Annotated in this window: 56 protein-coding genes and 1 tRNA gene (2 of these 57 running past the window's edge); 27 read left to right on the forward strand and 30 right to left on the reverse strand. The window is 71.8% G+C overall.

Annotated features, from left to right (window positions below):
* Nucleotides 1-967, forward strand: partial view of an acyl-CoA dehydrogenase family protein gene (locus CVS47_RS10165; RefSeq protein ID WP_127095969.1) — the 3' portion only. 221 nt of this gene lie to the left of the window's left edge; 967 of the gene's 1188 nt are visible here — the last part of the coding sequence; its start codon lies beyond the left edge, outside the window; the stop codon is at nt 965-967.
* Between the two features lie 24 nt (nt 968-991).
* Here the strand turns inward: CVS47_RS10165 and CVS47_RS10170 are convergent, their stop codons facing one another.
* On the reverse strand, nt 992-1264 hold the full coding sequence (locus tag CVS47_RS10170; RefSeq protein WP_127095970.1) for a metal-sensitive transcriptional regulator: 273 nt from the start codon (nt 1262-1264) through the stop codon (nt 992-994).
* Nucleotides 1265-1316: 52 nt separating this feature from the next.
* Here CVS47_RS10170 and CVS47_RS10175 point away from each other — a divergent pair, with 52 nt between their 5' ends.
* The 4 genes from CVS47_RS10175 (at nt 1317) to CVS47_RS10190 (ending at nt 4291) form a co-directional block, all read left to right on the forward strand.
* Nucleotides 1317-2609, forward strand: a complete 1293-nt coding sequence (locus CVS47_RS10175; RefSeq protein ID WP_127095971.1) for a DUF445 domain-containing protein — start codon at nt 1317-1319, stop codon at nt 2607-2609.
* Nucleotides 2610-2679: 70 nt separating this feature from the next.
* Nucleotides 2680-2928 (forward strand): ABC transporter permease, encoded by a 249-nt coding sequence (locus CVS47_RS10180; protein ID WP_127095972.1) that lies wholly within the window; start codon nt 2680-2682, stop codon nt 2926-2928.
* The gene (locus CVS47_RS10185) at nt 2925-3824 is read left to right on the forward strand and encodes an arginase family protein (RefSeq protein WP_127095973.1); all 900 of its coding nucleotides are present in this window, start codon (nt 2925-2927) and stop codon (nt 3822-3824) included. The genes CVS47_RS10180 and CVS47_RS10185 overlap by 4 nt, the downstream gene beginning before the upstream one ends.
* Complete coding sequence (locus CVS47_RS10190) at nt 3821-4291, forward strand: SixA phosphatase family protein (RefSeq protein WP_127095974.1); 471 nt, start codon at nt 3821-3823, stop codon at nt 4289-4291. Before CVS47_RS10185 ends, CVS47_RS10190 begins: the two co-directional genes overlap by 4 nt.
* Nucleotides 4292-4306: 15 nt before the next feature.
* On the opposite strand, the gene hutI is transcribed toward CVS47_RS10190, so the two are convergent.
* The 3 genes from hutI to hutH are packed head-to-tail and all read right to left on the reverse strand — an operon-like array spanning nt 4307 to nt 8978.
* A complete protein-coding gene (gene hutI / locus CVS47_RS10195) occupies nt 4307-5548 on the reverse strand; it encodes an imidazolonepropionase (RefSeq protein WP_127095975.1) in 1242 nt (413 codons plus the stop codon).
* On the reverse strand, nt 5545-7236 hold the full coding sequence (gene hutU, locus CVS47_RS10200) for a urocanate hydratase (RefSeq protein WP_127095976.1): 1692 nt from the start codon (nt 7234-7236) through the stop codon (nt 5545-5547). Before hutU ends, hutI begins: the two co-directional genes overlap by 4 nt.
* Nucleotides 7233-8978, reverse strand: coding sequence for a histidine ammonia-lyase (hutH, locus tag CVS47_RS10205; RefSeq protein WP_127095977.1), 1746 nt, complete (start codon nt 8976-8978; stop codon nt 7233-7235). Before hutH ends, hutU begins: the two co-directional genes overlap by 4 nt.
* 61 nt (nt 8979-9039) lie before the next feature.
* Between hutH and CVS47_RS10210 the strand changes: the two genes are divergently transcribed.
* Nucleotides 9040-9834 carry an IclR family transcriptional regulator gene (locus tag CVS47_RS10210; RefSeq protein WP_127095978.1) on the forward strand — a complete coding sequence of 265 codons (795 nt, stop codon included), beginning with the start codon at nt 9040-9042 and terminating at the stop codon, nt 9832-9834.
* Between the two features lie 108 nt (nt 9835-9942).
* On the opposite strand, the gene CVS47_RS10215 is transcribed toward CVS47_RS10210, so the two are convergent.
* Nucleotides 9943-10935, reverse strand: a complete 993-nt coding sequence (locus tag CVS47_RS10215; protein ID WP_127095979.1) for a LacI family DNA-binding transcriptional regulator — start codon at nt 10933-10935, stop codon at nt 9943-9945.
* Between the two features lie 172 nt (nt 10936-11107).
* On the opposite strand from CVS47_RS10215, the gene CVS47_RS10220 reads away from it, so the two are divergent.
* The 4 genes from CVS47_RS10220 to CVS47_RS10235 are packed head-to-tail and all read left to right on the forward strand — an operon-like array spanning nt 11108 to nt 16305.
* Nucleotides 11108-12370 (forward strand): sugar ABC transporter substrate-binding protein, encoded by a 1263-nt coding sequence (locus tag CVS47_RS10220; RefSeq protein ID WP_127095980.1) that lies wholly within the window; start codon nt 11108-11110, stop codon nt 12368-12370.
* A 10-nt stretch (nt 12371-12380) separates the two neighbouring features.
* Nucleotides 12381-13493: a carbohydrate ABC transporter permease gene (locus CVS47_RS10225; protein WP_127095981.1), complete on the forward strand. Its 1113-nt coding sequence runs from the start codon at nt 12381-12383 to the stop codon at nt 13491-13493.
* Nucleotides 13490-14401 (forward strand): carbohydrate ABC transporter permease, encoded by a 912-nt coding sequence (locus tag CVS47_RS10230; protein WP_127095982.1) that lies wholly within the window; start codon nt 13490-13492, stop codon nt 14399-14401. Before CVS47_RS10225 ends, CVS47_RS10230 begins: the two co-directional genes overlap by 4 nt.
* Complete coding sequence (locus tag CVS47_RS10235) at nt 14398-16305, forward strand: glycogen debranching N-terminal domain-containing protein (RefSeq protein WP_127095983.1); 1908 nt, start codon at nt 14398-14400, stop codon at nt 16303-16305. The genes CVS47_RS10230 and CVS47_RS10235 overlap by 4 nt, the downstream gene beginning before the upstream one ends.
* Before the next feature lie 40 nt (nt 16306-16345).
* On the opposite strand, the gene CVS47_RS10240 is transcribed toward CVS47_RS10235, so the two are convergent.
* Nucleotides 16346-16822, reverse strand: a complete 477-nt coding sequence (locus CVS47_RS10240) for a YbaK/EbsC family protein (RefSeq protein WP_127095984.1) — start codon at nt 16820-16822, stop codon at nt 16346-16348.
* 207 nt (nt 16823-17029) lie between these two features.
* Between CVS47_RS10240 and CVS47_RS10245 the strand changes: the two genes are divergently transcribed.
* The 3 genes from CVS47_RS10245 to CVS47_RS10255 all read left to right on the forward strand — a co-directional run bounded on the left by CVS47_RS10245 (nt 17030) and on the right by CVS47_RS10255 (nt 20575).
* On the forward strand, nt 17030-17527 hold the full coding sequence (locus CVS47_RS10245) for a hypothetical protein (protein WP_164734630.1): 498 nt from the start codon (nt 17030-17032) through the stop codon (nt 17525-17527).
* A gap of 215 nt (nt 17528-17742) precedes the next feature.
* Nucleotides 17743-18813 (forward strand): Glu/Leu/Phe/Val dehydrogenase family protein, encoded by a 1071-nt coding sequence (locus tag CVS47_RS10250; RefSeq protein WP_127095985.1) that lies wholly within the window; start codon nt 17743-17745, stop codon nt 18811-18813.
* Nucleotides 18814-18967: 154 nt separating this feature from the next.
* Nucleotides 18968-20575, forward strand: coding sequence for an AMP-binding protein (locus tag CVS47_RS10255; RefSeq protein ID WP_127095986.1), 1608 nt, complete (start codon nt 18968-18970; stop codon nt 20573-20575).
* A 78-nt stretch (nt 20576-20653) separates the two neighbouring features.
* On the opposite strand, the gene CVS47_RS10260 is transcribed toward CVS47_RS10255, so the two are convergent.
* The 6 genes from CVS47_RS10260 to galU form a co-directional block, all read right to left on the reverse strand.
* Nucleotides 20654-21091: a DUF2809 domain-containing protein gene (locus CVS47_RS10260; RefSeq protein ID WP_127095987.1), complete on the reverse strand. Its 438-nt coding sequence runs from the start codon at nt 21089-21091 to the stop codon at nt 20654-20656.
* 55 nt (nt 21092-21146) lie between these two features.
* Nucleotides 21147-21219, reverse strand: a tRNA-Ala gene (locus CVS47_RS10265).
* Between the two features lie 55 nt (nt 21220-21274).
* Entirely contained in the window at nt 21275-22264 is a 990-nt protein-coding gene (locus tag CVS47_RS10270) for a large exoprotein (RefSeq protein ID WP_127095988.1), read from the reverse strand.
* A gap of 83 nt (nt 22265-22347) precedes the next feature.
* Nucleotides 22348-23214, reverse strand: a complete 867-nt coding sequence (locus CVS47_RS10275) for an LLM class F420-dependent oxidoreductase (RefSeq protein ID WP_127095989.1) — start codon at nt 23212-23214, stop codon at nt 22348-22350.
* Between the two features lie 56 nt (nt 23215-23270).
* Nucleotides 23271-23900, reverse strand: a complete 630-nt coding sequence (locus tag CVS47_RS10280) for a GNAT family N-acetyltransferase (protein ID WP_127095990.1) — start codon at nt 23898-23900, stop codon at nt 23271-23273.
* A 36-nt stretch (nt 23901-23936) separates the two neighbouring features.
* Complete coding sequence (galU, locus tag CVS47_RS10285; RefSeq protein WP_127095991.1) at nt 23937-24824, reverse strand: UTP--glucose-1-phosphate uridylyltransferase GalU; 888 nt, start codon at nt 24822-24824, stop codon at nt 23937-23939.
* Between the two features lie 105 nt (nt 24825-24929).
* On the opposite strand from galU, the gene CVS47_RS10290 reads away from it, so the two are divergent.
* The 3 genes from CVS47_RS10290 to mscL are packed head-to-tail and all read left to right on the forward strand — an operon-like array spanning nt 24930 to nt 26328.
* Nucleotides 24930-25526 (forward strand): 5-formyltetrahydrofolate cyclo-ligase, encoded by a 597-nt coding sequence (locus tag CVS47_RS10290; RefSeq protein ID WP_127095992.1) that lies wholly within the window; start codon nt 24930-24932, stop codon nt 25524-25526.
* 16 nt (nt 25527-25542) lie between these two features.
* Complete coding sequence (locus tag CVS47_RS10295) at nt 25543-25857, forward strand: FmdB family zinc ribbon protein (RefSeq protein ID WP_127095993.1); 315 nt, start codon at nt 25543-25545, stop codon at nt 25855-25857.
* Between the two features lie 33 nt (nt 25858-25890).
* Nucleotides 25891-26328 carry a large conductance mechanosensitive channel protein MscL gene (gene mscL / locus CVS47_RS10300; RefSeq protein WP_127095994.1) on the forward strand — a complete coding sequence of 146 codons (438 nt, stop codon included), beginning with the start codon at nt 25891-25893 and terminating at the stop codon, nt 26326-26328.
* Between the two features lie 12 nt (nt 26329-26340).
* On the opposite strand, the gene CVS47_RS10305 is transcribed toward mscL, so the two are convergent.
* Together CVS47_RS10305 and CVS47_RS10310 are read right to left on the reverse strand one after the other, a co-directional pair.
* Nucleotides 26341-26559, reverse strand: a complete 219-nt coding sequence (locus CVS47_RS10305; protein ID WP_127095995.1) for a hypothetical protein — start codon at nt 26557-26559, stop codon at nt 26341-26343.
* Nucleotides 26546-30280: an AAA family ATPase gene (locus CVS47_RS10310; RefSeq protein WP_241240111.1), complete on the reverse strand. Its 3735-nt coding sequence runs from the start codon at nt 30278-30280 to the stop codon at nt 26546-26548. The genes CVS47_RS10305 and CVS47_RS10310 overlap by 14 nt, the downstream gene beginning before the upstream one ends.
* A 268-nt stretch (nt 30281-30548) precedes the next feature.
* Between CVS47_RS10310 and CVS47_RS10315 the strand changes: the two genes are divergently transcribed.
* Nucleotides 30549-31058 (forward strand): methylated-DNA--[protein]-cysteine S-methyltransferase, encoded by a 510-nt coding sequence (locus CVS47_RS10315; RefSeq protein ID WP_127095996.1) that lies wholly within the window; start codon nt 30549-30551, stop codon nt 31056-31058.
* Between the two features lie 70 nt (nt 31059-31128).
* Here the strand turns inward: CVS47_RS10315 and CVS47_RS10320 are convergent, their stop codons facing one another.
* Together CVS47_RS10320 and CVS47_RS10325 are read right to left on the reverse strand one after the other, a co-directional pair.
* Complete coding sequence (locus tag CVS47_RS10320) at nt 31129-32751, reverse strand: solute symporter family protein (protein ID WP_127095997.1); 1623 nt, start codon at nt 32749-32751, stop codon at nt 31129-31131.
* Entirely contained in the window at nt 32748-33101 is a 354-nt protein-coding gene (locus tag CVS47_RS10325) for a DUF485 domain-containing protein (protein WP_127095998.1), read from the reverse strand. The genes CVS47_RS10320 and CVS47_RS10325 overlap by 4 nt, the downstream gene beginning before the upstream one ends.
* Nucleotides 33102-33236: 135 nt before the next feature.
* Here CVS47_RS10325 and CVS47_RS10330 point away from each other — a divergent pair, with 135 nt between their 5' ends.
* The gene (locus CVS47_RS10330; protein ID WP_127095999.1) at nt 33237-34091 is read left to right on the forward strand and encodes a helix-turn-helix transcriptional regulator; all 855 of its coding nucleotides are present in this window, start codon (nt 33237-33239) and stop codon (nt 34089-34091) included.
* A gap of 82 nt (nt 34092-34173) precedes the next feature.
* The gene (locus CVS47_RS10335; RefSeq protein WP_127096000.1) at nt 34174-34521 is read left to right on the forward strand and encodes a histone-like nucleoid-structuring protein Lsr2; all 348 of its coding nucleotides are present in this window, start codon (nt 34174-34176) and stop codon (nt 34519-34521) included.
* Nucleotides 34522-34580: 59 nt separating this feature from the next.
* Here the strand turns inward: CVS47_RS10335 and CVS47_RS16795 are convergent, their stop codons facing one another.
* The 4 genes from CVS47_RS16795 to CVS47_RS10350 form a co-directional block, all read right to left on the reverse strand.
* Complete coding sequence (locus tag CVS47_RS16795) at nt 34581-34745, reverse strand: DUF4175 domain-containing protein (RefSeq protein ID WP_164734631.1); 165 nt, start codon at nt 34743-34745, stop codon at nt 34581-34583.
* Nucleotides 34746-34815: 70 nt separating this feature from the next.
* Nucleotides 34816-35481, reverse strand: a complete 666-nt coding sequence (locus tag CVS47_RS10340) for a response regulator transcription factor (protein WP_127096001.1) — start codon at nt 35479-35481, stop codon at nt 34816-34818.
* Nucleotides 35469-37223: a sensor histidine kinase gene (locus CVS47_RS10345; protein WP_127096002.1), complete on the reverse strand. Its 1755-nt coding sequence runs from the start codon at nt 37221-37223 to the stop codon at nt 35469-35471. The genes CVS47_RS10340 and CVS47_RS10345 overlap by 13 nt, the downstream gene beginning before the upstream one ends.
* Nucleotides 37224-37433: 210 nt before the next feature.
* On the reverse strand, nt 37434-37763 hold the full coding sequence (locus CVS47_RS10350; protein ID WP_127096003.1) for a hypothetical protein: 330 nt from the start codon (nt 37761-37763) through the stop codon (nt 37434-37436).
* Between the two features lie 102 nt (nt 37764-37865).
* Between CVS47_RS10350 and CVS47_RS10355 the strand changes: the two genes are divergently transcribed.
* The 7 genes from CVS47_RS10355 to CVS47_RS10385 all read left to right on the forward strand — a co-directional run bounded on the left by CVS47_RS10355 (nt 37866) and on the right by CVS47_RS10385 (nt 43348).
* On the forward strand, nt 37866-38201 hold the full coding sequence (locus CVS47_RS10355; protein ID WP_127096004.1) for a DUF7882 family protein: 336 nt from the start codon (nt 37866-37868) through the stop codon (nt 38199-38201).
* Nucleotides 38188-38406 (forward strand): hypothetical protein, encoded by a 219-nt coding sequence (locus tag CVS47_RS10360; RefSeq protein ID WP_127096005.1) that lies wholly within the window; start codon nt 38188-38190, stop codon nt 38404-38406. The genes CVS47_RS10355 and CVS47_RS10360 overlap by 14 nt, the downstream gene beginning before the upstream one ends.
* A gap of 6 nt (nt 38407-38412) precedes the next feature.
* Nucleotides 38413-39384 carry an acetylxylan esterase gene (locus CVS47_RS10365; protein WP_127096006.1) on the forward strand — a complete coding sequence of 324 codons (972 nt, stop codon included), beginning with the start codon at nt 38413-38415 and terminating at the stop codon, nt 39382-39384.
* 145 nt (nt 39385-39529) lie between these two features.
* A complete protein-coding gene (locus CVS47_RS10370) occupies nt 39530-40546 on the forward strand; it encodes an SDR family oxidoreductase (protein ID WP_127096007.1) in 1017 nt (338 codons plus the stop codon).
* On the forward strand, nt 40546-41040 hold the full coding sequence (locus CVS47_RS10375; protein WP_127096008.1) for an SRPBCC family protein: 495 nt from the start codon (nt 40546-40548) through the stop codon (nt 41038-41040). The genes CVS47_RS10370 and CVS47_RS10375 overlap by 1 nt, the downstream gene beginning before the upstream one ends.
* The gene (locus tag CVS47_RS10380; protein WP_241240112.1) at nt 41037-42506 is read left to right on the forward strand and encodes a phytoene desaturase family protein; all 1470 of its coding nucleotides are present in this window, start codon (nt 41037-41039) and stop codon (nt 42504-42506) included. The genes CVS47_RS10375 and CVS47_RS10380 overlap by 4 nt, the downstream gene beginning before the upstream one ends.
* A gap of 50 nt (nt 42507-42556) precedes the next feature.
* A complete protein-coding gene (locus CVS47_RS10385) occupies nt 42557-43348 on the forward strand; it encodes an SDR family NAD(P)-dependent oxidoreductase (protein WP_127096009.1) in 792 nt (263 codons plus the stop codon).
* Between the two features lie 66 nt (nt 43349-43414).
* On the opposite strand, the gene CVS47_RS10390 is transcribed toward CVS47_RS10385, so the two are convergent.
* From CVS47_RS10390 to CVS47_RS10435, 10 genes are all read right to left on the reverse strand, one after another.
* Nucleotides 43415-44983: a GMC oxidoreductase gene (locus CVS47_RS10390; protein ID WP_127096010.1), complete on the reverse strand. Its 1569-nt coding sequence runs from the start codon at nt 44981-44983 to the stop codon at nt 43415-43417.
* A gap of 59 nt (nt 44984-45042) precedes the next feature.
* The gene (locus CVS47_RS10395; RefSeq protein ID WP_241240113.1) at nt 45043-46533 is read right to left on the reverse strand and encodes an MDR family MFS transporter; all 1491 of its coding nucleotides are present in this window, start codon (nt 46531-46533) and stop codon (nt 45043-45045) included.
* Nucleotides 46534-46678: 145 nt separating this feature from the next.
* Entirely contained in the window at nt 46679-47644 is a 966-nt protein-coding gene (locus tag CVS47_RS10400; RefSeq protein ID WP_127096012.1) for a fumarylacetoacetate hydrolase family protein, read from the reverse strand.
* A complete protein-coding gene (locus CVS47_RS10405; protein WP_127096013.1) occupies nt 47641-48660 on the reverse strand; it encodes an amidohydrolase family protein in 1020 nt (339 codons plus the stop codon). The genes CVS47_RS10400 and CVS47_RS10405 overlap by 4 nt, the downstream gene beginning before the upstream one ends.
* Nucleotides 48657-49790, reverse strand: a complete 1134-nt coding sequence (locus CVS47_RS10410) for an FAD-dependent monooxygenase (protein WP_127096014.1) — start codon at nt 49788-49790, stop codon at nt 48657-48659. Before CVS47_RS10410 ends, CVS47_RS10405 begins: the two co-directional genes overlap by 4 nt.
* 43 nt (nt 49791-49833) lie before the next feature.
* Nucleotides 49834-50826, reverse strand: coding sequence for a cyclase family protein (locus tag CVS47_RS10415; protein ID WP_127096015.1), 993 nt, complete (start codon nt 50824-50826; stop codon nt 49834-49836).
* Complete coding sequence (locus CVS47_RS10420; protein WP_127096016.1) at nt 50823-51791, reverse strand: fumarylacetoacetate hydrolase family protein; 969 nt, start codon at nt 51789-51791, stop codon at nt 50823-50825. The genes CVS47_RS10415 and CVS47_RS10420 overlap by 4 nt, the downstream gene beginning before the upstream one ends.
* A 111-nt stretch (nt 51792-51902) precedes the next feature.
* On the reverse strand, nt 51903-52919 hold the full coding sequence (locus CVS47_RS10425) for a VOC family protein (protein ID WP_127096017.1): 1017 nt from the start codon (nt 52917-52919) through the stop codon (nt 51903-51905).
* Nucleotides 52920-53048: 129 nt separating this feature from the next.
* A complete protein-coding gene (locus CVS47_RS10430) occupies nt 53049-53807 on the reverse strand; it encodes a hypothetical protein (RefSeq protein ID WP_127096018.1) in 759 nt (252 codons plus the stop codon).
* A complete protein-coding gene (locus CVS47_RS10435; RefSeq protein ID WP_127096019.1) occupies nt 53804-54847 on the reverse strand; it encodes a Gfo/Idh/MocA family protein in 1044 nt (347 codons plus the stop codon). Before CVS47_RS10435 ends, CVS47_RS10430 begins: the two co-directional genes overlap by 4 nt.
* Nucleotides 54848-54956: 109 nt before the next feature.
* On the opposite strand from CVS47_RS10435, the gene CVS47_RS10440 reads away from it, so the two are divergent.
* Nucleotides 54957-55713 carry the 5' portion of an ROK family protein gene (locus tag CVS47_RS10440; RefSeq protein WP_127096020.1) on the forward strand. The gene runs 512 nt beyond the window's last position, so only the first 757 of its 1269 coding nucleotides appear in the window; its start codon is at nt 54957-54959; its stop codon lies beyond the right edge, outside the window.

Genomic DNA, 55713 nt, shown 5'->3' on the forward strand with positions numbered 1-55713 from the left:
CCTCCAGCAGCGCCTCGCCGGCGCGGCGCCCGCGACCGCCCTCGCGATCAACATGCACCTGGTGTGGACCGGCGTCGCCGCGGTGCTGGCCGACCGGGGCATCGACGACCTCGCGTTCGTGCAGCGCGGCGCCGCCGCGGGCGAGGTCTTCGCGTTCGGCATCAGCGAAGCCGGCAACGACCTCGTGCTCTTCGGAAGCGACACGGATGCCACGCCCACCGGCGACGGGGGCTACGCGTTCACCGGCACGAAGATCTTCACCTCGCTCGCGCCGGTCTGGGCGCACCTGGGCGTGCACGGCCTCGACACGACGTCGCCCGACGCTCCGATGATGGTCTTCGCGCTGCTGCCGCGGAGCGACGCGATCGTCACCCGCGACGACTGGGACACCGTCGGCATGCGCGGCACGCAGAGCCGCACGACCGAGCTCCACGGCGCCGTCGCCTCCGCCGAGCGCGTCGTGCGCCGCATCCCGCCCGGGCCGAGTCCCGACCCGCTCATCTTCGGCATCTTCAGCGTGTTCGAGATCCTGATCGCGTCGGTCTACACCGGGATCGCGCGGCGGGCGCTGGACGTGGCGGTGGAGACGGCGCACCGCAAGCGCTCGAAGAAGTCCGGCGCCGCGTACAGCCAGGACCCGGACATCCGCCGGCGTGTGGCCGGGATGGCGATGGCGTACGACGCGCTGCCGCCGCAGCTGCAGTCGCTGGCGCGCGACGTCGACGAGCAGGTGGACCACGGCGCACGCTGGTTCTCGCTCCTCGCGGGGCTGAAGCACCGCGCGGTCGTGATGGCCAAGGGCGTCGTCGACGATGCCCTCCTCGTGGCGGGCGGCTCGTCGTACACGTCGGGCTCCGAGCTCGGACGCCTCTACCGCGACGTCATGGCCGGGATGTTCCACCCCTCCGACCCGGAGTCGGCGCACTCGGCGCTTGCGACCGCATGGCTGGGGCCGGTCCACTCCTGACCCCGGTCGCGCGCTGAACCCGCGTCAGCGGCGGTCGAAGTCGAAGGCCTTCAGCAGCTCGCCGACAGCCTGCTCGCGTGCGTCGCCGCCGTCCTCGAACATCTCGCTGACGTGCGTGCGCAGGTGGTTCTCCAGCAGCAGCCGGTTGAGCGACTCCAGCGCCTTCTCGATCGCCCGCGACTGGGCGATGATGTCCATGCAGTAGTCCTCGTTCTCGATCATCTTCGCGAGGCCCCGCAGCTGCCCCTCGAGGATGCTCGTGCGGTGCAGCGCGCGCTTCTTGATGTCGTCGATCACGCCGCAAGGCTACCCCGGCCGCACCGCAGACCAGGCGTGCGAGGATGGCCCGATGGCGCGCACCCCCACGGCCCTGCTGAGCCCCGCAGATCAGGAGCGCCGTCGCGGTCTGCGCGTGATGAAGGGCGTCGCGCTCGGCGCCCTCCTCTTCATGGCGGTGCTGTTCGTGATCGCCTTCGTCTTCCAGGAGCGCGTCGAGTGGCTCGCCTACGTGCGCGCCGCCGCGGAGGGCGGCATGGTCGGTGCGCTGGCCGACTGGTTCGCCGTCACGGCGCTGTTCCGGCATCCGCTCGGGATCCCCATCCCCCACACGGCGATCATCCCTCACCGCAAGGACGAGATCGGCCAGAACCTCGGGGAGTTCGTGGAGACGGAGTTCCTCCGCGCCGATGTCGTGCGCACCAAGCTTGAGACGACCGCCGTGGCCGCGCGTCTCGGCGAGTGGCTGAGCGATCCGACGCCGACCCCCGGCAAGGGGACGCACGCCGAGCGCGTCTCGGCGGAGGCGGCCGACATGGCGCAGGGCATCCTGCGCGCCCTGAGCGACGACGACGTTCAGAGCATCATCGAGGACCTGGCGCGCGAGCACCTCATCGTCCCCGAGTGGGGCCCGCCGCTGGGCGTCTGGCTCGAGCGGATCGTCGCGTCGGGGGCGCACCACCAGGCTGTCGACCTCGCCGCCGAGAACATCGGCAGCTGGCTGGCGGCCAACCGCGACGCGTTCGGCGGGCTCGTGTCGCGTCGCCTGCCCGGCTGGGTGCCGAAGCTCGCCCATCGGCTGGTCGACGACACGGTCTACAACGAGGCGATCAAGTTCGTCGCCGCCGTGCAGGCCGACCCGGAGCATCCGGCGCGCAAGGCCGTCGACGGCTACCTCGAGCGTCTCGCCGACGGCCTCCAGCACGACCCGACCACCATCGGACGCCTCGAGGACGCGAAGTCCTCGGTGTTCGACAGCCCGCGGGTGCGCGAGCTCGCCGCGCAGGCGTGGGAGACCGCGAAGACGGGGCTGCTGTCGTCCCTCGCCGATCCCGCCAGCGGCCTGCGCGTGCGGGCGGCGGCCGCGCTCACGGAGATCGGCGTGAGACTGACGACGGATGCCGCGCTGCAGCGCCGCGTGGACGGATGGGTGACCGACGCCGCCGTCTTCCTCGTGGAGCGGTACCGCCACGACATCGCTTCGATCATCACCGACACCGTCGAGCGCTGGGACGCCGCCGAGACGACGGAGAAGATCGAGCTCATGGTGGGCCGCGACCTGCAGTACATCCGCCTCAACGGTACGATCGTGGGCGCCCTCGCGGGACTCGCGATCTTCACGATCGCCCATCTTCTGCTGACCTGACCGGTCATCGGCCGCGGCGGGCGCGGCGGCCGACGCGCGGGTGCGACGGCGCATCCGACGGAGGAGAGAAATGACGCGCGACCGATCCCTGACCATCCGCATCATCGTGCAGTTCGCCCTGGCGGCTCTGTTCCTCGCCGTGGCGGTGGTCACCGTGATCGAGCCCGAGTGGATCGAGGTCGTCTTCGGCATCGATCCCGATCGCGGCAGCGGCGCGCTGGAGTGGGTCATCGTCCTCGCCCTCGGCGTGCTCGCCGTCGTCGCGGCCGGATTCGGCGCCCGCACCGTGATCCGGCGGCGCCGGATCGGGCACGCGTGAGCGGCGCCGCCCTGTCCGTCGACCCGCTCTGGCCGCGCGCCGGCGACTGGCCGGCGGCGGAGGGCGACGGTCTCGACGCCGTCCTGCTCGGCGTGCCGGCGTTCCGCACCTCGCTGTCGCCGACCGGGGCGCACGCGACACCCTCGGCGGTGCGGGCGGCGCTGCGGCGGTTCAGCCCGACGCTGGCGGGTCCGCCTCCGCTCGACCTCGGCGCGGCGCTGCGCATCGCCGACGCCGGCGACATCGACGAGCCCGACGGTCCCGCCGGCGAAGCGCTCGTGCGCGGCCGCGTCGCCGCGCTGCGCACCGCCGCGCGGCTGGTCGTCGCGCTCGGCGGCGACAACTCCGCGACGGTCGCCTTCGCACAGGGAGCCGGGGCCACGGGGCTCATCACGCTCGACGCGCACCTCGACCTGCGGGACGGCACCTCGAACGGGTCTCCCGTGCGCCGGCTGGTGGAGGGCGGCCTCGACCCGCACCGCATCGTGCAGATCGGCATCGCGGACTTCGCGAACTCGGCGGCCTATCTGCAGCGCGCGCTCGACCTCGGCATCACCGTCATCACTCTGGACGAGGTGCGCCGACGCGGTGTCGAGGACGTCATGGCGCAGGCGCGGGAGGTGGCCGGGGCCGGTGCCGACGCCGCGATCCACCTGGACGTCGACGTCGACGTCTGCGACCGCTCCGTCGCCCCCGCCTGCCCCGCGAGCGTCCCGGGCGGGCTGAGCGCCGACGCGTTGCGCGCGCTCGCGCGCGCCGCGGCATCCGATCCCCGGCTCGTCAGCGCCGACATCGTCGAGGTCGACGCCACCGCCGACACCCCCGACGGGCGCACGGTGCGCCTGGCCGCGCTGTGCGTGCTCGAGCTGCTGGCCGGATTGGCGGTGCGCGCGTGATCCGGCTGGTGCTGGTGCGGCACGCGAAGTCCGACTGGGGCGACGCGTCGCTCGATGACCATGACCGGCCGCTCAACGAGCGCGGGCTCCGCGACGCCTCCGAGATGGCCGCGCGGCTGGCCGCGACCGGGTTCCGGCCCGACGTGATCCGCTCGAGCACGGCGCTGCGCGCACGCACGACCGCCGCGATCTTCGGCGAGGCGCTCGGGGTCGAGCCGCAGCTCGTGGAGCGCCTCTATGGAGCGCCGGCGGCCACGCTGCTGTCCGAGGCCGTCGCCGCGGGCGGGCGCGCGGTCATGATCGTCGCGCACGACCCCGGCATGACGGTGCTGGCCGAGCGCCTGTCCGACGGCGGCATCGGCCACATGCCCACCTGCGCGGTCGCGACCTTCACATGGGATGAGGACGACGCAGCTCTCGCGACCGCCGTGCCGCCGGCATCCTGGACCTTCGACTCGCCGCGCTGAGCGTCGCCCGCGCGGTCAGAGCCAGGCGCCGTCCTTCATGACGCGCGAGACGAGCGGCACGCCGGGCCGATAAGCGAGGTGGGTGCGGCTGGGAGCGTCGAGAACGAGGAGGTCGGCGCGCATGCCGGGCGCGATGGCACCGACGTCCGTGCGGCGCAGAGCGGTCGCTCCCCCGGCGGTGGCCGCCCACACGGCCTCATCGACGGTCATCCCCATCTCGCGGACGGCGAGCGCGATCATCAGCGGCATCGAGCTCGTGAAGCTCGACCCCGGGTTGCAGTCGCTCGCCAGTGCCACCGTCGCTCCGGCGTCGAGCAGCAGGCGGGCGTCGGGGTACGGCTGCCGCGTCGAGAACTCCACCCCGGGCAGCAGCGTCGCGACGGTGCCCGAGGCCGCCAGTGCCGCGACGTCCTCGTCGGACAGGTGCGTGCAGTGATCGACGGATGCTGCGCCCACCGCCACTGCGAGGCGCACCCCCTCGCCCGGGCCGAGCTGATTGCCGTGCACCCGGGGCAGGAGTCCGCGGGCGATGCCCGCCTCGAGCACGCGGCGGCTCTCGTCGGGGGTGAACGCGCCCCGTTCGCAGAACACGTCGATCCAGCGGGCGTGCGGCGAACACGCGTCGAGCATCGCGCCGCAGACGAGCTCGACGTAGTCGTCGCGGCGGTCCTCGAACTCGGCGGGCACGACGTGGGCACCGAGGAAGGTCACCTCGTCGGTCACCTCGGCCGCGAGCCGCGCGGAGCGCTCTTCGTCGGCGACGGTGAGGCCGTAGCCGGTCTTGACCTCGAAGGTCGTCGTGCCCTGACCGTTCAGCTCGACGACGAAGCCGGCGAGGCGGGCACGCAGCTCGTCGTCGCTCGCGGCGCGGGTGGCGGCGACGGTCCGCCGTATGCCGCCGGCGGCATACGGCGTGCCCGTCATCCGGGCGGCGAACTCGTCCGCGCGGTCTCCGCCGAAGACGAGGTGGGTGTGGCTGTCGACGAATCCGGGCAGCACGGCCCGGCCCGCGACATCCACGACCTCGACCCCCCGCGAAACAGCATGCGCGCGGCCAGGCCTAGGGGAATCGCCTACGTCTCGCCGCGCCGCTGCAGTCTCGCGGTCGATGGGGGCGTCGGCGGCGGCTCCGACCCACGCCACGTGTCCGTCCTCGACGAGCACCGCCGCATCGCGGATCGTCCCGCACGCGTCGCCGTCGTGCGCGACGTTCGTCGTCAGCTCGCCGATCCCCGTCAGCAGCACCCGGGCGCTCACAGCATCGGCACGTTCAGGCCGCGCTCGCGGGCGACCTCCCTGGCCCGCTCGTAGCCGGCGTCGACGTGGCGCATCACGCCCGTGCCCGGATCGTTCACGAGCACGCGTGCGAGCTTCTCGGCGGCGAGGTCGGAGCCGTCGGCGACGGTCACCTGGCCGGCGTGGATGCTGCGGCCGATCCCGACGCCGCCGCCATGGTGGATCGACACCCACGACGCGCCGCTGGACGTGTTGAGCAGCGCGTTGAGCAGCGGCCAGTCCGCGATCGCATCGGACCCGTCGGCCATGGCCTCCGTCTCCCGGTAGGGCGAGGCGACCGAGCCGGCGTCGAGGTGGTCGCGCCCGATGACGATCGGCGCAGACAGCTCGCCCGAGGCCACCATCTCGTTGAATTTCAGGCCCGCGAGGTGGCGCTCCTTGTAGCCGAGCCAGCAAATGCGGGCCGGCAGGCCCTCGAACGAGACCTTCTCCCCCGCCTGCTCGATCCAGCGGCGGAGTCCGGCGTCCTCGGGAAAGAGCTCCATCACGGCGCGGTCGGTGCGGCGGATGTCCTCCGGATCGCCCGACAGCGCCACCCAGCGGAAGGGGCCACGGCCTTCGGCGAACTGCGGACGAATATAGGCCGGCACGAAGCCGGGGAACGAGAACGCCCGGTCGTACCCGCCCAGCTGCGCCTCGGCGCGTATCGAGTTGCCGTAGTCGAAGACCTCGGCCCCGGCATCCTGGAATCCGACCATCGCCGCGACGTGCGCGGCCATGCTCGCGCGCGAGCGCCGTGTGAAGTCCTGCGGATCGCGGTCCGCTTCGGCGCGCCACTCGTCCAGGGCCGCACCGACGGGCAGATAGGCGAGCGGATCGTGCGCGCTCGTCTGGTCGGTGACGATGTCGATCGGGATGCCGCGGGCCAGGAGCTCCGGGAAGACCTCGGCCGCGTTGCCGACGAGGCCGACGGAGAGCGGGGAGCCCGATTCCCTCGCCGCGAGCACGCGTCGCACGGCCTCGTCGAGGTCGGTCGTGTACTCATCGAGGTAGCGGCGCTCGACGCGGCGGGCGAGCCGGGTCTGGTCCACGTCGACTATGAGCACCGCTCCGCCGTTCATCGTGACGGCCAGCGGCTGCGCGCCGCCCATGCCGCCGCATCCCGCGGTGAGCGTCAGGGTGCCGGCGAGGCTCGCGGTCGCAGCATCCCGCCCCGCCTTCTGCGCGAGCGACCGTGCCACCGCGGCGAACGTCTCGTACGTGCCCTGCAGGATGCCCTGCGTGCCGATGTAGATCCAGGAGCCCGCGGTCATCTGCCCGTACATGGTGAGACCGAGGTGCTCGAGGCGGCGGAACTCGGGCCAGGTCGCCCAGTCGCCCACGAGGTTCGAGTTCGCGATGAGCACGCGGGGCGCCCACTCGTGCGTGCGGAACACGCCGACGGGCTTGCCGGACTGCACGAGCAGCGTCTCGTCGGGCTCGAGCTCGTCGAGGGTGCGCACGATCGCGTCGTAGGCCGCCCACGTGCGCGCCGCCTTGCCCGTGCCGCCGTAGACGACGAGGTCTTCGGGATGCTCCGCCACCTCCGGATCGAGGTTGTTCATCAGCATCCGCTTGGCCGCCTCCGCGCCCCAGCTCTTCGCCGTGCGCTTCGCCCCGCGCGCCGCGCGCACCGTGCGCGGTCCTGCCTCCGTCGCCGTTCCGCTCATCGTTCCGCTCCTTCGCTCGTCTCGTCCGTGCCCGTGCCGTCTCTGCTCCCGCCGGTGTCGGCCGGCTGCTGTGCCGATCCGGAGGAGATGTGCAGATCCGGAGGACGGATGCCGCGCCGCGAACCTCCTGTTCCGTCTTTCTCCTCCCGATCTGCGCGCCCCGCACCGGCCGGGCGCGCCCGAGCGCCGAGCACCGCTGCGACCGCGCCCGCGGCGACCAGCTCGACCACGCTCTCGATCTCGGGCGACAGGAAGCGATCGGGACCGGGCCCACCCGCGGCCGTGCGCACGACGGCGCGAGCGTCCGCGGTGCGTGCGGCGGGAGCCAGCGGCGCGCGCAGGTCCAGCGCCCGCGCGGCCGTGATCAGCTCGATCGCCAGCACCCGGGTGAGCCCGTCGACGGCGCGGCGGAGCTTGCGTGCGGCCGCCCAGCCCATCGAGACGTGGTCCTCCTGCATGGCCGAGGAGGGGATGGAGTCGACCGACGCGGGCACGGCGAGGCGCTTGAGCTCCGAGACGATGCCCGCCGCGGAGTACTGGGCGATCATGAGGCCCGAATCGACGCCGACCTCGTCGGCGAGGAACGGCGGCAGCCCGTTGCTGCGGGCGGCATCGAGCGCGCGATCGGTGCGGCGCTCCGAGATCGAGGCGACGTCGGCGACGGAGATGGCGAGGAAGTCGAGCACGGCGGCGATCGGCGCGCCGTGGAAGTTGCCGTTGGACTCGACGCGCCCGTCGAGGGTGATGACGGGGTTGTCGACGGTGGCGGCGAGCTCGCGCGTCGCGATGAGGCGGGCGTGCTCGAGCGTGTCGCGCGCGGCGCCGTGCACCTGCGGCGAGCATCGCAGCGAGTACGCGTCCTGCACCCGCGTGCACACCGACGGGTCGCGGTGGCTCGCCATCAGCGGCGATCCGGCGAGCATGCGGCGCAGGTTCTCCGCCGACGCCGTCTGTCCGAGCTGCGGGCGCAGCGCCATCAGGTCGGCCGCGAAGACGGCGTCGGTGCCGAGCTGGCTCTCCACCGACATGGCGGCGGCGACGTCGGCCGTGTCGAGCAGCATCGACAGGTCGTCGATGGCGAGGAGCAGCATCCCGAGCATGCCGTCGGTGCCGTTGATGAGGGCGAGGCCCTCCTTCTCGCGGAGCACGAGACGCGTGAGGGATGCTGCGGCCAGCGCCTCCGCGGCCGGCATGGGGTCGCCGCCGCCCACGCGGACGTCGCCCTCGCCCATCGCGGCGAGTGCGACGTGGGACAGCGGCGCCAGGTCGCCGGAGCATCCGAGCGAGCCGTACTCGCGGACGATCGGGGTGATGCCGGCGTCGAGCATTCCGGCGTAGGTCTCCACGACCTCGCGGCGCACGCCGGTGCGACCGGAGGCGAGCGTCTGCAGGCGCAGCAGCATCAGCGCCCGGACGACCTCGCCTTCCACCTCGGGCCCGGTGCCGGCGGCGTGCGAGCGGATGAGGCTCGCCTGCAGCTGCCGGCGGCGCTCGGGGACGATGAAGGTGGTGGCGAGCGCGCCGAAGCCGGTGGAGATGCCGTAGTGCGGCTGCGGGTCGTCGGCGAGCAGCTCGACGAGCGTCCGCGTCTGCTCGACGCGCTCGAGGGCCTCGGCGGCGAGCGACACCCGCGCACCGTGGCGGGCGACGGACACGACCTCGTCGGGTGTGAGGGGAACCGACCCGACCGTGACGGTGCGGGGGTCGGATGCCGCGATCTCGGCCACGCTCGCTGTGCTCATGTCCTGATTCCACACGCTGCGCCTCGCTCGCGACACCGGCCCGTGGCATCCTGTGTCTGAGATGACAGACAGTTCGGCGGAGTCAGACGGCCGGTCTCCGACGCGCCCGCAGGTGCCGGCGGCGGAGCAGACGCTCCGCGTGCTGTCGTTCCTGGCGCGTCAGCGCGGCCCGGTGCCCGCGCGGGCGGTCGCAGTCGCCCTCGGCATCCCGCGCTCGAGCGTCTACCACCTGCTCGCCACGATGCAGGAGCAGCAGTTCGTGGTGCATGTGCCCGAGGAGCGGCGGTGGGGGCTCGGCATCGCCGCGTTCGAGCTCGCCGGCGGCTATTCGCGGCAGGAGCCGCTCGCGCGACTCGGTCGCCCGGTCGTCGCCGAGCTCGTCGACCGTACCGGCGAGAGCGCCCACCTCGCCGTCATGCACGGCCGCGACGTGCTCTACATCGTCGAGGAGCGCGCGCCGCACCGACCGACGCTCGTCACGGACGTCGGCGTGCGCCTCCCCGCCCACCTGACCGCGTCGGGCCGGGCCATGCTCGCCGCCCTTCCCCGCGAGCAGGTGCGGGCGCTGTACCCGGATGCCGCGGCCTTCGCCGAGCGCACCGGCCGGGGTCCGCGGCGGCCGGGCGAGCTGCGCGAGGTGCTGCGGTCCGTCCGAGCCGCCGGCTTCGCGAGCGAGGACGGCGAGGTCACGCTCGGTCTGCGCTCGGTCGGCGTCGCCGTGCGCGACCACGTCGGCTGGCCCGTGGCCGCGATCGCCGTCACCTACGCCGACGACCGCCCCGTCGACCCGGCCGCCCTCGCCGCACGCGTGGAGCCCGTCGCGCGCGAGCTCGCCCGGCGCCTCGGCGGGCGCTGACCTCCCCTCTCCCGCGAGACAGCACCCGCGCGGCGAGACGTAGGGGAATCCCCCGCGTCTCGCCGTTGCGGTGCGGTCTCGCCGAGAGAGGAGCGTGGGAACCCGGGTTCAGCGCAGCACGAGCCGCGGTTCGACCAGCACGTGCGCGCCACCCGGCACCGCGGGGCGGGGGCTGATCGACGTGCCCGACGGCCCCATCAGCAGCTCGAGCGCGCCGATCGCCACCTGCTCCGGCAGCTGCTCGACGCTGGACAGCCCGAGCGCCTCCGCCGCCGGGGTGTTGTCGAACCCGAAGATCGGAAGCTCCGGGCGGCCGGCGGCGACGGCGGCCATGTGCGCGCCGATCGCGAGCGAGTCGCTCGCGCACACCACCGCGTCGAGGTGCTCCGTCAGCGCCTGCTCCACGACGGCCCGGGCGCCGGGCACGCTCTCCTCCGTCACCAGCCGCGGACCGCCGCCGCCGGCCTCCCGCCAGCCGCGCTCGCGGTCGTCGCCCGTGCCGGATCCCTGCGGCCAGCCGAGGAACGCCACCCGCGGCCCCGCCGTCTGCAGGGCACGCTCGGTCGCGGCGCGTGTGCCCGCCGCCCCGTCGACGTCGACCCACAGGTGCGCGGGGGCCGACACATCGTCCGCGCCCCACGGCCGCCCGAACGACACGAACGGGATCCCCCGCTCCACGAGCCAGCCGGTCCGAGGATCGCCGTGGAACGTGCCCGTCACCACCACGGCGTCGACCTCGCCCGCCTCGGTGAGGTCGGCCAGCCGCGCGAGCTCCTCCTCGGGCGTGCGGGCGGCGTAGACCAGCATCCGCATGCCGCGCTCGCTGCTGCGCTCCGTGAGCGCGTGCACGAACCGGTCGAGCACGACGCCCGAGACGCCGCCTGCGTAGGGATCCAGATGGATGCCGATGGTCGAGCTGCGTCGCGTGCGCAGCCGGCGCGCGGCGGCGTTCTGGCGGTAGCCCAGCTGCGCGATGGCCTGGGTCACGCGCTCCCGGGTGGCCGGTCGCACGACGTCCGGTGCGTTCAGGACGTTCGAGACCGTCTGCCGGGACACGCCGGCCACGAGGGCCACGTCTTCCACGGTCGGGGTGCGGTCCACGGCTCCCCCTTCGTCGCGGTCGATGTGCTCAGCATCCTATCCAGCCACCGGCAACGGGTTGACAACCTGAGAATCCTCGATCTACCGTCTATCCACGCGCCGAGTTTGAACGATCAAATATTCGGCGTGGTCCACCCTGCACCACCCTCACGGCTACTCGAAGGAGAGAGACATGACACGCAGCGGAATCCGGCGGCTCATCGCCGTCGGCGCCCTCACCGCCACCGGCGCGCTGATTCTGGCGGGATGCGGCTCGGGATCGGGCTTCAGCGACCCCGGGGCCTCCGAAGGCTCGGGCGACCTCACGTCGTCCGATGACGGGCTGAAGATCCTGATCGGCTCCTCCGGCGACGCCGAGACCGATGCCGTCAACGCCGCCGTCGCCGCCTGGTCGGAGGAGTCCGGCGTGGAGGCGACGGTGTCCACCGCCAGCGACCTGCCGCAGGAGCTCTCGCAGGGCTTCGCCGCCGGCTCCCCGCCGGACCTGTTCTACCTCGCGCCCGAGGCGCTGGCCGGCTACGCCGAGAACGGCTCGGTCAAGGCCTACGGCGATCTCCTGGGCAACAAGGACGACTTCTACCCGTCGCTGGTGAAGAACTTCACCTACGACGACCAGTTCTACTGCGCGCCCAAGGACTTCTCGACCCTCCAGCTCGTCATCAACAAGGGGATCTGGGATGCCGCGGGTCTGACCGACGCCGACATCCCCACGACGTGGGACGACCTCGCCTCCGTGGCCCAGACACTGACCGCCGACGGGCGCGTCGGCCTCGCCTTCGGCGCCGAGTACCAGCGCGTCGGCGCGTTCATGGCCCAGGCGGGCGGCGGCCTCGTGAGCGACGACGGCACGGAGGCCGTCGCCAACAGCTCCGAGAACGTCGAGGCGCTCGATTACGTGAAGACCAACCTGGCGCAGGGCGACTTCGCCTTCGCATCCGACGTGGGCGCCGGCTGGGGCGGTGAAGCCTTCGGCAAGGGCCTCGCGGCCATGACGATCGAGGGCAACTGGATCACCGGCGCGATGTCGTCGGACTACCCCGACGTCGACTACGTCGTCGCCGAGCTCCCCGCCGGCCCGAGCGGCCAGGGCACACTCCAGTTCACCAACTGCTGGGGAATGGCCGCCGACAGCCCCAACCAGAAGGCCGCCCTCGACCTCGTGGAGTACCTGACGAGCTCCGAGCAGGTGCTGTCGTTCTCCCAGGCGTTCGGCCCGATGCCTCCCGTCCAGTCGGCCGCCGAGGAGTGGAAGAGCGAGAACCCGACCCTCGCCGCGTTCCTCACCGCCGCCGACTACGCCAAGAGCGTGCCGACGAACGACGGCATCGCGTCGGTCATCACCGACTTCAACTCGCAGCTGGAGTCGCTGAAGACCGGAGACCCGCAGAAGCTCCTCGACACCGCGCAGTCCAACGTCGAAGCCGTCGTCGGCTGAGGCTGACGCGATGACTGCGACCGTGTCCGCGCCGCGTCGCGCCGGGCGCCCCTCCGGGGGCGTCCGGCGCGGCGAGGCCGTCGCCGGCTGGGCGTTCACCGCGCCCGTGCTCGTGATCCTCGGGATCTTCCTGCTCGTGCCGGTGCTCATGGCGCTCTGGGTGAGCTTCTCCGACTGGTCGGGCCGTGGGAGCCCCTTCTCCGGCAACGTGAACTTCGTCGGCCTCGACAACTACGCCGCGATCACCGCCGAGGGCGGCCTGCCCACCCGTGACTTCGGCACCGCGCTGCGCAACAACGCGTGGTACGTGCTGCTCGTGGTGCCCTTGCAGACCGCGCTGTCGCTGTTCCTCGCCGTCCTCGTCAACCGCGCGGTGCTGCGCGGCCGCGGGCTGTTCCGCACCGCCTTCTACTTCCCCTCCGTGACCAGCAGCGTGGCCATCACGGTGCTGTGGCTGTTCCTCTTCTCCGCCTCCGGTGCGGTGAACCAGATCCTCGGAGCCGTCGGCATCGCCGGGCCGAATTGGTTCAACGACCCCAGCGGCGTCGTCCACAACGCCCTCGGCGCGGTCGGCGTCACCGACGGGCCTGCCGCCCTCACCGGGAGCGGCTTCCTCGGCCTCACCTGGTGGGACTGGCTGTCCGGCCCCTCGGTCGCCATGTCGGCCTTCATCCTCATGGCCGTCTTCACCACCAGCGGCACGTTCATGCTGCTCTTCATCGCCGCGCTGCAGAATCTCGGCGGCGACGTCGACGAGGCGGCCATGATGGACGGGGCCAACGCCTGGCAGCGCTTCTGGCGGGTCACCCTGCCCCAGCTGCGTCCGACGCTGTTCACCGTGCTCACGCTCGGCCTGATCGGCTGCTGGCAGGTGTTCGACCAGATCTACACCGGCACCCAGGGCGGGCCCGGCAAGACCACGCTCACGCCCGCGTACCTGTCCTACTCGGCGGCCTTCCTCGACCAGGACTGGGGCCAGGGCGCGGCCATCGCGTTCATCCTGTTCGCGATCATCGTGATCCTCACGATCTTCCAGCGGTGGGTGCTGCGCGACCGCCCGGTCTCGAAGCGCCGGGCGCGCCAGTACGAGCTCCCGCAGAAGAAGAAGGAGGTGGCACGATGACCGGCACCTCGTTCGCCAAGGCCGAGATCGCCGCGGCGGTGTCGCGGAAGTGGGAGAAGCCGACCCGCCAGCGCTGGCACACCCGCACGCTGACCTGGCAGATCCTGCTGTACGCGCTGCTGGTCGTGCTCGCGCTCATCTACATCTCCCCCTTCCTGGTGCAGATCTCGACGTCGCTCAAGCCCGACGCCGAGGCCGCGACCGACGCGATCTCGCTGATCCCGCAGACCTGGACGGTGGCGGCCTACGAGCGCCTCTTCCTGCGGAGCGACTTCCCGATCTGGTTCGCCAACTCCGCGATCGTGACGCTGTTCGTCACGCTCGGGCGGGTGTTCTTCGCGTCCCTCGCCGGCTACGCGCTCGCGCGGCTGCACTTCCGTGGGCGCGGCGTCGTCTTCGCCGCCGTCGTGGCGGTCATGGCCGTCCCCACCGTGGTCCTGCTCATCCCGAAGTTCCTCGTGATCAACCAGCTCGGCATGTACGACTCGTACGCGGGCATGATCCTGCCGCTGCTGGTGGACGCCGCCGGCGTGTTCATCATGAAGAACTTCTTCGAGTCGGTTCCCGTGTCGGTCGAGGAGCAGGCCCGCATCGACGGGGCGGGCACCTTCCGCCTGTTCTGGTCGGTCGTGCTGCCGATGGCGCGGCCGGCGCTCATCACGATCGTGATCCTGTCGTTCCAGGGATCGTGGAACGAGCTGTCGCACTTCATCATCTCGACCCAGTCCCCCGAGCTGACGACGCTGACCAAGGGCGTCGCACGACTCGCCTCGGGTCAGCTCAGCCAGGGCACGCAGTATCCGCTGAAGCTCGCCGCCGCACTCATCATGACCATCCCGGTGGCGGTGCTGTTCTTCATCTTCCAGCGGCGCATCATGAACGCCAGCGAAGGAGCCGTCAAGGAATGACCGTCCCCCTGCAGCCCCTGCTGAACGCGGCGGTCGTCGCGCTCCGCGCCCCCACCCAGGTGTGGTCGGGCGCGGAGGGCGACCTCGGCGCGGGCGGCATCCACGGGGTCTACCACGGCGACGTCCGCCACGTGCAGGCGCTCACGCTCACCTGCGCCGACTCCGCGGTGGAATGGATCTCCCACGCCGTCGACGGCCCCTCCCGCGTGCTGTTCGGCGGGCTCCTGCGCGGGCTGGACGACCGCTGGCCCGACCCCAAGGTGCGTCTGCGCCGCGAACGGCTCGTCGCGGCGGGGCGCGTCGAGGAGAGCTGGACCATCTCCTCGCATCTCCCCGAGCCCGTGAGCACGTCGCTCGCACTGCGCATCCGGCCCGACTTCGCGTCGCTGCACGAGGTGAAGGCCGGCCTGCCGGTGGCGCGTCCGCTGCACATCGAGACGACGGATGCTGCGGCATCCGCCGTCTCCGACGTCCAGCGCCTGACGCTGCACGCACCGGGGGCCGAGGTGACGAGGGACGGCGACGAGCTCGTCGCGACCTGGGCGGTCCGCGTCGAGCCCCGGTCGGAGACCACGGTGCGGTTCAGCCTCTCGATGGACGACGACGCACTGGTGGTTCGTGCCCCGGCCCGCGCGGCGCCGTGGGATGCCGCGGACGTCGCGGGCACGGCATCCGATCCTCGTCTCTCCCGCTGGCTGGAGGCGGCGCTCGGCGACCTGGACGCCCTGCGCCTCGTGCTGCCCGACCACCCGGACGACGACTTCTTCGCCGCGGGCGCACCGTGGTTCCTCACCCTGTTCGGCCGCGACTCGCTGTGGGCGGCGCGGCTCATGATCCCCGTCGACGCGGGGATCGCGGCATCCACTCTGCGGGTGCTCGCCCGGCTGCAGGGTGCGGTGGACGATCCGGCGACGGCCCAGGAGCCGGGGAAGATCCTCCACGAGCTCCGCGCGACGAGCCTCGAGATCCCGGGCGAGGGCGTGGTGCTGCCGCCGCAGTACTACGGGAGCGTCGACTCCACCCCGCTGTGGGTCTGCCTGCTGGCCGACGCCTGGCGTGCGGGCATGCCCGAGGTCGAGGTGCGCGCGCTGCTGCCCGCTCTCGTCGGTGCGCTGCGGTGGATCCTCGAGGAGGGCGACACCGATGGCGACGGCTTCCTGGACTACATCGACCGCACCGGGCGCGGGCTCGCCAATCAGGGGTGGAAGGACTCGGGCGACTCGATCCAGTGGCGTGACGGCGCGCTGGCGGAGGGTCCGATCGCACTGTGCGAGGTGCAGGCCTACGCGTACGAGGCCGTGCTCGCCGGAGCCGACCTGCTCGAGGCGCTGGCACCGGACGCGGAGCTCGACCCGACGCATCTGAGGGCGTGGGCTGCGACGCTGCGCGCGCGCTTCGCCGAGGCGTTCTGGGTGGAGACGCCCGAGGGTCGCTACCCCGCCATCGCGCTGGACCGGCACAAGCGGCCCGTCGACAGCCTCACGAGCAACATCGGGCACCTGCTCGGGACGGGGATCCTCGACCCGGCGGACCAGTCGCACATCGCGACGCTGCTGCGGGGACCGTCGATGGCGAGCGGCTACGGCATCCGCACGATGTCCACGGGCGCGGCGGGCTACTGGCCGCTGTCGTACCACGGGGGCAGCGTCTGGATGCACGACACCGCCATCGCGGTGCACGGCATGCTGCGCGCCGGATTGACGGATGCTGCGGCCTCGGTCGTCGGCGGGATGCTCGACGCGGCCGAGGGGTTCGGCTTCCGCGTGCCGGAGCTGCACTCCGGCGATCCCGCGACCGGGACCCCCGCGCCGACGCCGTATCCGGCGGCGTGTCGTCCGCAGGCCTGGTCGGCGGCGGCCGCGGTCACCGCCCTGCAGGCGCTCCGGGCGGATCCCGCGTCCTGACCTCCTGCGCGCGCACCCCTCCGGCCCCGGAGGCGCGGGCTCAGTCGACCGGCAGGACGGCGCCGCCGGTGAGACGCACCAGCTCGTCGAACGTCAGCGGGAACACCGTGTGCGGCGTGCCGCCCGCCGCCCAGATCTCAGGGTGGGCGGCGAGCGTCTCGTCGACCACGGTGGTGAGCGGCGCGGGGTGACCGGTCGGCGCGACGCCGCCGATGGCCTGGCCGGTCGCCGCGCGCACCTGATCGACGGTCGCGCGGGCGATCCGGCTCCGTCCGAGCCGGGTGGCCAGAGCGGCCGCGTCGACCCGGTGCGCGCCGCTGGTCATGACGAGCAGCGGCTCGCCGTCGCTCCAGAAGACGAGGCTGTTCGCGATCGCCCCGACCTCGACGCCGAGCGCGGCGGCGGCGAGTGCGGCGGTCGACGCGGCGTCGGGCAGCACGACGATCTCGCCGGGGATGCCGGCGGAGCGCAGGGCATCGTGCACCAGGCGGCTGCGGGACGGAAGATGTGCGGTCACCGCTCCACCCTACGAGCGACGACCGGCGCCCCGCTGTCGCGTGCCGGGGCGCGCCCGTCGCGTGCGGTGTGCGCCCCCGGCGGGGGCGTCCGATCCCCGCCACGACCGCGGTACCGCGCGACACGGGCACGACCTCGAGAACGAGGGTCCCGCGAGGATGACCTCAGCGGAACACTCGCCGCACCCGCGCCAGCCATGGAGGAACACATGACCGAGCCCACCGCTGAGAAGACCCTCAGTCGTCGCACCCTGGTGAAGGGCGCCGCCTGGGCGGCCCCCGCCATCGCCCTGGCCGTCGCAGCTCCCGCCGCCAGCGCGTCGACCGTCGACGTCGGTCCCTTCACCCTGCGCGGCAATTGCGGCACTCTCGGGCTCATCGGCCCCGGCTTCCTGCTCCAGGCCGGCACCGCGCCGCTGCCGGTCGGCACCACGGTCCTCATCAGCGGCAGCGGAGTCGCGAACATCGGCGTGTTCTCGGTGAGCGGCGGCACCGCGACCGTCAGCGTCCTCAGCGGCACGTCGCGGCAGATCACGCTGACCTCGGAAGTGCCGGCCGGAGCGACGATCGCCTTCCGCACGACGCTCTCGATCAGCGTCGCATTCCAGCTGAACGGCGTCGCCACCCTGCCGAGCGGCTATGTGGGCACGGGCGCGAAGACCGCCGCCAACGTCAGCTCGACGCTGATCCTCTGCAGCGCGAACTGATCGCACCGGTCGGACGCTTCGGACGCTTCGGCCGCCTGGACGCTGCACAGCCTGCCACCCGCGACGACGCATCGCGGGCGGCAGGCTGAGCACAATGCACCCCCGCCGCACGGGCGGTTGATCGCACCCTGCGCCGGTGGTCTCATGGAGTCGGACGCCGCACATCCGCGGCGTCGCCCCCGCAGCGCCCACAAGGCCGGCCGAAGGAACACGCGATGACGCACACCCTGCCCCTGCCCGATCTCACCCACGAGCGCGTGGAGGTGGTGACCGGGCGCAGGAGCGGCCTCGTCGTCACCGTCGCGCTCCACTCCTCCGTGCTCGGCTCCGCCCTCGGCGGAGCGCGTCTGTGGACCTACCCGCACTGGAGCGATGCGCTCGGCGACGCGCTCCGGCTGTCGGCGGCGATGACCCTCAAGAACGCCGCCGCCGGGCTCGACGCCGGCGGTGGGAAGTCGGTCATCGGCCTGCCTGAGGGCACGGTCCTCGACGCGGAGCGCCGCCGCGCGGCCTTCCTCGACCTCGGCGACGTCGTGGAGTCCCTCGGCGGGCTCTACCGCACCGCGGAGGACGTCGGCTCGACGACCGAGGACATGCTCGTCGTCAGCGAGCGCACCGACCACGTCGTCGGACTCCCCGAGGCCGGCGGCGGCTCCGGGGAGCCGGCAGGACCCACCAGCCTCGGCGTCCACGCCTCGCTGCGGGCCACCCTCGAGCGCATCACCGGCACCGCGTCGGTGGAGGGGCGCCGCATCACCGTGTCAGGGCTCGGGCAGGTCGGCAGCCGCCTCGCGGTCCGTCTCGCCGCCGAGGGCGCCGTGCTCACCGTCACCGACGTCAACCCCGGCAAGCGCGACCTCGCCGCCGACCTCGGGGCGACGTGGGCGCCGGCAGGCGAGGAGCACCTCGTGCCCGCCGACGTCTTCGTCCCGGCCGGCATCGGCGGGCTGCTGACCGACGAGGTCATCGACGCCCTCGACGCGCGCGCCGTCTGCGGTCCCGCGAACAACCCGCTCGCCTCGCACGCCGGCGCCGACCGGCTGGCCGCGCGCGGCATCCTGTACGCCCCCGACTTCGTCGTGAACGCGGGCGGCGTGATCTACCTCGACCTCGAGGCGAAGAAGCTCGGATCGCGCTCGGAGATCATGCAGCGCGTCGAGGGCATCGGCGACACGATCCGCCGTGTGTTCGACGAGGCCGAGCGCCGCGGTGTCACCCCGCTGGCCGCCGCCGAAGGCCTCGCCGCCGAGCGCCTGACCGGTCGGACCGTCCCCGCGCTGGTCTGAGCTGCGCCGCCGGGGGCCGTACGCCCCCGGCGGTGACGCACGGGCCGGCGTGCGCACCGGCGATGCACACGAGACTCCCTCCCAGGAACGGTGACACTCGGTCGCACGGATGGCAGGATGAACACATCCGTGCTCGCGCGTCGAAGGAGACCGCATGTTCACCAGCCCGTTCCCCGATGTCGAGATCCCCGATCTGAGCATCTACGAGTTCCTGCTCGGCTCACTCCACGACGACGAGCTCGAGCGCATCGCGCTGATCGATCCGGCGACCGGCGCGGAGACGACGTACGGCGCACTGCGCGCCCAGGTGGACGCCTTCGCCGGCGCCCTCGCCGCCCGAGGCGTCGGCACGTCCACCGTGCTGGGACTCCTCTGCCCGAACGTCCCCGCCTTCGCGACGGTGTTCCACGGTGCGCTGCGCGCCGGCGCCACCGTTACCACCATCAATTCGCTGTACACGGCCGGCGAGGTCGAGAAGCAGCTGAGGGATGCCGGAGCCACCTGGCTCGTGACCGTCACCCCTCTGCTCGCCGGCGCGCAGGCCGCCGCAGAGGCGGTCGGCATCCCGCCGGAGCGGCTCATCGTGATGGACGGACCGGGATCGGCCGAGGAGCCCGGCAACCCGAACCTGCGCGAGCTGCTCGCCGAGCGGTCTCCCGCCCCCGACGTGAGCTTCGACCCGGCCACCCACATCGCCGTCCTCCCCTACTCGAGCGGCACGACCGGCAACCCCAAGGGGGTCATGCTGAGTCACCGCAACCTGGTCGCCAACGTGCAGCAGTGCCGCACGAACATCGACCTCACGGCGAGCGACCGCGTCCTCGCGGTGCTGCCGTTCTTCCACATCTACGGCATGACGGTGCTCCTCAACCTGGCGCTGCGCCAGCGCGCCACCCTCGTCACCATGCCGCGGTTCGATCTGAAGGACTTCCTCACCCACATCCAGACGCACGAGTGCACGTACCTGTTCATCGCACCGCCCATCGCGGTCGCCCTGGCGAAGCATCCGATCGTCGACAGCTTCGACATCTCGAGCGTCCGCACGATCTTCTCCGGCGCCGCTCCGCTCGACGGCGAGACCGCGAAGGCCGCCGGCGACCGCCTCCACGCGGTGGTGAAGCAGGGCTACGGCATGAGCGAGCTGAGCCCCGTCTCCCACGCCAACCCCTACACGCGCGACGACATCCCCGTGAGCTCCGTGGGCGTCCTGCTGCCGAACGAGGAGTGCAAGCTCGTCGACACCGAGACCGGCGAGGAGATCACCGAGATCGGGCCCGATGGGCAGACCGCTCCCGGCGAGATCTGGGTCAAGGGTCCGAACGTCATGATCGGCTACCTCAACCGTCCTGACGCGACCGCCGAGACGCTCGACGCCGACGGGTTCCTCCACACCGGCGATGTCGGGGTCTACCATCGCGACGGCTACTTCTCGATCGTCGACCGCGTGAAGGAGCTCATCAAGTACCACGGCTACCAGATCGCGCCCGCGGAGCTGGAAGCTCTGCTGCTGTCCCACCCGAAGGTCATGGATGCCGCGGTCATCGGCGTGAACGACGAGGACAAGCAGGAGATCCCCAAGGCGTTCGTCGTCGCCGCTCCCGACTCGGGCCTGACGGAGGACGAGGTCATGGCGTTCGTCGCCGAGAACGTCGCGCCGCACAAGAAGGTGCGGCGCGTGGAGTTCATCGACGCGATCCCGAAGTCGACGGCCGGCAAGATCCTCCGCAAGGACCTCCGGGCGCGGGAGACCGCCGCGGCATGACCCGCGGGCCTGGACACCAGGCGGCCGGATCACCGTGCGGCTCGTCGACACCCGGCGCCACGCCGGCGGGCGATGCCGTCAGTCCGAGTGCGCCGGCGTCTGCGCAGCCCGGCGAGAACGCACGGCCGCGTCGATGACGGCCGCGACGACGACCGCGGCGACGTAGACGACGAGGTCGCGTGCGTCGAAGCCGGTGCCCAGCACGAGGGCGATCGGCCGGAACCACGCCGCCAGCGCCGACGGCACGGCGGTGAGCTGCAGCAGCTCGACGCCCACGCACCACGCCGCCGCCAGTCCGGCGACCGGCAGCGTCGCCGCACGGGGCGCGATGAGCACCCCCGCGGCGAAGGCCGCCACGGCGTAGAGGGCGTCACCCGTGATGTCGGTGACGGCGCCGTCGGGACCGAGCCCGTGCACCGTGAGACCCGCCGCGATCACCGCGGCCAGCGCGAGGGCGGCCGCGCTGCGGCGGCGCGCCGCGGGCGCACGGGGACCCGGGGGAAGTGCGCGCGTCATCCCGTCATTCTGCCCGGGAACGACGAAGGCCCCCGCTCGGCGGGGGCCTTTCCGGTGGACCTGAGGGGATTCGAACCCCTGACCTCTTCATTGCGAACGAAGCGCGCTACCAACTGCGCCACAGGCCCGGACAACCCGTCTACGTTATCACGACGGTCGGCCGACGCTGAGCGTCGGCGCGGGTCAGGCGCCGACGGCGCGGCGCTCGAGGAGGCGGCGCACGTGCTCCTCGATGGAGGCGTCGTCGTGGGCGGCCAGCGGGCGGTCGGACGAGACGGATGCCGCGGCCCGAGCCGTGCGCGCCGTGTCGATCGAGGGCGGGCGCTGGGCCTCCGCGCGGTCGCGCAGCGTCTGCTCGCGGGCGGCCTGACGCAGCTCTTCGCGAGCGGCCGCGGCGTCGAGGACGGCGGCTGCGCGGGAACCGGCCGAGGCGGTGAGCGGGCGCGGCAGCTCACGCGGCGCCCACTGGCGGGCGGGCTCTCCGAGGGCGACGTCCTGCAGATCGGCGACCGGCGCGGACGAGACGGGCACCGGCACGACGCGCTGCGCGGACGCGGCCACCGTGGCCAGGCGACGCAGTGTCATGACCGAGGCGACAACCAGCGCGAGACCGGCCCACGCCAGCATCGAGGCTCCCGTCGCGGCGATCTGCCACACGCCGGCCGCGAGGAGGGCGATGCCGGCCAGCGCGCTGAGCGACGCCACCTGCCGCACGCGCCGGCGCGCCGACGCACGGCGCAGTTCGGCGCCCGCGCGGCGTGCGGCGGTCGCCGCGGCGCGGTCGGAGCGGCGGACGGCCGCTGCGGCCTGGCGGGCCTCCCGCTTGGCGGCCTTCGCCTCGACACGCGCGGTCTCCTGGGCGAGCACGCGCTCCTCGCGGGCGCGGTCGAGGTCGGTGCGCGCCTCCTCGAGGGCGGCCTGCTCACGCTCGGCGAGAGCGCGCTTGGCGAGCTTCTGCTGGGCCAGCGCGGTGCGCGCGGTCAGCTCGACACGGACGACCTCGGGCGTCTCGCTCGTCTCGGCGAGCACGCGCAGCGCCTGGTTGAGGCGGACGGCGTTGCGCTCGGCCGCGTCGTAGCGACGACGCTCAGCCCAGGTCGGCAGCAGATAGACCATCCACAGGAGCACGGCCACGAGGACGATCACTCCCCCACCCAGCACCGGTCCGCCCATGGGCTCCACGGTAGGCGACGACCCGCGTCCGGCCGGGGAACCGGGGGCGTGTGTCGCCGCCGGATCGTGGTAGCGGGAGCGGCTCAAAGAGCCGCGAGCGCGGGCACGACCTCGTCGACGAGGCGCGTGGTCCACCCGAGCGGGTCGGGCGGACGCACTCCGAGAACGACCATGGTCACGCCGAGGTCGGCCAGGCGCGACATCTGGCCGGTGAACGAGGGGGCGAACGGGTCGGATGCGCCGGCGATGACCGTCTTCTCGATCGCGTCGTAATCGGTGCCCAGGCGGTCGCAGTGGCCGCGGAGCACGTCCAGCAGGTGGGCGACCTCGTCGGGATCGGACGTGGTCAGGTTGACGATCTGCGCGTACTGGGCGGCCAGTCGCAGCGTCTTCCGCTCGCCCTTGCCGCCGATCATGATCGGCGGGTGCGGAGCCGAGACCGGCTTCGGCTGCCCGAGGGTCTCGGCGAGCCGGTAGTGCGCGCCCTCGAACGGCCCGTCGTCGTCGCTCCACATCTGGCGGGCGATCTGCAGGGTCTCCTCGAGCCGCTCGAAGCGCTCCGAGATGGCGGGATACGGCACGCCCAGGCCGTGGTGCTCCCGCTCGTACCAGGCGGCCCCGATTCCCAGCATCGACCGGCCGCCGCTGAGCACGTCCAGCGTGGTCGCCGTCTTCACGAGCAGGCCGGGGTGGCGATAGGTGACACCGACGACGAGCGGGCCGAGACGCATGCGGCTCGTCTGGGCGGCGACGAACCCGAGGGTCGTGTACGCCTCGAGCATGGGCTCGGATGCCGGGGCCATGGCCTCCATCTGGAACCAGTGGTCCATGACGGTGAACTGGTCGAAGCCGCCGGCCTCGGCGACGCGGGCCGTCTCGGCGATGACGGTCGGGAGGGCGGCGGGAGCGCCGGGCACGGAGTAGTTCCAGAAGTGGAGGCCTGTCTGCATGAGGTCAGGCTAAGCCCGCCGAGGACCCTCCCGGGTCGGGAGCCGACGAGCGCGTGTCAGGCGTGCAGGCGGTCCGCGGGAGGGATCGCCGCAGCATCCTGAGGCGCCCGGCCCTGCGTCCAGCGCTCCAGCACCCCCTCCGGCACCTCCTCGCGCACGAGCGCGAAGGCGTAGTGGTCGCGCCAGTCGCCGTCGATGTGGATGTAGCGCCGGCGGAGTCCCTCGTAGCGGAAGCCGAGCTTCTGCACCACGCGCAGACTCGCGGCGTTCTCCGGCCGGATGCAGATCTCCATGCGGTGCAGCCTCAGCTCGCGGAAGGAGATGTCGGTGGCCATCGCGACGGCGGTCGGGGTGATGGAGCGGCCGGCGAAGCGGCGGCTCACCCAGTACCCGATGGTCGCCGAGGCGAGAGAACCGCGCGCGATGCCCCAGACGTTCAACTGCCCGGCGACCTCGCCGTCGTATTCCATTACGAACGGCACGCCCGAGCCGTCGCGGTACTGCTGCAGCAGGCGACGCACGCCGAGCCGCATGTCGAACGACACCGGGCCGTCGGGGCTCGTCGCCTCCCACGGCCGCAGCCACTCCCGGTTGCTCAGGAGCTCGTGCTGCAGCGGCTTGGCGTCGCGCTGGCGTACCAGACGGATGCCGATCGGCCCGTGCCGCTGTGGAGCGCTGATGTCCATTGGCACCCCCTCATCGAGCGGCGCGACCCGGAAGGGTCACAGTGTCGCCGCGAACTCCTTGAACCAGGGGCGCAGCACGGGGCCGAGATCGTCGCGGTCCGCGGCCAGCTGCACGATGGCCTTGATGTAGTCCAGCTTATCGCCGGTGTCGTAGCGGCGCCCGCGGAAGACGACGCCGTAGACCCCGGGGCCGTCGGGGTCGGCCGCGAGCTCCTGCAGCGCGTCGGTCAGCTGGATCTCGCCGCCCTTGCCGGGCTGGGTGCGCTCGAGGATGTCGAACACGCTCGGCGCGAAGACGTAGCGTCCGATCACGGCGTAGTTGGACGGCGCGTCGGCCGCGTTCGGCTTCTCGACGAGGCCGGTGATCTTCACCGTGCCCTCGTCGCCCGTCTCCTCGATCGCCGCGGCGCCGTAGAGATGGATGCTCTCGGGGTCGACCTCCATGAGCGCGACGACCGCGGCACCGGTGCGGTCGTGGAGCTCGAGCATCGTCTCCAGCAGCGGGTCGCGCTCGTCGATCAGGTCGTCGCCGAGGAGAACGGCGAACGGCGAGTCGCCGACGTGGGCCTTCGCGCGGAAGACGGCGTGGCCGAGGCCCTTGGGCTCGCCCTGGCGGACGAAGTGGATGTCGGCGAGGTCGCTCGAGTGCTGCACCTTGGCGAGCTTGTCGTGGTCGCCCTTGCGGGCGAGGGACTCCTCGAGCTCGGGCACGGAGTCGAAGTGGTTCGACAGGTTGTTCTTGTTGCGCCCGATGATGATGAGGATGTCGTCGATCCCGGCGTGGGTCGCCTCCTCCACCACGTACTGGATGGCCGGCTTGTCGACGACCGGCAGCATCTCCTTGGGCATCGCCTTGGTCGCGGGCAGGAAGCGCGTGCCGAGACCGGCTGCGGGGATGACTGCTTTGAAGGGCTTGTGCGGCATGAGGAGAACATTACCGACCCGCCACCCCCCATCCTGATCCGTGACGCGCCGTCCCCCGCCTCACTTGGGCGATCCGGCGCCATCGCTGACCGTAGAATCGGTGGCATGTCCGATGACATAGGGCACCAGAAGCGGGCGCTGCGCGCCGAGCTGCGCGAACGCCGGCAGCTGCTGTCCGAGACGGCGCGGGATGCTGCGGCCGCCGGCATACGCGTCCAGCTCGACGCCCTTCTCGAGCACACGGGCGCCCGAGCCGTCTCCTGCTACCTCTCCGCGACGACCGAGCCCGGCACGCGGGAGTTCGTCGAGCATGCGGTGGGCCGCGGCATCCGCGTCCTCCTGCCGGTGACGCGCTCCGACGGACTCCTGGACTGGACGGTCGCCTCGGCGGACGGCGACATCGCCGAGGGGCTCTTCGGACTCCCCGAGCCGGTGGGCGAGCTGCTGGGCCCCATCGCCGTGAACGACGTCGACCTCCTCATCATCCCCGCCGCCGCCGTTGACACCCACGGCATGCGCCTCGGGTGGGGCCGGGGCTACTTCGACAAGACCATCGGCTCGATGGAGGGCTGCCCGCCCGTCTACGCGGTCATCTACGACTCCGAGCTGATCGACGAGGTGCCCCGGGAGATCCACGATCAGCCCGTCAGCGGCGTCGTCACCCCGACCCGCACCGTTCCCCTCGCGCCGCGCCGGCGCTGACCCACCGAGAGAGCACATGCCCACCTACGCCTATGCCTGCACGCAGTGCGACCACCGTTTCGACGCGGTGCAGTCCTTCGCCGACCCGACCCTGACGGAGTGCCCCGTCTGCGGCGGCAAGCTCCGCAAGGAGTACGGCTCGATCGGCGTCACCTTCAACGGATCGGGGTTCTATCGCACCGACTCGCGCGCCGGCGCCAAGGGCTCCGACGGCGGCTCGTCGAGCGGGACCTCGTCGTCCTCGTCCACCTCGTCGAGTGGCGACGGCGGATCATCCACGCCATCATCGAAGTCTGAGACGAAGCCCTCCGCGGCCCCGTCCACCACCTGACCGGCTCTCGCCGACCAATTGAGGAGTGCGCGCATGATCAAGGGCTTCAAGGAGTTCATCCTCCGCGGGAACGTCATCGACCTGGCCGTCGCCGTGGTCATCGGCGCCGCTTTCACGGCCATCATCGGCGCCCTGGTCGAGGGCCTGATCACGCCGCTGATCGGTGTCATCTTCCAGCTCGGCGACCTGTCCGGCTGGGTCTGGACCGTGCCGACGCTCTCGGGCAGCACAGCCACGTTCACGATCGGCAACATCGTGACGGCGATCATCAACTTCGTCGCCGTCGCCGCGATCGTCTACTTCGTCTTCGTCTTCCCGATGAACCACTGGAAGGAGCGCCAGGCCGCTCGTGCCGGCGTCGCGGCGCAGGAGACGCCTCCCGCTCCCACCGAGACCGAGCTGCTGGTGCAGATCCGCGATCTGCTCGAGGCTCAGAACGGCGGCGCGGGACGCGTCCCGCCCACCCTCTGACCCTTTGACCGCTCAGTAGTGCGGGGGCTTGTCCCGTCGCAGCTGCTCGTCGTTCGGACCGCTCCGGCGCCGGCCCCCGCGGGGGTCGGCGCCGTTCGCGTCGGTCGCGGTCGTGTCGTCGTCGACCACGTCGCCCGGCACCGGCTCGGCCGAGGTCCCGGGTGCGGGCGTCAGCCGCGCGCGCCGCGAGCCGGCGATCCTCTCGACACGCTGGCGGTCAGTCGCCGACATCGAGCGGCTGGGTGTCCGTGTCGGCGGTGGCGACGCGGGAGTCCACGCCCAGCATCGCGGCGATGCGGACGGCGACGGCCGCCGGGTCGCGGTACAGGTCGAAGGCGTGCACGCGCACGTAGTGCCACCCGAGCCGGCGCAGGATCGACGGCCGCAGGCGGAGCGACTCCCGCAGCGAGTCGCCGAGGGTCTCCGGGTCGCTCTCCACGACGACCGCCTTGCCGCCGTGCTGGGCGACGAGCGGCAGCAGTCCGCGGTAGTGGACGTCGACGGAGATGCCGAGCCTGCGCAGCTCCCGCGCGAGGGCGAGGGTGAGCGGGTCGGCGAGGTCTTCGAGGCGGGCCTCCCGACCGCGCGCGGCGATGCTGCCGAGGATGCCCATGAGGGTCGCGGCGCCGTACTCCAGCCGGCCGTCGTCGAAGGCGGACGGGCGGATGGACGACACGATCACCATCGACCGGCGCGCCCGCGTCATGCCCACCGTGAGCAGGCGCTCCCCGTCGGGAGTCGACAGGTCGCCGAAGTCGCTCAGCACGCGGCCGTGCTTGGTCAGGCCGAAGCCCAGGGAGAAGATGACCCGGTCGCGGCTCTCGGCCACCGACTCCTCGAGGCTGAGCACGGCGAAGGGCTCGGCGGTGTCGCGCGAGACGAAGTCGGCCACGTCGGCCCGGCCCGCGAAGGCGGTGGCGACGGCGGCGCGCACGCGCTCGGCGTGGCGCGGGCTCGCGGTGACGACCATGAGGGATTCCGCCCCGCGGTTCACCGCGTGCTCCACCACCAGGGTCACGACCCGCTGCACCTCGGCGTCGGGGCTCTCGACCGCACCGGTGAGCGGGTCGGGGGTGCCGGTGCCGCCTTCGACGTAGTCGACGCCGAGGCTTCCGCGGCCGAGGTACGACCCGGCCCACGGGAGCGACACGATCTCGCCGCCGTAGAAGGCGTCATTGACGAGCTCGGCGAGGTCCTCGCCGCCCGCCCGGTAGCTGCGCGTGAGGGTCGCCACGGGCAGGAGGTCGGCGAGGCGCTCGAACACCGATACGCCGTCGAACGGCGCGTCGGGATCGTCCTCCGCGGTCGGGATGCTGGAGGCGACGCGGAACGGCGTCGGCTTCTGCGTGACCGGATCGCCGAAGAGCACGACCTGCTCGGCGCGGCGGAGGGCGGGCGCGGCCTCCGCGAGGCAGATGGCCGCAGCATCCGCGATCACCACCACGTCGAACGCGTGCGCCTCGGGGATCGCGGGGACGTCGTACGGAGAGGCCAGCCAGACCGGGGCCAGCGTGCGCAGGAGCGCCGGAGCCGCAGCGAGCACGGCCCCGGGCTCGGCTGCGCCGTTCTTCAGCTCGCGGCGGAGCGCGACCGCCTCATCGGGGTGGTCGACGATGCCGATGCGCCACTGCGTCGCGAGGGCGGAGGCCAGGAGAGGACCGGATGCCGCGGCGTGCGCCTCGTCGACGAGGCGGAAGTCGCGCTCGAGGCGGTCGACGACCGCGGTGTTGGCTCCGAGCAGGGCGCGGTCGGTGCGCAGGAGGTGCTCGAGCGCCGACTGCCACCACGCGAATTCCAGCTCGTCGCGGACACGGCTCTCGGGCACGTGGCGCACCGAGAGCTCGAGCAGCAGCGGCTCGAGTCCGAGCGCGGCGAGCTTGGTGCGGAGGGTCGCGCGCTCGACGAGGTTGTCGAAGAAGTCCGACTCGGCGGCGAGTGCGCCGAGAGTGCGCACGAGCGTCTTGACGGGGAGGTCGATGAGACGCTCGGTGACCTTGCGGCCGAGGATGCCGTCGAGCTCCGCGAGATCGGCGTCGACGCGCTGCCAGGCGACGTGGACGTCGGCGAGTCCCACGGGGACCTCGGGGATGACGCCGGCGTCGACGTAGCGCTGCCATTCGGTGCGCTGCTGCTGCACGCGCAGGAGCGCCTCGTGCATGTCGGGGACGTGCACGCCCGGACGGATGTACTCGCGGGACAGGCGCTTGAGCCGGCGCCGGTTCGCGCCGCTCAGCTCGGGCGCCTCACGTCGGGGACCGTGGGCCTGGATGAGCTCGCCCAGCGGGCGCTCGAACACGGTCGGGCTGAAGCGATCGAGCGAGTCGCGGATGCCGCGCAGCACCTGAAGGTAGGCGCCGAGCTCGGTGAGGGTGCGGAACGGGCGCATCCGCGTCTGCGCGATGAGCTCGTAGCCGCGCTCGAGCAGGCCGGGGACGTCCTGCCGGTGCAGCTTCGCCGCCAGGGCGTGGGCGGCACGGGCCGACTCGGTCGTGGCGAACGAGACGCCGTACCACGGTGAGTCGTCGGGGCCGAAGCGGAATTCGCCGAGGCGCGCGGCCGAGGCCAGCATCGACGCCGCCGCCGCCCTGTTGGGGGCGAGACGCTCGAGCGTGAGCGCGTCGAACCGCGCCGCCGTGGAGGGCGCGGGGTCGACGGCGGCCAGCGTGGTGAGTGCTCGCAGGATCTCGAGCGTGGAGACGCCCAGCCCGTCATGGCGGCGGGTGACGGCGCTGCGATAGTCGCGCAGCACGCCCCGCAGACGCACGAGCGCGTCGTCGATGTCGGCGACGCGCGGCTGCTCCGCCTTCTCGTTGCGGCCGATCGCGCGGATCAGGTCGCGCTGCAGGTGACGCGGCGAGACGGCGAGACCGCCGAGCCCGATGCCGGCGAGGCGATGCCGCACGCCTTCGAGAGTGGAGCGGCGGGCACTGACGACGAGCACGCTCTTGCCGTCGCGCACGAGGGCGCCGACGGCGTTGATGACGGTCTGGGTGCCGCCGGTGCCGGGCAGCGTGTGCACGACCATCGACTGGCCGGCGGCGATGCGGGCGAGCACCGCCTCCTGCTCCGCGTCGGCGTCCAACAGCAGTGTGTCGGCGGCCGGAGGGCGCTCGTCGGGGTTGGGCGGGGTCGTCACGGGACGACGGGCCGTGAACGTCTCGCGGTCGGTGACGTGACCGGCGAGCGCGTTGAGCGTCGGGTGGTCGAGGTTCACCGCGTCGCGCTCCATGCCCGAGCCGATGTCGGCGAAGGTGGAGACGACGAGGCGCGGGATGACGCTGAAGCTCTCGATCGACGAGGTCAGCGAGCGGAGCAGGTCGATGACGGGCTGGGGCTTGAAGAGCCCGCCGTCGTACGCGGCCGCCGAGAGCGCCGGGCCGTCGACGGTGATGCCGAAGTGCGTGCGCAGCGCCCGCACCAGCTCGGGGTTGACGGTGAAGGTGCCGTGCAGCTTCACCTCGAAGTCGGTGTGGTGCCGGCGGATCGCGAGGGGCCGCAGCAGCACCGGAGCCGTGAACGACGTCTCGCCGATGCGCCACGAGGCCAGTCCGACGGCGAGGCGTACCGGCTCGATGCCGCGCGCGGTGCGCAGCTCGACGTTCTTGGTCGTGATGCGTTCGGCCGCCAGGCGGGCGTTGCGCAGCGCGACCTCGTCGCGGAAGAGTCCGGACAGGAGGGTGGAGCGCCCGGTGATGAACTGCGGGAGGCTGCCGGGATGCGCCTTGGTGATCTCGATGCCGGCGTCGGCGGCGGCGGAGAAGTGCAGCAGCGTCGAACGACCACCCAGGGCGGCGGCCTGCGTGCGCAAGCGGTCGCGCTCGGAGTCGGCGGCGTGGACGACGGTCACCCCCGGCTCGGACAGGCCGAGATGATCCGGGGTCACGGATGCGCCGGCCGCGACGTCTTCTTCGCCGGCCGCGATGCTGTCCTCTCCTCGCCACACATCGGCCACCCTACGTGCGCAGGCGCGACCGTCCCTTGCATGAGGGGCGAGTTTCGCGGTATTGCACGGGATCAGAGCACGTGAGGAGCCCGGTTCGTGAGGGTGATGTTACTCGTGTGACGAATGGGGCGGATGTCCTCTCAGCGGTGCTTCGGGGACCGGATCAGTCGTCGATGCGACGGGATGCTGCTTCCTCCCCTTCACCCGCGAGGGCACCGTCTCCACGGATCGGACGAGCACGACGGGCGAGTCGGCCGAGGGCGGTCAGGATGTGTTCATGAGCGACTTCGCGTACCGCGTGACCCCCTCGCCGGTGGGCGACATCCTTCTCGTCGTCGGCGAGGAGGGCCTGGTCAGCCTCCATCCGTTCGACGGCCCCGTCGACCACGAGCTCCAGCGGCTCTCGGAATCCCTTCCCGGGCCGCTCGCGCCCGACGACACCGCCGGCCAGGATGCGGTGGACCAGCTCGCCGAGTACTTCGCGGGCGACCGCACGTCCTTCGGCCTCGACCTCGACTGGCGGCTCGTGCAGGGCTTCACCCGGGAGGCTCTGCAGGCGGTGTGCCGCATCCCCTACGGCGAGACCGCCGGCTACGGCGAGGTCGCGGTGGAGGCGGGCGCTCCTCGCGCCGCGCGCGCAGTGGGCACGGCGTGCGCGCGCACCCCCTTCTCGATCGTCGTCCCGGTGCACCGCGTCGTGCGCGCGGACGGCAGCATCGGCGAGTACGGCGGCCACCCCGAGGTGAAGCGCTTCCTGCTCGAGCTGGAGCGCGACGCCGGCGTGTAGGCCGCCGGCGCATCGCACACGTGCGCCCCCGCGGGATCCGCGGGGGCGCACGTCATCCGGAGCCGACGACCTAGTGGTCGGTGGCCTTCTCCGCACCGAAGCCGGTGAGAGAGCGGACGTCCATCTCGGCCGCCGTGCGCGGATCCTCCGGCCGACGCGACAGGAGCGAGCCGAGCCAGCCGAGCAGGAAGCCCACGGGGATCGAGACGATGCCCGGGTTGTTCAGCGGCCAGATCGCCGTGCCGGTGTTCTTGAACACGCTGGTCTCGGTGCCCCAGAAGACCGGCGACAGCACGATGAGGATGATGGCCGCGGCCAGTCCCCCGTACATGCTCCAGACGGCGCCCTGCGTGTTGAACCGCCGCCAGAACAGCGAGTACAGGATCGTCGGCAGGTTCGCCGAGGCGGCGACCGCGAAGGCCAGCGCGACCAGGAACGCCACGTTCTGCCCCTGCACGCCGATGCCGCCGAGGATGGCGAGCACGCCGATCACGAGCACCGTGCGGCGGGCGACCTTGACCTCGCCGTCGGGCGGCACGTTCCCCTTCTTCACGACGTTGGCATAGATGTCGTGGGCGAACGACGCCGCCGCGGTGATCGTGAGTCCGGCCACCACCGCGAGGATCGTGGCGAAGGCCACGGCCGAGATGAACCCGAGCAGGAGCGGGCCGCCGAGCGCCAGCGCCAGCAGCGGCGCTGCGGAGTTCACACCGCCCGGGGCCGCCTTGATGGCCTCCGGCCCGACGAGGGAACCGGCGCCGTAGCCCAGCACCAGCGTGAACAGGTAGAAGACCCCGATCAGCCAGATCGCCCACACGACCGACCGACGCGCCTCCTTGGCCGTGGGCACCGTGTAGAAGCGCATGAGCACGTGCGGCAGACCAGCCGTACCGAGAACGAGGGCGATCGCGAGCGAGATGAAGTCCCACGGGTTCTTGCCGTACTGCAGGCCCGGTCCGAGGATGGCGTCCTTCTGCTCGGTGATCGAGGCGGCCACCGCGCTCTCCAGCAGCGTGTTCAGGCTGAAGCCGTTGATCGCCAGCACCCAGATGGTCATCACCAGCGCACCGCCGATGAGCAGGAACGCCTTGACGATCTGCACCCAGGTCGTGCCCTTCATGCCGCCCACCAGCACGTAGACGATCATGAGCACGCCCACGACGGCCACGACCAGCGACTGACCGAGCGTCTCCTTGATGCCCAGGAGCAGCGAGACGAGCCCGCCCGCTCCGGCCATCTGCGCGAGCAGGTAGAAGAAGCAGACGGCGAGCGTCGTGATCGCCGCGGCCATGCGCACCGGACCCTGCTTGAGCCGGAACGACAGCACGTCGGCCATCGTGAACTTGCCCGTGTTGCGCATCAGCTCCGCCACGAGCAGCAGTGCCACCAGCCAGGCCACGAGGAACCCGATCGAGTAGAGGAACCCGTCGTAGCCGTTGATGGCGATGGCGCCGGTGATACCCAGGAAGGATGCCGCGGACAGATAGTCGCCCGAGATCGCGAACCCGTTCTGGGGCCCTGTGAAGGAGCGTCCTGCCGCGTAGTAGTCCGCGGCCGTCTTGTTGTTGCGGCTGGCGCGGATGACGATGAAGAGCGTCACGGCCACGAAGGCGGCGAAGATCGAGATGTTCAGGACCGGGTTGTTCTCCACAGTCTGGACGGCGGCGTGCACGGCGCCGAAGACGTCGTTCATGCGGACGCCTCCTGCTTCTCCAGGTCGGTGCGGATCGCCTCGGCCTTCGGGTCGAGATTGCGGTTGGCGTACCAGACATAGGCCATCGTGATGGCGAATGTGGTCACGAATTGCCCGAGGCCGAAGATCAGCCCGACGGTGATGTCACCCCAGACGCGCTGCGACATGAATTCGACCGCGAACGAGCTGAGCAGGACGTAGGCGAAATACCAGACGAGGAAGGCGATGGCGAGCGGAAAGACGAAGCTGCGCTGCGAGCGCTTCAGCTCCGTGAATTCCCTCGACTTCTCGACGGCGATGTAATCGATACCGTGCGGTGACGCACCGGCATTCGTCGCGGGATCTGACATGGGGCCTCCTTGCCACATGATTCCGACGCAGCATCGCGCCGATGGGTCGCGCACGCCGCTTCCGGCGAGCCCGGTGATATCGTCGACGCTACGAAAGGCGGCGCGGTGGCCGTCACCCCCGGAAGTAGGTAGTGCGTGGTGGCACTCGCGACAGCCGAGAGCGATGAGCAGCTCCTCTCCCGCGCGGTCGCCGACCTCGTCGCCCGCACGCGCTTCCCGGTGGCCTTCGGCGGCCTCCAGCACGGCGGCGCCATCCATGTCTCCTCGATCGTCGGTGCGCGCACGCGCAGCATCGACGGTCTGGTCGTGCAGTCGGAGCGCGGTCTCGGCGGGCGCGCGCTGGTCGAGAAGCGCCCGCGCATGGCGGTGGACTACCGGCGGGCGCGCAGCATCACGCACGACTACGACCGGGCGATCCTGGGCGAGGGCATCTCCACCCTCTTCGCCGTCCCCGTGATGGTGTCGGGCGAGGCGCGCGGCGTGATCTATTGCGGGTCCTGGTCGGAAGCGCCCGTCGGCGACGTCGTGGCACGTCCGGCGCTGGGCGTCGCGGCCGAGCTCGCGACGGAGCTGCGCGTGCGCGAAGAGGTGAGCCGGCGGGTCTCCCGCCTGCCGTCCAGCGGCGACGGGCTCGTCTCGCGGGCGCGCGAGGAGCTCAGGGAGACCTACGCCGAGCTCCGGTCGATCGCCGCGACCGTGCAGGACGACCTTCTGCGCGAACGCCTCGAGCATCTCGAGCGCAAGCTCGCAGCGCTCACCCGCGACGACGCCGTCGACGCCTCCCTCTCGTCCGATATCCATCTCACCCCGCGTGAGACGGATGTGCTGGCGTGCGCCGCACTGGGTGCGACGAATTCCGAGATCGGCGCGGATCTCCGATTGAAAGAGGCGACGGTGAAGTCCTATCTCGCCTCCGCGATGGCGAAATTGGATGCCTCGACGCGCCATGCCGCGGTGATGAAAGCGCGGCGCGCGGGAATTCTCCCCTGACCGCAATTGCACACGCGCGGTATATCGCTGTGAAAAGCGGATAAGTCCTATTCGCGCGTGAGCGAAGTCGTACCATTCACGTATGGCTCGCAAAATCGTTCATCAGCTCATCGACGATCTCGACGGCACGGAGATCGAGGCAGGTGAGGGCGAGACCGTCCTCTTCTCGATCGACGGCATCGCCTACGAGATCGATCTCACCGACGCGAACGCGTCGGCCCTCCGCTCGTCGCTCGAGCGCTACGTCGCCGCCGCCCGCTCGGTGTCCTCGCGCGGCTCGTCCGGACAGGGCGACTCCCGTCCGCGTCGACGCACGCCGTCGCAGGACTTCTCGGAGATCCGCTCCTGGGCCAAGTCCAACGGCTTCCAGGTCTCCGAGCGCGGGCGGGTGCCGGCATCCGTCATCGAGGCCTACGAGGCCGCCCACTGATCTTCAGCGCACGATGAAAGCCCCGGTGCCGTCGGCGCCGGGGCTTTCCCGTGTGTCGATCAGGTGCGGGTGCCGCGCCGGATGTAGCGGAGCAGAGCCATGATGATGGCGATGACGAGGATGACGATCCCGATCCAGAGCAGGAACTTCACCGCCTCCACGAACAGTCCGGTGAACAGCAGGACGACCCCGACGATGAGCAGGATGATGGCGAGAGCTGGCATACCTCGAGGATGCCGCAACGAGCGGAACCGCCTCCGGGGGTTGACGGCACCCGCCGATCGGTGAGAGAGGTCAGAGCGTCGCGGTGCCGGCGCTGGCGAGGTAGCGGATGACGGCGAGCACCCGCCGGTGGTCGTCCGCGTCGACCGGCAGGCCGAGCGCGTCGTAGATGTTCGAGGTGTGCTGCACGACCGCCTTCTCGCTCAGGACGAGCTGGGCGGCGATCGCGGCGTTGCTGCGGCCCTCGGCCATGAGCCCGAGCACCTCGAGCTGGCGGGGCGTCAGTCCGCCGACCGCCCCGCTCAGTCTGCTCGCGCGCGTCACCATGACCGCCACGACCTCGGGGTCGAGGGCGGTGCCCCCGTCGGCGACGCGGCGGACGTCGGAGGTGAAGGTCTGGACGTCGGCGATGCGCTGCTTGAGGAGATACCCGACTCCGCCGGTCTGGCTCTCCAGCAGATCCGTCGCGTACCGCCGCTGCACGTGCTGCGAGAGCACCACCACGGCCATCGTCGGATGCGCGCGGCGGATGCGCAGGGCCGCCACGAGCCCTTCGTCGGTGTAGGTCGGCGGCATCCGGATGTCGGTGATGACGAGGTCGGGAACGTGCCGGGCGACCTCCCGCTCCAGCTGCGCCGCGGTGCCCACCGAGGCGACGACGTCGAATCCGTCGGTGTCCAGGACGTGAGCCAGGCCCTCGCGCAGGAGGACCTCGTCTTCGCCGATCACGATGCGCATGGCAGTACCACCTTCACCCGGGTCCCCGCACCCTTGGGGGAGTCGATCTGGAAATGCCCGCCCAGCACGTCGATGCGGTCGGTGACGCCGAGGAGTCCGCTGCCGTGGGCCGTGGTCGCCCCGCCGACCCCGTCGTCGGCCACGTCGAGGTGCAGCTCGGTCGGCGTCTGCACGATGCTGACGTGCACCGACTCGGCCCGCGAGTGCTTGACGGCGTTGGTCAGCACCTCGGCGATGATGAAATACGCCGTGTGCGTGATGGGTGCCGGCAGCGGGCTGTCGCCGAGCTCCGTGCGGAGCGTGGCGGGGATGCTCAGCCGGTCGACCAGGTCCTCGGTGGCGACGGCGAGCCCGGTCTCCACGAGCGCCGCGGGCAGCACGTTGTGCACCAGACGCCGCAGGTCGGCCGCCGCGCCGTCGATGCGTCGGCGCAGCTCCGCCGCGGCCGCCGCGGAGCCCGGATCCGCCTCCGGCCGGGTGGCGATGTTCTGCGCGTCGAGGGCGAGGAGGACGAGCTGCATCTGCAGCCCGTCGTGGAGGTCCTGGGCGATCCGGTAGCGCTCGCGATCCGCCGTCTCGACGATGCGCACGCGGGACTCCGACAGCTCCTCGTTGCTCGCGATCAGCTCTGCCGTGAGACGCTCCCGGTCGATGGCGATGGCCAGCACCTCGGCCGCCCGGTTGACGGGATACGGGTCGCCGATCATCCGCGTGTCGTAGACGATCGCCCCGACGAGGCGTTCGCCCACGTGCACCTGCACCCAGTCGCGGTCGGGGTCGTCCCTGGTCGCGTCGACGTCGGCCCCGAACTCGTCGACGTACGCCGCCTTCTCGGGCGACCAGTACACGATCAGCAGCGACTCGTCACCCAGCGTGCCCGCCAGCGCGCGGCCCACGGCGGGCCGGGTGACACCGCCGATGCCGAGCCAGGCACTGAGGGCCTCGAGGTCTCCGGTGCGGGTGAAGCCGCCGTTGAGCACGCCGATGAGGAATGCGATGGGGATGCCGCACGAGATGCCGAGCTGCACGATCCCCACGACGAGAGGGTCCACTCCGAGCGGGCGGCCGATGTTCGGCGCCGCGACGATGGCCAGCACCGCCAGGATCCCGTACAGGAAGAGCGGCAGGAGCACCCGACGGTGGACGGCGTCGGCGCGCAGGAGGCGACGGGTCAGGATGACGGCGGTGGAGACCATGACGCCGATGCCGACGACGGACTGCGTCGCGGCCGCGATCTCGTCGAGCTGCGTCTGCCCGACCGTGACGAACACGACGCGGGCGCCCTGCAGCAGGACCGACAGCACGTAGCCGACCACGACCGTCGCGACGGAGAGCCGTCCCCGCAGCCGGCCGGACGGGAAGGCGTGCAGGAGGTGGACCGTCACCGCGAGGGTGAGCGTCGCCGAGACCGCGCCGATGATCTGCAGGAACTCGTCCGGCAGGTTGCCGAGGGCGTTGAGGAAGAGCGAGAGCGCACCGAGGTAGATGAGAGCGCCCATCGCGTTGCCGGGCCGGCGCCACCAGGCGATGATGCCCGCGGTCGCCCAGATCAGGGCGACGCCGGAGAAGAGCAGCGTCACCATGAGCAGCTCCGGCGTGCCGGCCGCCACGGCCACCTGCATGACGGTGATCAGCACGGAGCAGAACGCGAGGGTGACGAGCGCCAGCCGCAGAGAACCCGACCGCGCGCCGCGGAGCCGGATGGGGATCGGCGCCGTCCCGCCTGACGTCCCTGCGACCACGGTGACCCTCCTCGGGATCGATGATCCCACTGTGGCGCAGGCTGCGCAGACCGGGCTAGGGACCTAGGCCCATGTCCGCCCTGTCTGCGCCCACATCCCACAGCGGCGCGTGGTTCGCAACCCCGTGAGTGACTTCCGTTTCGCGGTCGCACAGTGATCGGACCGACCCGCTGGGGTCGTGGACGGAAGGAACGAGCATTTCAGACCAGGTCAGAGCTGGTCGTCCCATCCCGGCGTCGGGTCGTCGACGGGCAGTCCGACCGGCGCGTCACGCGTGTCCGCGCGGGCGTTCAGCTCGTCGACGAGGCCGCCGTCCTCGATCTCCTCGCCCTCGTCATCGGGCTGCGACTCGGCGACGATCTGGCTCGCCGGCCCGAGCAGGAGGGTCGCATCCACGCGCACGCCATCGCGACGCCGGACGGGGATGGTGACCGTGTCAGCTGTGCCCGCCTCGGCTAGGATCCTGCTGTACCGCAGGACGGCGTCGGCAATGGCGTCCCCTGTGACGAATGCGTCGCCGGCATAGATGACAGTCTTCATCCCGTCTGTCTACAAGCCCGGTGGCGGATCCACTCTGACCCTTGCTTCTCAGTACCTCGCACGCTAGAGCCTGTGGTCGCACAACGAGCGAGGAGTGCCCTCATGGGCCGTTTCATCTACGACGGACAGATCAGGATCGACTTCGAGGACCGTCTCCTCGCGCACCTGCAGACGACCATCACCACGAAGCTCCGCCGTGGCGAGCCGTTCACCTTCGTGTGGAAGGACGACAACAGCATCGGCGACGGCCGCACCCTCGTGTGGATCCACCCCGGCGCCTCGCTGGTGTTCAAGTTCTACGGCAGCCGTCGGCCCCAGCTCAACCGCGCATGGCTCGACGCCCTGATGCACACCGCCAACTCGCCCACGGGACTGTACGTCGTGCCCGAACCGGCGGACTCCCCCCAGAGACAGGAACTGACCGATGAAGCGGATTGACATCGTCTACGGCGGCCGGATGTACAGCATCGGCGGTCGCGAGTACGAAGACGTGAAGACGGAGATCGCCGAGGGCATCACGTCGCGGAAGCCGCAGTGGCTCGTCGTCAACGACGGCGAGGGCCACCACCGCGATGCGCACCTGCTGCTGGTGCCCGGGATCGACGTCGCCGTCATACCGATCCCCGGCCACGACGAGGAATAGCGCCGGATGCCGCAGTACGACCTTCCGCTCGAGGAGCTCCGCGACTACCGGCCGACGGTGCGCCGTCGCGACGACTTCGCCGAGTTCTGGTCGGACACGCTCGCGGAGTCCCGCGCCGCGACCGTGCCCGCGTCGACCCGTCGGGTCGACTCCGGCCTCCGGCTCGTCGACACCTCCGACCTGGAGTTCCCGGGCTTCGGCGGCGAGCGCGTGCGCGGATGGGTGCACGTCCCCGCCGGCGCCGCCGGGCCGCTTCCCGCGGTCGTGGAGTTCATCGGCTACGGCGGCGGGCGCAAGCTCGCGTGGCAGGACCACGCGTACGCGGAGGCCGGCTACGTCCACGTCGTCATGGACACGCGCGGCCAGGGCTGGTGGGCCGTCGGCGCCACAGCCGATCACGGCGCCGGCGAGGGCATCGGCAGCATCCCGGGTCAGATGACCCGCGGCATCCTGGATCCCGCCGACTACTTCTACCGCCGGGTGTTCACGGATGCCGCGCTGCTCGTCGACGCGGTGCGCGAGCTTCCGCAGGTCGACGAGACCCGCGTGGCGGTGACCGGCGGCAGCCAGGGCGGCGGCATCGCGATCGCGGCGGCGGCCCTCAGCGAGGGGCTGGTCGGCGCAGCCGTCGACGTGCCGTTCCTCTGCCACTTCGAGCGCGCCGTCGCCCTCACCGATGCCCGGCCGTACGGTGAGCTGGTCGACTTCTTCGCGCGCTACCGCGACGACGTGGAGCGGGCGTTCGACACGCTCTCCTACTTCGACGCCGTCAACCTCGCCCCGGCGGCCGACGTGCCGGCGCTGTTCTCCGTCGCCCTGCGCGACGACATCTGCCCTCCCTCGACCGTGTTCGCCGCCTACAACGCGTGGGCGGGTCCGCGCGACATCGCCGTGTACCCCTTCAACGGGCACGAGGGCGGAGGCGAGCACCACATGCTGCGCCGCCTGGCGTTCTTCCGCGAGGTCTTCGGCGCCTGAACGGATCGGGCCTGGACGCTCAGGGGCCGAGCCGCGTCGGCCCCGGCGTCCGCCCGGCACCGGGCGACAGGCGTCGGGCTTAGTCGCTGCGGTCGGGTTCGTCCAGTCCCGTCCACCGCAGCGCTCCGGCCGCGATAGTAGGGGCATGGCTGAGACGACGAACGGCCGCGGCATCGCGGTGGTGACCGGAGGAAGCGCAGGACTGGGCCGGGCGGTGTCCCGGGAGCTCGCACGGCGGGGGTGGGACGTCGCGGTGCTGGCCCGCGGCCAGGACGGCATCGACGCCACCGTCGCCGAGGTGCAGCGCATCGGGCGGCGGTCGATCGGCGTCTCCGTCGACGTGGCGGATTCGACAGGAGTGGAGGATGCCGCGCAGCGCGTCGAGGACGAGCTCGGCCCCATCTCGCTGTGGGTCAACAACGCCATGACCGGCACGATCTCCGAGTTCCTCGACACGGCCGTGGCCGACTTCGAACGGGCGACGGCCGTCACCTACCTCGGCTGCGTCAACGGCACCCGCGCGGCGCTCAGCCGGATGGTGCCGCGCAACCGCGGCCATGTCATCCAGATCGGCTCCGCCCTCGCGCACCGCGGCATCCCGCTGCAGGCCGCCTACTGCGGAGCCAAGCACGCCATCCACGGCTTCACCGACGCCGTCGTGTCGGAGCTGACCCACGACAAGAGCAAGGTCGCCGTCTCCATCGTCGACATGCCGGCCCTCAACACCACGCAGTTCGGGTGGGTGAAGTCGGCGTTCCCCGAGCACCCGCAGCCGGTGCCCCCGATCTTCCAGCCCGAGGTGGGGGCGCGCGCCGTTGCCGACGTCGCCGACACCCCGCGTCGCCGCACCTGGGTCGGCATCTCGACGGTCGAGACGATCCTCGGCGCGCGGTTCGCGGGCCGCTTCCTCGACTGGTACCTCGCGAAAGCCGCGTACCAGGGTCAGCTGGCGCCCGACAAGCCACGCTCGACGGTCGCGCCCAACCTCTACGAGCCGGTCCCCGGAGACGCCGGAGCGCACGGCGTCTTCGACGACAAGGCCCGCACCGACAGCGTGCAGACCTGGGCGATCCGCCACCGCCGGGCACTGGCCGCGGCCGGTTCGGCAGTGGTCGGAGCCGCGGCGGTCGCCGGCGCCGCCCTCGTGCGGGGGCGGTCCTGATGTCGGTGAACGTGCGCGAGCTGCGCTGCAGCCCCGAGGACGTCTTCCGGGTGCTCGGTGACGGCTGGCTCTATCCGGGTTGGGTGGTCGGGGCATCCCGCATGCGCGAGGTGCAGGCGAACTGGCCCGCCCAGGGCTCGCACCTCTTCCACTCCTTCGGCATCTGGCCTCTGCTCATCGACGACGACACCGTCGTGGAGAAGGTCGATGCGCCGCGGCACCTCGTGATCCGGGCCAAGGGATGGCCGATGGGCGAGGCGCGCGTGACCATGGACGTGAAGCCGCGCGGCGACGGCTGCGTCGTGCGGATGCAGGAGGAGGCCGTCGCCGGCCCCGGCATGCTCGTGCCGCGATTCCTCATGGACATCCTGCTCACCTGGCGCAACACGGAGGCCCTGCACCGTCTGGCCTACCTCGCGGAGGGCATCGCCGACCGTCCGGGAGGCGCATCGACGGCCGACCGCGAGATCGACGCCTCCGAGGCGACGGAGTGAGCGCACGCGCGGGCGGACAGCTGGATGCGGTGGTCGTCGGCGCCGGTCCGAACGGCCTGGCGGCGGCGGTGACCCTCGCCCGCGCGGGCCTGTCGGTCGCCGTCTTCGAGCGCTCCGACCAGATCGGCGGCGGGGCGTCGACCCGCGAGCTGACCCTTCCCGGCTTCGCGCACGACGTCTGCGCGGCCGTGCACCCGATGGCGTTCGAGTCGCGCTTCTTCCGCGAGTTCGGTCTGCGCAGCCGGGTGCCGTTCGTCACGCCGGAGGTCTCCTTCGCGCAGCCCCTCGACGGCGGCCGCGCCGCCCTCGCCCACCTCGACCTCGCGCTGACGGCCGACGACCTCGGCCGCGACGGGCGCGCCTATGCACGGCTGATGAAGCCGCTGGTGGACCGCGCGACGGAGGTGGCCGAGTTCACCGGATCGACGCTCGTGCGGATGCCGCGGCATCCGCTCACGGTCGCCGCTTTCGGACTCCGCTCGCTCGAACAGGGCAGCCCGCTGTGGAACGCGCGCTTCTCGGGCGAGGAGGCGCCCGCGCTGCTGACCGGAGTGGCCGCGCACAGCATCCTGACCCAGCCGAGCCTCGCAGGCGCAGGCGCCGGGCTCACGCTCACCACCTACGCCCACGCGAAGGGGTGGCCCATCCCGCTCGGCGGCACGCAGGCCATCATCGAGGCGATGGCCGCCGACCTCCGCGCGCACGGCGGCACCATCGCGACGGGCGTCGACGTGTCCTCGCTCGACGAGCTGCCGCGCTCGCGCGTCGTGATCCTCGACGTGACGCCCCGTGCGCTCGCGCGCATCGCCGGAGAGCGGATGCCGCGCCGCTACCGCCGCGCGATGGAGTCGTTCCGCTACGGCGGCGGCGTCGCCAAGGTCGATTTCGCCCTGTCGGCTCCCGTGCCGTGGGCGAACGAGGGCGTCCGCCGCGCCGGCACCGTGCACGTCGGCGGCACGCGCCAGGAGATGGCCGCGGCCGAGAACGACGTCAATCGTGGGCGGATGCCCGACCGCCCGTACGTCCTCACCGCGCAGCCCACCGTGTTCGACGGATCGCGCGCGCCGGAGGGCAAGCACACGCTGTGGACCTACACGCACGTGCCCGCCGGCAGCAGCGCCGACCGTGCGGAGGCCATCACCCGCCAGATCGAGCGCTTCGCGCCGGGCTTCCGCGACACGGTGCTCGCGGTGAGCTCACGCTCGGCCGTCGAGGTCGAGAGCCACAACCCGAACTACCCCGGCGGCGACATCGCCGCGGGAGCGCCCACGCTCGGGCAGCTCATCCGCCGTCCGACGCTGGGCACCGAGCCCTGGCGCACACCCATGAGGGGCGTGTACCTCGCGTCGGCGTCGGTGTCCCCCGGACCGGGCGTGCACGGGCTCGCCGGATGGCACGCGGCGCTGAGCGCACTCCGCCACGAGTTCGGCTCGGGCGCGTGGCCCGACCTGTCGCCGCGAGGCTGAACCGTGCGCGACGGCAGCAGGGTCCGTATCCTGGCGGCAGGGAGGACGCGATGATCGAGACGGGTCTGTCATGCGGCACGGTCGTCGTGACCGGCGCCGGGCGCGGTCAAGGGGCCGCGGAGGCGCTCGCGCTGGCCGACGCCGGCATGACCGTGATCGCCACGGACATCCTCGACGCCTCCGACGCCGAGGTCGCGGGGGTCGACGGCATCCACTACCGGCGGCTCGACGTCGCCGACGACGCCGCGTGGACCGTGCTCGCCCACGATCTCGTGGGGATGCTGGAGGGTGCGCCGCTGCGCGGACTCGTCAACAACGCCGGAATCACGCACCGCGCGCGGCTCGCCGATGTCGCCCGGGTCGACTGGGACCGGGTGATGGCGGTCAACCTGACCGGTCCGCTCCTAGCGATCCAGTCGCTCGCGCCGCTCATGGCGACCGGGTCGTCGATCGTGAACATCGGGTCGTCGGCGGGCCTGACGGGCCACTACCCCGTCGCCTACACGGCGTCGAAGTGGGGTCTGCGCGGGCTCACCCACAGCGCTGCGACCGAACTCGGACCCCGCGGCATCCGGGTCAACATCGTCCACCCCGGTTTCATCGAGACGCCGATGACCGCGAGCGCGCCGGCGCCCATGCGCACCGCTCAGAGCGAGCTGACGCCGCTCCCCCGGTTCGGTGAGCCGCACGACGTCGTCGGCGCGGTGCTGTTCCTGCTGTCCGATGCCTCGGCCTACATCACCGGTGCGGAGATCCCGGTGGACGGCGGATTCACGTCGTCCGCGGGCGCCAAGCTGATCGCCGACCGCATCGCCGGGGCTCAGCCGCCGCCGTCCTCCTGAACTCCCTCGACCCCCGGATGAACGCGATTCCGGGCGGGAAACACCGCGTTGCGCCGCCCGGCCGGGTCAGGCGCCGAGCGCCTCCGCAGCCTTGCGCGCGCCGCGGACGGCGACCGCGACGCTCATGAGCGTCGGGTTGACGGTGTTGGCGGTCGGTATGGTGCCGTTGCCGCCGACGACGAGGCCGTCGACGCCCCACACACGCGACCACGGGTCGGCGACCGAGGTGCCGTCGTCGGCGACGCCGATGCGGGTGGTGCCCATGAAGTGCAGGCTCGAGCCGGGCGGCAGCAGCCGGGGCTCGGCGATGAACTTGCCGATGGCGCGGCCCGCGCGGCGGAGGCGCTCCGTGGCCGCGGCGATCTCGCGCTCCTCGTTCTCGGTGAGCTCGTACCGGATCGTCATGTTGGGGAAGCCGCGGTAGTCGGGCTCGTCGTCGTCGAAGGTGACGGCGTCCTCGAAGCGCGGCTGCTTGCGCGTGCCGTAGCCCATGTTGACGTAGCCCCAGCGGTTGTCCGCGTCGGGGTGGTCCGCGGGCAGCGGGAACGGCGGATTCTCGGCGTACATCACCTGCAGCGAGAACGGGTGGTTGGGCTCGGAGAACGGGATGCGGTTGACCGCGGCCACCGGGTCGACGGGGTTGATCGAACGTCGCGCGATCTCCGCGTCGAGGTCGGCCTCGGTGGCGTACTGCTCGATCAGGTCGGCGTCGACCTTGACCGTCGAGATCACCACCGGGTGCTCGGTCAGATAGTGGCCGAGCGCCGTCGGGCGCACGCCCGAGGCCCAGAGCAGCTGGGGCGTGCGGAACGCGTCGGCGGCCACGACGACCAGATCGGCCGGGACGAAACGGGTCTCCCGCGTGCGGAGATCCTCGACGGTGACGCCGGTCGCCCGGCCGTCCTCGACCTCGACGCGGGTCACCAGGCTGAGGTCGTGCAGCTCGAACCGGGCGCTCTCGGGCGCCTCGGGATCGATGAGCGGACCGAGCACGACGTCCGAGCCCGCCCAGCGCATGCTCCCGTCGGGCTGCGGATCACCGGCCACCGGCAGCGTGCTCGGTCCGTAGCCCTCGGGCAGCTCGTCGCGGAACTCGTCCTCCAGGAGCGAGCGGATGCCGGCGCCGACCGCCGAGTCGGCGAAGGCCGCGCTCGACACGTGCAGCAGCTTCTTCGCCTCGGTGAGCAGGTCGTCCCACTCCGCGTCGTCGATGAAGGGGATCCGCTCGCTGAACTGCGGTGACGGCGTGGCGCACGTCCAGTGGGCCCCCATGCCGCCAACGTTGGTGGAGGCGGCCGCCGCGGGGAAGCTCGAGGCGTGACCCGATCCCTCGCCGCCGAAGTCGATGAGGTGCGTGCCCTCCCGGGCGGTGAACATCCCCTCCACCGCGACGCCGGCCGGCAGACCCAGTGACTCGCGCAGCGAACCTGCCTGCGGACCCTGGGAGATCTCGCGGGCATGCTTCTTCTCCGCCGGGTCCGCGATGTTGCGCACGCTCTCGCCGGGGATCGCCGTCAGCTGCGGGCCGGCCTCGAACATCACGACCTTCGCGCCGGGCACCGATTCCACGAGCACACGCGCATACGCGGCGCCGATCGGGCCGCTGCCGACGACGACGACGGTGGGTTCGGACATGATGACTCCTCGAGACGGGTGGAACAGGGGGAACAGGGAAGGAGAGCGGATGCCGCGGCTCAGACCGACTGCGTCTGCGGGTCGGGAACGGTGGCCGGGGTCTCGTCGCTGAGCCGTCCGCCGGGGAGGGCGACCGCCGCGACGATGCCCAGCGCGTACACGGCGGCGAGGGCGAGGAAGATCGGCGAGAACACGTCGTGGTAGATCAGCGCCACCGCGTCCTGCACCTCGGGCGAGGCGGCGTGCACGGCCTTCGGGGTGAGGGTCGCAGCATCCAGGGTCGACGGCAGCAGCGCCGCCACGCCGAACCCCAGGACGCCGCCGACCACGGCGGTGCCCAGCGTGGACGCGACCTGCCGGACGAGGTTGGTCGTCGCCGTCACGGCGCCGAGGTCCGACGCCGGGGCGGAGCTCTGCACGAGGGCGAAGACGAGGTTCATGAACCCGCCCGTGCCCATGCCGACGACGGCCATGACGATCATCGGCACCCACAGGGGCGCGCCCGGCGGCAGCAGGGCCATCACCAGAAGACCGCCGGCGCTCAGCGCCGTGCCGATGATCGGATAGGGGCGGTAGCGCCCGGATCGGCTCACCAGGTAGCCGGTGAGCAGGTTGGCCACGAGCATGCCCAGCACCGTCGCGATGGGCACGAGCCCGGACACGGTCGCGCTGGTGCGGTACGCCATCTGGAAGTACGTCGGCAGGTAGGACGTGGTGGCGAACAGGCCCGCCCCGATGATCGCCGAGAGGCCCAGGCACGCGAGGATCGTCCGGTTGCGCAGCAGATGCAGGGGGATGATCGGCGCGTCGGCGCGCACCTCGATGACGAAGAACACCACGAAACCCGCCGCCGCGACGGCGAAGTGCACGAGCGCCGAGAGGAGCAGCGTCTCTTCTCCGACCCACGTCACGGCCAGCACCAGGGCGACGAGCGAGAGGGTGAACACGACGGATCCGGCGACGTCGAACCGCGGGTGTGCGCCGCCGGGCAGATGCGGCACCGCGATGAGGGCGAGGGTGAGGGCGACGATGCCCACGGGCACGTTGATCCAGAACACCCACTGCCAGCCCCAGAAGTCGGTGATCAGGCCGCCGAGCACGGGCCCGACGACGATCGCGATCGGGAAGGCGGCGCCGATGATCGCCATGTACCGCGGCCGCTCCCGGGGGCTGGTCACCCGGGCGATGATCGTCTGCGACATCAGCTGGATGCCCGCGGAGCTGACGCCCTGCACGACGCGTGCGGCGATGAGCCAGCCCATGCTGGGCGCGAACCCGCAGGCGAGGGAGGCCGCCACGAAGAGCACGAGCGAGGCGACGAAGACCCGCCGGGGGCCGATGACGTCGCCGAGCTTGCCGAGCACGGGCAGCATGACGGTGGCCGACAGCGTGTAGCCGACCATGATCCAGCTGAGCTGCTCGAGCGCGCCCAGCTCGCCCGCGATGGTGGCGAGCGAGGTGGACACGACGGTGTGGTCGAGGGCGCCGAGGAACGACACCACGAGGAGGGAGGCGACGAGAAGCCGCAGGCGCAGAGGAGACAGAGTCATCGGAGTGGCACCCGTACGACCGGGTGATCGACGCGACCGTGTGTGTCGCTCCGGCATCAGCACCGTGCGAACGGACCCTGCAGGCCCCGACGTCTCTGTCATTCTACGGCCTCTTCGGTCGGTTTTCAACCAAAGTCGCGGGGATTCACCGGTTGCGCGGACGCTTCCGGGCGGCCGGGATCGGCGGGGCCGGCACGCGCTGCCCGACCGTGTTGACGATCTCGCCGACGCCCTCGATGACCATCCGCACCTCGTCACCGGGCTCCAGAGGCGGCGGGCTCAGCTCGCCGCTTCGTCCCCACAGCTCGCCGAGGCATCCGCCGTTGCCGACCGTGCCCGAACCGAGCACGTCACCCGGACGCACGACGGAGTTGCGCGCGGCGTAGGCCACGAGCTCCGGGAAGGGCCATCCCATGTTCGAGATGCGGTCCTCCCCCACCCGCTCGCCGTTGATGCTCACCTCGGCGTGCAGCGGAAGGAAGCCGTCGCCGTCGAGGCGATCCGCGAACTCGTCGGCCGTGACGATCCACGGCCCGAGGGTCGTGGCGAAGTCCTTGCCCTTCGCAGGACCGAGACGCACCTTCATCTCACGGGCCTGGAGGTCGCGAGCCGACCAGTCGTTCATCACGGTGTAGCCGAAGATGTGGGATGCCGCGGCCTCGACGTCGAGGTTGGCACCGTCGGATCCCGGCACGGCGCCGATGACGACGGCGAGCTCCAGCTCGAAGTCCAGACGAGCGGTCTCCGGCACGTCCACGACCTCGCCGCTGGCGCGGACGCTGTGCGGGTTGGTGAAGTAGAACGTGGGCAGCTGGTACCACTCCGGGACGACCTCGCTGGCGCCGTCGACCGAGGCGCTGATGCCCTCGACGTGCTCCTCGAAGGCCACGAAGTCGCGGATGGAGGCCGGCACGAGAGGGGCGAGCAGCTCGACCGCGTCGCGCGGGACGCCCTGCTCCGCCTCGACGGCCCGGCCGAGGCGCAGGGCCTCGTCGAGGCCGCGGGCCAGCACGTCGGCGACGGTCACACCGTCGGGGAAGGCGATGACCCGGTCGTCGAGGATGATCCCCTCGCCGATGCCGTCGGGCCCGTTCCAGCGTCCGATCCTCACGCGTGCACCCGGTCTTCCACCAGGGACAGCGCGTTGGCGCCGGCGATCCGCTCGACGATCTCGCTCGGCAGGCCCGCGCTGCGGACGAAGCCGAGCGGGTCCTCCGAGCCCATGTCGAACGGGAAGTCGCTGCCCAGCAGCACCCGGGACCCGCCGGCGACCTCCACGAGGTGGCGCAGCGCCATCGGGTCGTGCACGACCGTGTCGAACCAGAGCTTGCGCAGGTAGGTCGAGGGCTCGTGCTCGCAGCGCCGCGCGTCGGGGCGCACGCGCCACGCGTGGTCGGAGCGGCCGATCGCGAACGGCAGGTAGCCGCCGCCGTGCGCCGCGACGATCTTGAGGCGCGGGTGACGGTCGAGCACGCCGGAGAAGATGAGGTGCGACAGCGCGACGGCGTTCTCCGTCGGCTGACCCACCGTGTTGGCGAGGTAGAACCGGTCGAGGCGCTCGTCCAGCGAGCAGCCGAACGGGTGCAGGAACACGACGCAGCCGAGCTCCGCCGCGCGGGCCCAGAACGGCTCGAGGCGCTCGTCGGACAGCTCGACGTCGCCCGCGAACGAGGAGATCTCCACCCCGGCGAGTCCGCGACCGAGCACGGCGTCATCGAGGTACTCGACGATGTGCGCCGGATGCTGCAGCGGCACGACCCCGAGTCCGGTGAGCCGGTCGGGCGCCTGGCCGACGTGCTCGGCGACGAGGCGGTTCGTCTCCCCCGCGACCCATCCGGCCAGGCCCTCGCCCGCCCACGGGTAGAAGTGGTTCGGCGACACGCTGACCCACTGGCGGTCGATGCCCTGGGCGTCCATGGATGCCAGGCGCTCGCGCACGTCGGTGAGCTTCGGTATGCGGGACCCGACCATGGGACCCGAGACCTTCATGCTCTCGATGCCGTTGCGGCGGCGCTCCAGGTCGGCCGCCGCGGCGACCTCCTCGGGCGCGCGGCGCTCGACCTCGGCGTGCAGGCCCGGAAGGAGGACGTGCGCGTGCACGTCGACGGTGGGATGCTGCGCGCTCACGCCGGCACCGCCATCTGACGGGCAATGCCGAACATGAGGCCGGGCACGTCGGCGTCGCGGACGCCGTCGAGCTGCCACTGGCCGAGCTGCACCGACGCCTCCACGACGGCGCGGGCGCGGGGCACGCGGCGGGCGTGGAATTCGTCCCACAGACCCTGGTCGACAGCATCGCGGGCGAGCAGAAGCTCGGTGAGCACGACGGCGTCCTCCAGGCCCTGCGCGGCACCCTGGGCGATCGTCGGAGGGCAGCTGTGCGCGGCGTCGCCGATGACGACGGCCCGGCCGCGGTTCCACTCCCCGTCGATGATGTGCTTCGTGAACCAGGTGTAGTTGGCGTGGGCGCCCTCGGCGAGATCGGCGCGGATGTCGTTCCACGGTCCGTCGTAGGCGCGGGACTCGTCGAGCATGATGCGCGTGGCGTCCTCGTCGCTGATGCCGAAACGGTCCTCCGCCTTTTCGACGAGGAACGCGTACATGCTGTCCTCGCCGGTGGGCGTGTACCCCGCGATGAACATCGGGCCGCCGTAGTACAGCTCGCTGCGCTCGACGGAGGCCGGACGCGACACGAAGGTGCGCCAGATGCCCATGCCGGTCGGCTCGGGCTTGGTCTCGATGCCGATGAGCTGACGCACGTGCGAGTTGAGCCCGTCCGCGCCGACGAGGAGGTCGTAGCGGCCGGCGGACTCGCCGCCCACGAAGACCTCCACACCGTCGTCGTCGGTCTCGACGCCGGTGACCTTCGCGCCGAAGCGCACGGTGGCGCCCGCGCGCTGCGCGTGGTCGAGGAGGATCCGGGTGAGGTCGGCCCGCGGCATCCCCATGGCGGCCGGGTAATCCGGTCCGCCGGTCTTCACGTCGGGGAGCTCGGCGACGATCGGGGCTCCGGGGCCGGGGGCGCGCAGGTTCAGACCCTCGAACGGGTAGCCGGCGGCACGGATGTCGTCCCACGCGCCGAGCGCGTCGAAGACGCGGAGGGCGTTGCCCTGGAGCGAGATGCCCGACCCCTGGGTGGACGGCTCGCTCTTGGCCTCGAAGACGTCGACGGCGACGCCGCCCCTGGCGAGCTGGATCGCGGCGGCAAGGCCGGCGACGCCGGTGCCGGCGATCGCGACGGTGGTGACTGCGGTCATGTCGGAACTCCTCTGTTCTCGGTGACGGTGGGGAGGGCGCGCGTCAGAGGACGGCGACCGGGTTGATGGGCGAGCCGACGGCGCCGGTGATGGGCAGCGGCGCTGCCGACAGCAGGAACTCGTACCGGCCCGACGAGGCGCAGGCCTCGGCGAGCTCGTCGAGGTCCCACATCTCGCCGATGGTGAGCCCCATGTTGGGGATCACCACCTGGTGCAGGGGCTGGAACGCGGGTGCGTCGAACTCGTTCGGACGCACCTCGAAGCCCCACGTGTCGGTCGCGATCGCCGCGATCTCCGTGCGGTGCAGCCAGCCGGCGGTGGTGAGGGAGAGGCCGGGGGCGGGTCCGCCCGCGTAGTCACCCCAGCCGTCGCGGCGCGTGCGCGCGAGCTGTCCGGTGCGCACGAGCACGATGTCGCCGCGGCCGATGGTCACGCCCTCCGCCGCGGCGCAGGCCTCGAGGTCGGCCGCGGTGATCGCGTAGCCGTCGGCGAGCTCGCCGGTCTCGGGCTGCAGGTGACGCCCGACATCCAGCAGCACACCGCGGGAGACGATGACGGATGCCGCGTGCTCGATGCCCGTCACGAGGTCGCCCTCGCTCGTCACGACGTCACCGGCGCGACGGCCGTTCCAGGCGAAGCCGTGGTCGAAGATGTGGCCGAGCCCGTCCCACTGCGTGGAGCACTGGAGCGGCATCGAGATCACGTCGTCGGCGCCGCCGATGCCGTGCGGGAAGCCCTGATTCGCGCGCTCCGCGTCGGTGCCCGTGTCTGTCATGGTGTGCACCGGATTCGTGCGGCGGCGCCATCCCTTCTGAGGCCCGTTCGTGTCGAACGACTGCGCGAGGGAGATCACCCGCCCCTCCTGCACGAGCCCTGCCGCGGCCACGCGGTGAGCGGGATCGATGAGGTTGAGCGTGCCGAGCACGTCGTCCTCGCCCCACCGGCCCCAGTTGCGGTAGGCCTCGGCGCGGGCGCCGATCTCGGCCTCGGGGTTCGACCGGTCGAGGTCGGCGGGGTTCTCCGACGGCCCGGTCACTGCGCGGCGCCTTCCGCGACGCAGCGGACCACCTGGGTGCCGAGGCCGCTGATGGTGCCGGTCATGACGTCGCCGTCCTGCAGGAACCGCTTCCAGTGCTGGCCGTTGCCCGCGGGGCTGCCCGTGAGGAGCAGGTCGCCGGGCAGCAGGGGCATGGTCTGCGACGCGCCCGACACGAGCGCGGCGATGTCGAAGAGCAGGTCGCTGGTGTCGCCGTTCTGCATGACATCGCCGTTCAGCTCCAGCGTGACCGTGAGGTTTCCGCCGTCGACGGCCGACGCCGGCACCAGGAAGGGCCCGGTCGGCAGGAAGCCCGGCGCGTTCTTCGCGCGGTACCAGTCGGTGCCGATCTCCTTCATGTCCTTGCGGAACACGAGGTCGCGGGTGGTGACGTCGTTGACGATCGTGTAGCCGGCGACGTGGTCGAGCGCGTCCTCCTTCGACACGCGGAACGCCTCCGCGCCGATCACGACGGCGAGCTCGAGCTCCCAGTCGTGCACCTCGCTGTAGGACGGCAGGACCAGCGACACGTCGTCGCCGACGACGCAGGCCGGCAGGCCGATGAAGAAGTACGGCTCGCCATTGGCCTTGCGGTCGTCCATGAGCTTCGCCGCGAAGGCGCGCGCCTCGTCGGGCGTGCGGTCGCTGTTCTGGGTCAGCCCCGCGGCGACGAGCTCGATGACGTGCTCGCGATAGTTGGCACCGGCCTGCAGCACCTGACGCGGCTGCACCGGAGCCGTCAGGGTGACGTCGGCCAGCGGCATCCATCCCCCCTCCTCCGCCGACGCCAGCGACGCGAGGCGGTCCCAGTCGGGAGCAGCGAGGAAGGAGTTGAGGTCGGCGGCGCCCAGGGCGTCCGCGTCGAGCGGACGGATGCGGTCGCCGGCCACGAGGCCCAGACGCGCGTCGGCGCCGTCCCGGTAGCGGGCCAGCGCGAAGGGGGCGGTGAGTCCGGTGGAAGTCATGGGGTGCGATCTCCTCGCGTCATTGCGGTGGTACGGGATGGAACGGGTCGTGCGGTCGTGCGGCGGGACCGAGAGGGACCGGATGCAGCCCGCATCCGGTCCCTCGTCGTCTCAGCCCTGGCCCTGCTTGCGGTAGGGGTTGAGCAGCGCGTCCTTGATCTCGTCGGGGACGCCCTCCTCCGTGGCGCTGGGGCCGTCGGCGGGCGGGAACGACTCGGTCATCGACATCGGCATGGTGCCGTTGCGGTACATGTTGTTCGATCCCTGCGACGGCTTCCAGGTGTTGGCCTCCCAGTCCGGGACGTAGTTGCGGTAGCCGCCGGTGTTCAGCTCGATCCGGAGCGAGGAGGGCTCGCGGTAGTAGAGGAACGTCTGCTCGCCGATGCCGTGGATGTTCGGGCCGTACTCGATCGGGATGCCGTTCTCCATGAGGGTGTCGGCCGCGATGAGCAGCTCCTCGCGGGTGTCGACCCAGAAGGCGTAGTGGTTGATGCGGCCGGCGCGGGTCGAGCCGTCGAGCACGACGCCGAGGTCGTGCGACTTCTCGTTGGTCGTGAGCACCGAGAAGACCGAGATGGGCGCCTCGTCGAGCACGGTGCGGGCCATGAAGCGGAAGCCGAGCACGTCGACGTACCAGGTCACGAACGCGTCGACGTCCTGCGTGGCGACGGTGACGTGGTCGAGCTGACGAGGGGCGCCGGCGATCTTCGAGCGCTTCTCGGGGCGGTCCGGGAAGATCGAGGCCTCATGGCCGGGAGCCTGGTGGCGCTCGACGTCCCAGTGGAGCGTCATGTCGTGACCGAAGGGGCCGGTGAAGCGGTAGGCGCGGCCGATCTTGTAGCCGTCGATCCACTCGCCCTGGATGCCGGCGGCCTCGACGCGCTTGGCGGCCTCTTCGAGGGCCTCGGCGCTGGAGGTGCGCCATGCCATCGTCTCGAGGGTGGGCTCGTCGCCGGGGGCGACGACGACCGAGTAGGCGTAGTAGTCGCCCCAGCAGCGCATGTAGACCTTGCCGTCCTCGCGGGCGACCTCGGTGAGTCCGACCTCGGTCTTGTAGAACTCGACGGAGGCCTCCACATCGGGAGTGGTGATGGCGACGAACGACAGGTGAGAGAGGAGCTTGATCATCTTCGATCCTTTCGACAAGACAAGCGGGTGTTCCCGTGACTACTTTCGCCGCAGACCGACATATCAGGGAATGCCATATCTGCGATGCGTGGGATCGACCGCATCTATTCCCTCATGAGGGCCCGAAGATCAGCGGCGCGCGGTGCACCGGAGGTCTTCGAGCAGCGCCGTGTCGTCGGCCAGGTCGTCCAGATCGATGGGAGCCGACCCCGTTTCGAGCGCCTCGAGCGCACGACGCAGGGCCACTCGAGCCGAGGTCTCGAAGCGTGCCGGGGCGATCAGGGTCCCGGCGCTCGACGTGGTCACGATGCGGGCGGCGAGACCGACGTCGACCTGGGTCTGCACCTCCCCCAGCACCTCGATGCGCATGCCCACGGAGGTGCGGGCCGCGGCGATCGTGCCGAACGTGGCGGCGAGCCCGGCCGTCGTCTGCAGGAGGGCGAGGGTGCGATCGCCGGAGACGACCCGCAGCGCTCCTCCGGAGAGCATGCGCAGCCAACCGGCGGCGTCGCGCGTGACGGCGTCGAGGGCGGCGGCAGGACCGGATGCCTCGGCGATCAGCATGCGGGGAGCGCTGCCGCTCCGCGCGCGGAGGGCGTCCTCCGCGGTGTCCGGTCGCAGACGCGGCCTCTCGACCACGACGGGGATGCGCAGGCCCGCGCTCAGCTCGCGCACCGCGTCGGCGGACACGAGCTCGGGATCCGTGATGACGAGCGCGGACGCGCCGTCCGCCGCGGCGGTGGCCGCGGCATCCGTCCATCGCCCGAGACCCGGGATGACGACGATGCCCTCGCGGCCGGTGGCGGCGCGGGCGCGGAGGGGCAGCTCGGCCACCGCGGTGCGATAGGGCTCGAGTGACGTCGCGACCGCGATGCGATCGCCGCTCACGAGCCCGCTCCCTGCAGGATGAGCTCTGCCGCGGACTCGGCCAGTCGCAGGGCGTACCGCGCGTCGTCGAGCAGCTCGTCGTACTCCACGACACCGTGGCCGTCGAGGAGGTCCGCCATCGCCCGCCACTCGGCGAGGTAGCCGTCCTCGGAGACTGTCGGGTACGTCGTGATCGTGCCGTCCTGACTCGTCACGCGCACCGTCGCGCTGCCGGCGTGCACGAACGCCGGCGGGAACGAGACCTCCACGCGGTCGACGTCGGTGGTGATGTGGAGGCGCCAGAGGGCGTCTGCGCCCTCGGGCAGCATGACCGTGGCCAGACGGACGGGGATGCCGGACGCGACGTAGCCGACGGCGAACCCGAGCGGTGCCACCGCGCGGGCGAACACGACCTCCTCGATCTCGGGCGCGAGATCGCGCACCATCGGCAGGTCGTGCACGGCCAGTCCGGTCAGCAGCTGCCGCACGACCGCGGCGGCGATCTGCGGCACCGACAGGTCGGGTCCACCGCGACCCGGCGCCGGTGCCGGCACGGCGAGCTCGGTGACGACCTCGTGATAGCGCCCGTTCGGCGGCAGCGCCAGGGTCAGCGAGATCGCGCACACGGGACGGCCGCCGGCGGTGAGGTGGTGACGTGCGCGGCCCCACGCCGGGTCGTAGAAGTGGTTGGTACCCACGAGCAGCGCCGTGCCGGCCGCGCGGCAGGCGTCGATGACGGATGCCGCATCCTCCGCCGTCGTGGCGAGCGGCTTCTCGCACAGCACCGCGCGCTTGCCCGCGGCGACGGCCGCGAGGATCTGCGCTGCGTGCTCTGCCGGCGGCGAGCACAGCACCACGACCTCGACGCGGTCGTCGGCGAGCAGCTCGTCGATCCCCGACGACGCACGGGCGCCCACCCGTTCCGCGAGTCCGGCGGCCCGGCCGCTGCCGCCGTCGGAGATGTGCACGACCTCGAAGCGGCCGCTCAGGCGCGCCAGTGTCGGCAGATGCAGCGCGGCGACTCCTGGCCCCGCGCCCACGATCCCCACTCCGGTCGGCATCACGGCCCCTTCGCTCGTTATGCCTGAAGCGTACCTAAGAACGCGCCGTTCACGACCATAGTCGTGTCGAAATGGACGTTCCGGCATCCCTCTTGTGTGAGAATCGACCATGGCAACAGAGTCCACGCTGCGGTTCGGCGCTCAGACCGACGAGGTGACGAGCCTTCTGCGCATCGTCAACATGGTGCGTTCCGGGGATGCCGCGACCCGCCCCGCGATCGGACGGGTGACCGGACTCGGCCGCGGCGTGGTGACACAGCGCGTCGATCAGGCCATCCAGATCGGTTTCATCGAAGACGCCGAGTTCGGCCCCTCGTCCGGCGGCCGCGCGCCCCGGACCCTGCGCTTCCGCGCCGATCGCGGCCGCATCATCGTGTGCGCGCTCGGCGCCCTGCACATCCACGTCGGCGTCGCGATGCTCGAGGGCGACATCATCGACGAGAAGCACCGCGCCTGGGACATCGCGCGGGGGCCGGCGGACACCCTCGATGCCGCGCTCGAGATGATCGACGAGCTTCTGGCCGCGACGCCCGACGTGCCCGTCTGGGGCGTGTCGGTCGGCATCCCCGGTCCCGTCGACTTCGCCACCGGCCGTCCCGTGGCGCCGCCGATCATGCCGGGCTGGAACGGCTTCGACATCCGGCGCCGGTTCGAGGAGCGCTACGACGCGCCGGTGTGGGTGGACAACGACGTGAACCTGCTCGCCCTCACCGAGCGCAGCCGGCGCCGCGAGGAGCATCTCGACCTCATCTACTGCAAGGTCGGGTCGGGCATCGGCGCCGGGCTCCTGTCGCAGGGTCACATCCACCGCGGCGCGAACGGCGCCGCGGGCGACATCGGCCATGTGCGCGTCGCGGGCTCCACCT

It is taken from the genome of Microbacterium lemovicicum, from assembly GCF_003991875.1.
GTDB lineage: Bacteria > Actinomycetota > Actinomycetes > Actinomycetales > Microbacteriaceae > Microbacterium > Microbacterium lemovicicum.

Excerpts from the sequence above, each read along its gene's own strand:
- CVS47_RS10175 (WP_127095971.1), top strand. The coding sequence starts at position 1,317 with ATGGCGCGCACCCCCACGGCCCTGCTGAGCCCCGCAGATCAGGAGCGC.
- CVS47_RS10180 (WP_127095972.1), top strand. The coding sequence starts at position 2,680 with ATGACGCGCGACCGATCCCTGACCATCCGCATCATCGTGCAGTTCGCC.
- hutU (WP_127095976.1), bottom strand. The coding sequence starts at position 7,236 with ATGAGCGGAACGGCGACGGAGGCAGGACCGCGCACGGTGCGCGCGGCG.
- hutH (WP_127095977.1), bottom strand. The coding sequence starts at position 8,978 with ATGAGCACAGCGAGCGTGGCCGAGATCGCGGCATCCGACCCCCGCACC.
- CVS47_RS10210 (WP_127095978.1), top strand. The coding sequence starts at position 9,040 with ATGACAGACAGTTCGGCGGAGTCAGACGGCCGGTCTCCGACGCGCCCG.
- CVS47_RS10220 (WP_127095980.1), top strand. The coding sequence starts at position 11,108 with ATGACACGCAGCGGAATCCGGCGGCTCATCGCCGTCGGCGCCCTCACC.
- CVS47_RS10225 (WP_127095981.1), top strand. The coding sequence starts at position 12,381 with ATGACTGCGACCGTGTCCGCGCCGCGTCGCGCCGGGCGCCCCTCCGGG.
- CVS47_RS10230 (WP_127095982.1), top strand. The coding sequence starts at position 13,490 with ATGACCGGCACCTCGTTCGCCAAGGCCGAGATCGCCGCGGCGGTGTCG.
- CVS47_RS10235 (WP_127095983.1), top strand. The coding sequence starts at position 14,398 with ATGACCGTCCCCCTGCAGCCCCTGCTGAACGCGGCGGTCGTCGCGCTC.
- CVS47_RS10245 (WP_164734630.1), top strand. The coding sequence starts at position 17,030 with ATGACCGAGCCCACCGCTGAGAAGACCCTCAGTCGTCGCACCCTGGTG.
- CVS47_RS10250 (WP_127095985.1), top strand. The coding sequence starts at position 17,743 with ATGACGCACACCCTGCCCCTGCCCGATCTCACCCACGAGCGCGTGGAG.
- CVS47_RS10255 (WP_127095986.1), top strand. The coding sequence starts at position 18,968 with ATGTTCACCAGCCCGTTCCCCGATGTCGAGATCCCCGATCTGAGCATC.
- CVS47_RS10260 (WP_127095987.1), bottom strand. The coding sequence starts at position 21,091 with ATGACGCGCGCACTTCCCCCGGGTCCCCGTGCGCCCGCGGCGCGCCGC.
- CVS47_RS10270 (WP_127095988.1), bottom strand. The coding sequence starts at position 22,264 with ATGGGCGGACCGGTGCTGGGTGGGGGAGTGATCGTCCTCGTGGCCGTG.
- CVS47_RS10275 (WP_127095989.1), bottom strand. The coding sequence starts at position 23,214 with ATGCAGACAGGCCTCCACTTCTGGAACTACTCCGTGCCCGGCGCTCCC.
- CVS47_RS10280 (WP_127095990.1), bottom strand. The coding sequence starts at position 23,900 with ATGGACATCAGCGCTCCACAGCGGCACGGGCCGATCGGCATCCGTCTG.
- galU (WP_127095991.1), bottom strand. The coding sequence starts at position 24,824 with ATGCCGCACAAGCCCTTCAAAGCAGTCATCCCCGCAGCCGGTCTCGGC.
- CVS47_RS10290 (WP_127095992.1), top strand. The coding sequence starts at position 24,930 with ATGTCCGATGACATAGGGCACCAGAAGCGGGCGCTGCGCGCCGAGCTG.
- CVS47_RS10295 (WP_127095993.1), top strand. The coding sequence starts at position 25,543 with ATGCCCACCTACGCCTATGCCTGCACGCAGTGCGACCACCGTTTCGAC.
- mscL (WP_127095994.1), top strand. The coding sequence starts at position 25,891 with ATGATCAAGGGCTTCAAGGAGTTCATCCTCCGCGGGAACGTCATCGAC.
- CVS47_RS10305 (WP_127095995.1), bottom strand. The coding sequence starts at position 26,559 with ATGTCGGCGACTGACCGCCAGCGTGTCGAGAGGATCGCCGGCTCGCGG.
- CVS47_RS10315 (WP_127095996.1), top strand. The coding sequence starts at position 30,549 with ATGAGCGACTTCGCGTACCGCGTGACCCCCTCGCCGGTGGGCGACATC.
- CVS47_RS10320 (WP_127095997.1), bottom strand. The coding sequence starts at position 32,751 with ATGAACGACGTCTTCGGCGCCGTGCACGCCGCCGTCCAGACTGTGGAG.
- CVS47_RS10325 (WP_127095998.1), bottom strand. The coding sequence starts at position 33,101 with ATGTCAGATCCCGCGACGAATGCCGGTGCGTCACCGCACGGTATCGAT.
- CVS47_RS10335 (WP_127096000.1), top strand. The coding sequence starts at position 34,174 with ATGGCTCGCAAAATCGTTCATCAGCTCATCGACGATCTCGACGGCACG.
- CVS47_RS16795 (WP_164734631.1), bottom strand. The coding sequence starts at position 34,745 with ATGCCAGCTCTCGCCATCATCCTGCTCATCGTCGGGGTCGTCCTGCTG.
- CVS47_RS10340 (WP_127096001.1), bottom strand. The coding sequence starts at position 35,481 with ATGCGCATCGTGATCGGCGAAGACGAGGTCCTCCTGCGCGAGGGCCTG.
- CVS47_RS10350 (WP_127096003.1), bottom strand. The coding sequence starts at position 37,763 with ATGAAGACTGTCATCTATGCCGGCGACGCATTCGTCACAGGGGACGCC.
- CVS47_RS10355 (WP_127096004.1), top strand. The coding sequence starts at position 37,866 with ATGGGCCGTTTCATCTACGACGGACAGATCAGGATCGACTTCGAGGAC.
- CVS47_RS10360 (WP_127096005.1), top strand. The coding sequence starts at position 38,188 with ATGAAGCGGATTGACATCGTCTACGGCGGCCGGATGTACAGCATCGGC.
- CVS47_RS10365 (WP_127096006.1), top strand. The coding sequence starts at position 38,413 with ATGCCGCAGTACGACCTTCCGCTCGAGGAGCTCCGCGACTACCGGCCG.
- CVS47_RS10370 (WP_127096007.1), top strand. The coding sequence starts at position 39,530 with ATGGCTGAGACGACGAACGGCCGCGGCATCGCGGTGGTGACCGGAGGA.
- CVS47_RS10375 (WP_127096008.1), top strand. The coding sequence starts at position 40,546 with ATGTCGGTGAACGTGCGCGAGCTGCGCTGCAGCCCCGAGGACGTCTTC.
- CVS47_RS10385 (WP_127096009.1), top strand. The coding sequence starts at position 42,557 with ATGATCGAGACGGGTCTGTCATGCGGCACGGTCGTCGTGACCGGCGCC.
- CVS47_RS10390 (WP_127096010.1), bottom strand. The coding sequence starts at position 44,983 with ATGTCCGAACCCACCGTCGTCGTCGTCGGCAGCGGCCCGATCGGCGCC.
- CVS47_RS10395 (WP_241240113.1), bottom strand. The coding sequence starts at position 46,533 with ATGACTCTGTCTCCTCTGCGCCTGCGGCTTCTCGTCGCCTCCCTCCTC.
- CVS47_RS10410 (WP_127096014.1), bottom strand. The coding sequence starts at position 49,790 with ATGACCGCAGTCACCACCGTCGCGATCGCCGGCACCGGCGTCGCCGGC.
- CVS47_RS10420 (WP_127096016.1), bottom strand. The coding sequence starts at position 51,791 with ATGACTTCCACCGGACTCACCGCCCCCTTCGCGCTGGCCCGCTACCGG.
- CVS47_RS10425 (WP_127096017.1), bottom strand. The coding sequence starts at position 52,919 with ATGATCAAGCTCCTCTCTCACCTGTCGTTCGTCGCCATCACCACTCCC.
- CVS47_RS10435 (WP_127096019.1), bottom strand. The coding sequence starts at position 54,847 with ATGCCGACCGGAGTGGGGATCGTGGGCGCGGGGCCAGGAGTCGCCGCG.